We start from the raw sequence: 57,432 nt of genomic DNA, 5'->3' as shown, positions 1-57,432 counted from the left end.
CCGACCTCCCGGGCCCCGACCACCCGCAGTCCGTTCGTGAAGGTGCCGTTCGTGCTGCCCTCGTCCGTCAGGTCCCAGTGGCCGCCGACGGCGCGGAGCAGTGCGTGGTGCCAGGACGCCCGGGCGTCCGAGAGCACGACGTCGCTGGTGGGGTCGCGCCCGATGCGATAGACGCGACCCGGGTTCATGAGCGTCGCGTCCCCGTCGATCTCGAGGACCAGAGCGGGCGCGGCGGGTGCGACGGGCCGCTCTCCCATGCGTGAATCCTAACCGTCGGCGCTGATCCCTGCCCGGGATGAGCGCCGGTAGGGTGGGCGCTTCCGCCGCCGGACACGGCGCCCGACGAAGGAGGCCCACCCGTGCCGAAAGGTGTCACCAGGCGACGGCCCCGCACGCGCGCGGCGCTGCTGAAGGCCGCCCTGGAGGCCTTCGCCGAGCACGGTTTCCATGCGACGACGATCGAGCAGGTCTGCGAACGCGCGGGCTATACGCGGGGCGCGTACTACTCGAACTTCGCCAGCAAGGAGGAGCTCTTCCTCGCGCTCTTCGACGAGCACAGCGACCGGACCGTGCGGCGGCTCGCCGACGCGATCGACGCGCTGACCGCCGAGGAGTTCACGCTGACGCGGCTGGCCGAGCTCGCCGCCCGGATCGAGCCGGACGAGCGGGACTGGTACCTGGTGACCACCGAGTTCACGCTGCACGCCATCCGCGACCGGCAGGCCGCCTGGGTGCTCGCCCGCCACGACGAGCGGCTGCGCGCCGAGATCGCCCGCGGCCTCACGCTCGTCCTGCGCCGGGCGGGGCGCGAGCTGACCGTGGACGCGGACCGGTTCGCCCGGCTGATCGTCGCCCTGCGCGAGGGTGGACTCGCGCAGAGCTACGTAGAACCGGCGGCGCTGCCGCCCGGCAGTCTGGAGCGCGAGTTCCTCGCTCCGCTCCTGGAGGTGTCGACCCGGGAACTCGCCGCTCCCGAAGGTCAGCCGAACAGGTCCGGGTCGGACGCGGTGATCTGATCCCACAGCGGGCGCGCCTGGAACCAGCCCGCGAGGTGGCTGCCTATCTGGCCCCGGGTGAGGAGCGCCGTCTCGCGGTCGATCGACTGCGGGGTGCCCGCCGCCATCGCGAGGAGCTGTGCCTGGCAGGACCGCTCCATCGTGACGAACCACCACACGGCCTCGGCGACGGAGTGGCCGACGGTGAGGAGCCCGTGGTTCTTGAGGATGACGGCCTTGTGCTCGCCCAGGGCCTTCGCGACCCGCTCACCCTCCTCGGTCTCGTTGACCACACCCCGGTAGTCGTCGTAGATCCCGTGGTCCTCGAAGAAGGCGCACGCGTCCTGGGTGATCGGATCCAGCGGGATGCCGAGGCTGGAGAACGCCTTGCCGTGCAGGGAGTGCGAGTGCGCGGCGGCGACGGCGTCGGGCCGGGCGGCGTGGACGCGCGAGTGGATGACGAACGCGGCCCGGTTCACGGGACTGCGCCCTTCGAGGACGGTCCCCTCGTGGTCGACCAGGATCAGGTCGGAGGCCTTGATCTGGCTGAAGCTCATGCCGAACGGGTTGACCCAGAAGGCGTTCGGGTCGCCGGGGTCGCGGACGGTGATGTGCCCGGCGACCCCTTCGGAGAACCCGAACCGGCCGAAGATCCGGAATCCGGCGGCGAGCTGCTCCTTGCGGTACCGGCGCTCCTCCTCGACGGTGTCGAAGGTGGGCGGCAGCGGCAGCACGACCCCGTCGGGCAGCGGCCCGACGGCGGCGGCGAGAACGGGCGGCACGGTGCTCATGGCGGCTCCTCGGTGAGCGGGTGGGGCACGGCGCGCCAAAAGATACAGAGATGCATCCGATACGACAATGGATCGTGTCACCCCACCGCCCCGCCCCTGTTGCGCAGCCGCCCCCGGCGCGGGAGGTTGCCGGTGGGGGTAGACGGCAGGAGGAGAGACGTCATGGGCATCGCCACGGTGAACCCCGCGACGGGCGCGACGCTGCGTACCTACGAGGCCCACGGGCCCGAGGAGGTCGAGCGGCGCATCGCCGCCGCGCACGAGGCGTACCGCCAGTACCGCACCACCTCCTTCGCCGAGCGCGCCCGCCTCCTGCGTGCCGCGGCCACGCTCCTCGACGAGGACACCGACGACATCGCGCGCACCATGACCGTCGAGATGGGCAAACCGATCGCCGCCTCCCGCGCGGAGGCCGGCAAGTGCGCCAAGGCCATGCGCTGGTACGCCCGCAACGCCGAGCAACTCCTCGCCGACGAGCACCCGGCGGAGAGCGACGTCCAGGACTCCGGCGCGGACACGGCCCGCGTGCACTACCGGCCCCTCGGCCCCATCCTCGCCGTCATGCCGTGGAACTTCCCGCTCTGGCAGGTGATCCGCTTCGCCGCGCCCGCGCTCATGGCGGGCAACACCGGCCTCCTGAAGCACGCCTCCAACGTGCCGCAGACCGCGCTGTACCTGGGCGACCTCTTCCGGCGCTCCGGATTCCCCGAGGGCTGTTTCCAGACCCTCCTCATCGGCTCGGGCGACGTCGAGCGCGTCCTGCGGGACCCCAGGGTCGTCGCCGCCACCCTCACCGGCAGCGAACCCGCCGGCCGGGCCGTGGCCGCCGTCGCGGGGGACGAGGTGAAGAAGACCGTCCTGGAACTCGGCGGCAGCGACCCGTTCGTCGTCATGCCCTCCGCGGACATCGTCGCGGCCGTGAAGACGGCCGTCACCGCGCGCGTCCAGAACAACGGGCAGTCCTGCATCGCCGCCAAGCGGTTCATCGTCCACCAGAACGTGTACGACGACTTCTCCGAGCGCTTCACGGCCGCCATGAACGCCCTCACCGTCGGCGACCCCCTCGACGAGTCCACCGACATCGGCCCCCTCGCCACCGAACAGGGCAGGACCGACCTGGAGGAGCTCGTCGACGACGCCGTACGACGCGGGGCCACCGCCCTGTGCGGCGGCCGGCGTCCCGAGGACCCGGCGCTCGCCGACGGCTGGTACTACCGGCCCACCGTGCTCGTCGGCATCACCCCGGAGATGCGGATCCACCAGGAGGAGGCCTTCGGGCCGGTCGCCACCGTCTACCCGGTCCGCGACATCGAGGAGGCCGTGGCCGTCGCCAACGACTCCCCGTTCGGGCTCAGTTCCAACGTCTGGACCCGGTCCGCCGAAGACATCGCCTTCTTCGTCCGCGACCTGGAGGCCGGCGGCGTCTTCGTCAACGGCATGACGGCCTCGCACCCCGCCCTGCCCTTCGGCGGGATCAAGCGCTCCGGATACGGTCGCGAGCTCTCCGGCCACGGCATCCGCGAGTTCTGCAACGCGACGACGGTCTGGCAGCGCGCCTGACGTCGCCGCTCAGGACCGCGTCCACCGCGAAAGGCGGTCCGCCGACCAGGTGTTGATCACCCGCTCCTCCGGTACCTCGCACTCCTCGGCCCGCGCGCAGCCGAGGATCTGCCACTCCAGCTGGCCGGGCGCGTGGGCGTCCGTGTCCACCGCGAAGTACGCCCCCGCCGCCACCGCGAGCCGCAGCAGCCGCCGCGGCGGATCGAGCCGCTCCGGACGGCTGTTGATCTCGACGGCCGTGTCCGACTCGGCGCAGGCGGCGAACACCCGCTCCGCGTCGAACTCCGACTCCGGCCGCAGCCGCCCTCCCGCCACCAGACGGCCCGTGCAGTGCCCGAGGACGTCCATCAGCGGGTTGCGGACGGCCCGTTCGAGACGGCGGGTCATCGCCTTCGCGTCCATCCGGAGCTTCGAGTGGACCGAACCGACCACCAGGTCCAGACGGTCGAGCAGCTCCGGCTCCTGGTCGAGCGAACCGTCGTCCAGAATGTCGCACTCGATCCCGGTGAGCATCCGGAAGGGCGCCCACTCCTCGTTCAGCCGGGCCACCACGTCCAGTTGCTCCCGCAGCCGCTCCGCCGACAGGCCGCGCGCCACCGTGAGCCGGGGCGAATGGTCGGTGAGCACCGCCCAGTCGTGGCCGAGAGCCGCCGCCGTCCGGCCCATGTCCTCGATCGTGGCGCCGCCGTCGGACCAGTCCGAGTGGAGGTGGCAGTCTCCCCGCAGCGCCGCCCGCAGCGCCTCGCCCCCGCTCGCGGGGCCGTCGGACCGAAGGGACTCCTCCAGCTCCGCCTCCAGGACCGCCAGGTACTCGGGGACCCGGCCGTCGAGCGCCTCGCGCACCACCGCCGCCGTCTTCGGCCCGATCCCTTTCACGGACTCCAGGGTGCCCGCCGTCGCGCGCCGGTCCGCCTCGCCCTCCGGCAGGCCGCCGAGGGCGGCCGCGGCCGTGCGGAACGCCCGCGCCCGATAGCCAGGCGCCTGGGCGCGCTCCAGCAGGAACGCGATCCGGTTCAGCGCGGCCACGGGGTCCACGGTGCCTCCTCACCCGCCGCCCGGTCCGGCGCCCGCGACGAGCGGAGCCGGCTCGATCTCGCACCACACCGCCTTGCCCTCGCCACGGGGCTCGACGCCCCACCGGGACGCGAGCGCGTCGAGCAGGAGCAGTCCCCGCCCCGACGTGGCGGCCTCACCAGGGGTACGCCGTCGGGGCCAGGCGCTCGACCGGTCCTGCACCGAGAGCCGTACCCGCCGCACCGGCTCCGGCAGCACCTCCAGGGTGAGCACCGCGCCGCCCTCGGTGTGCAGCAGGACGTTGACGAGCAGCTCGCCCGTCAACAGCTCGGCGTCGTCGGCCAGTTCCGGCAGACCCCAGTCGCGCAGGGCCTGCCCCACGGCCGCCCGTGCGTCCGAGAGCCCCTGCGGGTCGGCCTGGTGGATGTACTGGTGGATCCGTGGCGCCCGGGGCGTGCCGGGGTCCGGGCTGCGCCGGAGCACGAGGAGCGCGACGTCGTCGCCGGAACCCCATCGCTCCCACAGCCGCTCGGAGAGGTGGTCGGCGAGTGCCTCCGCCTGTGGCGGACCGCTGCTGATCGCTTCCGAAAGGACGTCGAGACCGGTCTCGATGTCCGAGCCGGGCTGCTCGACGAGTCCGTCCGTGCAGAGCACGAGCGTCTCCCCGGGCACCAGGTCGAGCCGGGTCTCCGGGAACTCCTCGTCGCCGAACACGGTGGCGAGCCCCAGCGGCAGTCCGCCGCGCAGATTGGGCTGCCCGACGCGGCCGTCGGTGTGCCGGATGAGCGGTCCGAGATGCCCGGCCCGTACCGCGCGCAGCGTGCCGCTCCCCAGATCCACCTGCGCGTACGTGCAGGTGGCGAAGCGGTTGGTGTCCAGCTCGGCGAGGAAGCGGGAGGCGCGGGCCAGCACGGTCGACGGGGCGTGCCCCTCACCCGCGTACGCCCGCAGCGCGATCCGCAACTGCCCCATGATGGCGGCGGCGTGCGTGTCGTGGCCCTGCACGTCGCCGACGACGATGCCGACCCGGCCGCGGGGCAGCGAGATCACGTCGTACCAGTCGCCGCCGACCTGCCGTCCGCTCCACGCCGCGTGATAGCGCACGGCGATCTCGCCACCGGTGATCTCCGGGATCCGGCGCGGCAGCATCGTCGCCTGGAGCCCCGTCGCGAGCTCCCGCTCCTCGTCGAAGAGGATCGCCCGCTGGAGCGACTGGGCGACGATCGCCGCGAGACCGAGCGCGAGGTTCCGCTCGTCGGGGTTGAAGGCCGAACGGCCCCGGTAGAACAGCGCCATGCCGCCGAGCGAGCGGGCCTGCGCCACCAGGGGCAGGTAGCAGGCGGACTTGAACCGGAGCCGGGGCAGGTACGGCGCCAGCTCGGGGAAGTCCCGCCCGAGCGACTGGAAGGACGAGACGAACCGCGGCCGGCCGCTCAGCACCGCCTCGGCCAGCGGAAGCCCCCGGTCGAGCCGCCGCGTGCGGAAGTCGTTCAGGGCGTCGAGGGATTCGCCGCTGAGCGCGATCACGTTGAGCGAGCCGTTCTCGACGAGCCCGAGCGCCAGGCCCTCCGCGCCGAGCCGGGCGAGCCCGCCGGGACCGGTCAGGGCGGCGGTCACGTCGTCCACCGTCACCGCGCGCGACAGCGCGTTCGTCGTCCGCTCGACGATGCTCGTCTGCACCTCGCGCCGCTTCTCCAGCTCCAGCACGAAAGCGGTGTGCGAGACCTCGGCGGTCGTGTCCCGCACGACCCCGACGATCCGCTGGGCCCGTCCGTCCGGCTTGCGCAGGATCCGCGCCTGCACGTGCGTCCAGTGGGGTGCGCCCTCGGCCTGCGGGATCGGGAAATGCGCGTTGTACGACACCGAGCCGCCCTTCACCGCCTCGCGGACGATGCCCTTGAGTCGGGTCCGCTCCTCGGGTGCCAGGCGCGCGACCAGCGTCGCCGGGCTTCCGTCGTAGGCGTCCTGGGTCAGCCCGAAGACCAGCAGCCCGGACTCGTCGACATCGATGGTGCCCGTGTCGAGATCCCAGTCGAAGCTGCCGGTCCGGTTCATGGCGAGCCGCTCGGCGGGCCCGATCTCGCCACTGCGCGTAAGCCGGTCGTCATCGGTCATCCCCCCCATTGTCGAACCCGCACCCCGTGGACGCCATGGCGGTGACACGGCGTGGCGCAAGTTCGCCTCGAAGCACGGGGCGCAGGGGGACGCGCCGACGGCGGGGCAGAATGGGCCGGTGCAGCCGTCCTACCGTGTTCTCGGTCCCTGTCAGGCGCTCCGTTCCGACGACGGGACGGAGGTCGTGCTGAACGGCCCCAGGCTCCGGGCGCTGCTCACCGCGCTCGCCGCCGGCGCCGCGGACGTCCCTGGCGGGGCCGTCGGCACGGGCGGTGCGGTCGGCCCGGGCGGTGCCGGCCGGGTGGGACCCTCGCGGGCGATGAGCGTCGGCGCGCTGATCGACCAGGTGTGGGCGGATGACGACCCGGCCGCCGGCCTCGACCGCACGGCCGCGCTCCAGGCCCTCGTGGGCCGTCTGCGCCGGGCCCTCGGACACGAGGCCGTCCTCTCCGGCCCCGGCGGCTACCTGCTGGCCGCCGACCCGGACACCGTCGACCTGCACCGCTTCGAACGGCTCGCCGCCGAAGGCGCGGCCGCCCTCGCCGACGGGGACGCCGTCCGGGCCGCCGCGCTCCTCGACCAGGCGCTCGGCCTGTGGCGCGGACCGGCCCTCGCGGACCTGCCCGGCCGGGAGGCCGACCCCCTCGTCGTACGGCTCGAGCAACGGCACGCGCGGGCGCGCCGCGACCGGTACGCGGCCGATCTGGCCCTGGGGCGCGCCCAGGACGTCCTCGCGCCGCTCGCGGCCCTCGCAGCCGGGCATCCGCTCGACGAGCCGGTCCAGGCCCTGCGGATCCGGGCCCTGCGGGCCGCCGGACGCCCCGCGGAGGCCCTCGCGGCGTACGAGGAGGTGCGCACCGGCCTCGCCGACCGGCTGGGCACCGACCCGGGGCCCGAACTGCGCGCCCTGCACACCGAACTCCTGGGCGCGCCCGCGCGCGTACCCGTGCCCGGACATCCCTCGGACCGGAGCGGGCGCCTGCCCGCCCGGCTGACCTCGTTCATCGGCCGCGACGGTGAGCTCGGCGCACTCGCGGCCGGGTGGGCCGACCGGCGGCTCGTCACGCTCACGGGACCGGGTGGCGTCGGCAAGACCCGGCTCGCCCTGGAGGCGGCCGAGACGTACGAGGGCGGACCGGTCCACGTCGCCGAACTCGCCTCCGTACGCGAGGAGTCCTCGGTCGCGGCGGCCGTCCTCAGCGCGCTGGGGGCCCGCGAGACCCAGCTGTGGAACGGTCCGGCCGTCGCCGAGGCCGCCGGGCCGAAGGGCGTGCTGGCCCACCTGGTCGAGTACTGCGCCGGGCGCCGGATGCTCCTGGTCCTCGACAACTGCGAGCACGTGATCGCCGCGGCGGCGGAGCTCGCGGAGACCCTCCTCACGCGGTGCCCCGGCGTCACGGTCCTGGCGACGAGCCGGGAGCCGCTGGGGGTGCCGGGGGAGGTGCTGCGTCCGCTGGGGCCGCTGCCGGCGGAGATGGCGCTGCGGCTCCTCGGCGAGCGGGGCGCGGCGGCGCGGCCGGGCTTCCGGGTCGGGGACGACGCGGGGGCCGCCGAGGAGGTCTGCCGCCGCCTCGACGGGCTGCCGCTGGCGATCGAGCTGGCGGCTGCGCGGCTGCGGATGCTGTCGGTGCGGCAGATCGCGGACCGCCTGGACGATCGTTTCCGGCTGCTGACGTCGGGGGCACGGACGGTGCTGCCGCGTCAGCAGACGCTGCGAGCGGTGGTGGACTGGTCGTGGGAGCTGCTCGACGGGCCGGAGCGGGCGGTGCTGCGGCGGCTCGCGGTGTTCACCGGCGGCTGTGACCTGGCGGCGGCGGAGACGGTCTGCGCCGACGAGGCGCAGGTAGCCGGCGCGGACACGGACGCGGGTACAGGTACAGGTACGGGCGCGAGCACGGGCGCAGACGTACTGGGCGTACTGGCCGCTCTTGTCGACAAGTCGCTCGTCGTCTCCGCCCCCGGCGACACCGGCATGCGCTACCGGCTCCTGGAGACGGTGGCCGAGTACGCCGCGGAGCGCCTCGACGAGGCGGGCGAGCGGGCCGTGACCGAGCGGCGCCACCTCACGTACTACCGCGAACTCGCCCGCCGTACCGACCCCGAGCTTCGCGGCTCCGGGCAGGTCGCCGCCATCTCACGCCTGGAGCGCGAGCACGGCAACCTGCGGGCCGCCCTGCGCACCGCCGTGGCCGTCGCCGACGAGCAGGAGGCGCTCTGCCTCGTCCACTCCCTCAGCTGGTTCTGGCAGCTGCGGTACCACCGGACCGACGCCCGGACGTGGGCGGCGGCCGCCGCCGGGCTCGGCCCCGACCCGTTCCAGGAGCCCGTCCGTCCTGCCGAGCCCTTCGAGGGCCGCTGTGTTGACGTGCCGCCGCCGTGGAGCGGCGAGCGGCTCTGGGAGGCCCGCCGCGGCGGGCAGCTCTACGCGCTCGCGACCGACGGCAGCGACGGCGCCACCGCCTTCGAACGGCCCGAGACCCGTGCCCGGCTCACCGCCCTCATCACCGCGTACCGCCCCGGCCTCCCGCAGACCTGCCGCCAGCCCGGGACGATGTGGTTCTTCGCCCGCCTGATGACGGGAGAGCTCGCCGGCCTCGACGAGACCCTGACCCTGACCGTCGACGCCTGCCGCGAGCACGGGACCGGCTGGGACCTCGGCTTCGCCCTCCTCATGCGGGGAAAGCTCCTCGGCCACGGCCCCGAGGACGCCGACGAGGCGCTCGCCATCTTCGAGACGGCCGAGGACGCCTGGGGCATCGCGGAGTCCCTCTCGGCGCGGGGCGAGGCCTACGAGCGCGCCGGTCGGCTCCCCGAGGCCGCCGCCGACTTCGAAAGGGCCGCCCACGCCGCCGCCCTCGTGGGCGCCCGCTCGCAGGTGCCGCTCTTCTCCGCCCGCCTCGCGGCCGTACGCCTCCGGCTGGGCCCGGGGGACGAGGCGGCCGAACGGCTCCTGGCCGAAGCCGCCGACGAGGCGGGCCAGTGGGGAGCCGAGGCCGCCGGCACCGGCCGGCTGCTCCTCGCCCAGCACTACGGCCACACCGGGCGCACGGCCCTGGCCCGCGCGCAGCTCACCCGGCTGGAGGAGGAGTTCGGCGAGCACACCCCGACGCTCTTCTGGGGCCTGGCCGGCGGGGCGTGGGCCTGGCTCGACTGCCTGGACGGCGCCCACGACCGGGCCCTGGAGCGCCTGGCCCGTGCCGTCGTCGACCTGGAGGCCCTCGCCCACCTGGTCGCGCCCTACCTCGTCGTTGCCCAGTTCGCGACGGCCGCCTGGGCCCGCGGCGGCAGGGGCGGCCCGGGCGACGCCGAGACCGGAGCCCGGCTCCTCGGCGCCCACGACACCCATATCGGCCCGCCGACGGGAGGCGGCTTCCGACCCTTCGCCCCGCAGACGGAGACCGCGATCCGCGCCCGCGCCGAGGAGACGGTCCGCGCGCGCCTCACCCCGGAGGCGTACGACCACCACTACGCGGAGGGCACGGAGTTCCCGCTGGACACCGCCCTGGCCCTCGTCCGGCAGCCGGAGGCGACGGTCCCCGCACGGCCTGAGCGGAGCCCCGCACGGCCTGAGCGGTCCCCCGGCACCGCCTGAGCGGCCCCCGGCACCGCCTGAGCGGCCCCCGGCACCGCCTGGGCGGACCCGTCGCGCCGGCGGTACGACGGGTCCGCCCGCTCAGCCGGTCGACAGCCGCTCCCGCGCCTCCGCGAGGTCCTCGGACGTCGGGGCGTCGTCCTGGGAGAGGCGGCGGCGCCAGTAGCCGGTGAAGTGGATGGCCCTGCGGTCGACGCCCCGCTCCTCCACGAGATGCCGGCGCAGACGGCGGACCGCCGAGGCCTCGCCCGCGAGCCAGCCGGACGGACTGCCGGGCGGCAGCGTCCCGGCCCGGACGGCGTCGGCCGCCGGCACGTCGTGGGGCAGCAGTCGCACGGTGAGGTCTCCGGCCGTCGCCAGGGGCTGTACGTCCGCCGGGTCGTCGACCTGGACGTACGCGAGGGCCGGCCGGCCCGCCGGGAGCGCGGCGACGACCGTGGCGAGGGCGGGCACCGCGCACGCGTCGGCGTACAGGAGCGTCCAGTCGCCGGCCCCTGGTTCGAAGGGCACCGCGAACGCGGCGGACGGACCGAACACGCCCAGCGGATCACCGGGCCGCGCGCTCCGCGCCCACCGCGTCGCCGGCCCCTCGTCGCCCGCCGAACCGGCCTCCCCGTGCAGGTGGAAGTCGATGTCGACCGTCTCCGCCACCGGGTCGTGCGCCCGGAGGGTGTAGCTCCGCATCCATGGCCGATCCTCCTCCGGGATCGCCGCGTAGGCCCCGTACCACCGCATCACGTCGCCGTCCGCCCCGACGGCGGGCAGGACGGGCTCCGTGCCGGGCATCCGGGGAAGGAACAGTTTCACCTGCTGGTCGGGCCCGGCGAGCGTGAACCCGGCCAGGGAGGAGCCGCCGAGGGTGACGCGGAGGGTGCGCGGGGTGATCCGGCGGACGGCGGTCACCCGAAGGCGCCGCAGGGGGAAGTCCGGGGGCTGGGACATCGCTGACTCCTGGGGTCGAAGGTCTCGCGGACGGGTCCGGGAAACGGGCACACCCCACCCTCCCGGGCCCCGCCGACACGCCACCGACACCCGTCCGACAGGAGGGCGGGCGGCGCCCCGGATGCGCTCCCGACGGCCGGACACGAGAATGGCGAGTGCCGGAAGAACACGTAGGAGGCGGCATGAACGCTGAGCCCGACAAGACGTCCATGGGGGATCGCCCGACGCCCGACCGGCTGCTCCACGCCGGGTCGGAGGGCGAGTTCACGGCGGAGGACCTGGTCCTCGCCTCCGGTCGTGACGTGAATCCGAAGACCCTCGCCTGGGCCGAACGCCGAATGGAGCAAAAGGGGCGCGCCTCCATGGACGAGCTCCTGCCCTAGGGGGTGTCGTCACATTCCCGTCTGCCCCGCGGCCCCAGCTACCGCTGGGAGGTACCCCCAGGCACGCACTCTCGCCGCACCGGGCGAAAGCCCACGTACGTCCAGTACGTGGGCTTCCACCCGGCACGCCGGGAGCACGCACCCTTTGCTCGTCTAGGCCAAGACGTACCGTTCGTCTCTCTCCCGCCCCCCCCGGCCCCGGATCGGCTCGCCCGAACCGGGGCCGCGGCCTTCCGCATTTGTGAAACACGTTCTACCGTGGCCGCCGTCGCAGACGCGCCGCCACGGGAGGCCCCGCATGCACCTCGAATACACGCCCGCCCAGAACAGCCTGCGCGCCGAGCTGCGTGCGTACTTCTCCGAGCTCGTCCCGGACGACGTCCACACCCGCTACGAGGACCCCGCCGCGCAGAAGCGCTTCTACCGGGAGACCGTCCGCAGGCTGGGCGCGGACGGCTGGCTCGGGGTGGGCTGGCCCGTCGAGTACGGAGGGCGCGGACTCTCCCCGATGGAGCAGTTCATCTTCTTCGACGAGGCCGCCCAGGCCGGCGTACCCCTGCCGCTCATGGCCCTGAACACCGTCGGGCCGACGATCATGCGGTACGGCACCGAGGAGCAGAAGGCGTACTTCCTGCCCCGCATCCTCTCCGGGGAGATCGACTTCGCCATCGGCTACAGCGAGCCGGACGCGGGCACCGACCTGGCCGCGCTGAAGACCCGCGCGGTACGGGAGGGGGACACGTACGTCGTCAACGGCCAGAAGATCTGGACGACGAACGGCGACACCGCCGACTGGGTCTGGCTCGCCGTCCGCACCGACGTCGACGCCCCGCCGCACAAGGGCATCACGATGCTCCTCGTCCCGACGAGCGACCCCGGCTACTCCTGCACGATCATCAACACCCTCGCCTCGCACGACACGACCGCGAGCTACTACGACGACATCCGCGTCCCCGCGTCACGCCGCGTCGGCGAGGAGAACAAGGGCTGGCGCCTCATCACGAACCAGCTCAACCACGAGCGCGTGACGCTCGCGGCCCACGGGACCATGGCGATCCGCGCCCTCCACGACGTCCAGCGCTGGGCCGCAGACACACGGCTCACCGACGACCGGCGCGTCCTGGACCTCCCCTGGGTCCGCCGCACGCTCGCCCGCACCCACGCCCGGCTCGACGCGATGAAGCTCCTCAACTGGCAGATGGTCAACGCCGTCCAGAACGGCACCCTCACCCCCCAGGACGCCTCCGCCGTCAAGGTCTACGGCTCCGAGGCCCGCCGCGACGCGTACGCGGCCCTCATGGAGGTCGTCGGCGCGGCGGGCGCCCTCAAGGAGGGCTCGGCGGGCGCGGTCCTCCACGGCGAACTGGAACGCGGCTACCGCTCGGCCGTCATCTTCACCTTCGGCGGCGGCAACAACGAGATCCAGCGCGAGATCATCTCCTGGATCGGCCTGGGCATGCCCCGCGTCCGCCGCTGAGCGGGTTGTGACGAGGCCTTTTGGTCGGCATTGAAGCCGGAACCTCCGTGCGAGGTGAGCGATAGCCCTGAACAGCGCATGGGGCCCCGTGTCCGTGAGTCCGGGCTCCGGTTGAGGCCCCGCGTCATCGGCGTAGCGTGGAAATGATCCGACCGAGGAGCGGTGGCCATGGGCAAGCTCTCGAACGACCAGCTGCGCGAACGGGTACGCGGGACGGTCGTCACAGCCGACGACGACGCCTTCGACGAGGCACGCACGGTCCACAACGCCATGATCGACAAGAGACCTGCCGTCGTCGTGCGCTGCGTCAACGCCGGCGACGTCATGGCCGCGGTCGACTTCGCCCGCGAGAACGGGCTCGATCTGGCGGTTCGGGGCGGCGGGCACAGCGTGCCCGGCTTCGGGACGTGCGACGGCGGCGTCGTGGCCGATCTCTCCGGGATGCGAGGTGTCCGTGTCGACCCCGTGCGGCGGACGGCCCGCGCGGAGGGCGGGGCGACGTGGGGCGACTTCAACGCGGCGACGCACCCCTTCGGTCTCGCCACCACCGGCGGGATCATCTCCACCACCGGCGTCGGCGGACTCACTCTCGGCGGCGGCATCGGCTATCTGGCCCGAGGGGCCGGCCTGAGCTGCGACAACCTCGTCTCGGCCGATGTGGTGACCGCGGACGGCCGGCTCGTCGTCGCCGACGAGGAGGAGAACGCCGACCTGTTCTGGGCGCTGCGCGGAGGCGGCGGCAACTTCGGCGCCGTGACGTCGTTCGAGTACCGGCTCGCCCCCGTCAAGGACATCTACGGCGGACCGATGCTCTTCGAGCTGGAGGACGCGGCCACCGTCTTTCGCGCCTTCGCCGACTACATCGCCGACGCACCGGAGCAACTGGGCGGGTTCCCCGCCTTCCAGATCGCCCCGCCGCTCCCGTTCATCCCGGAGGACCGGCACGGTGACACCTTCGCCCTGGTCGTGGCGTGCTGGTCCGGACCGCTCGACGAGGGCGAGAGCGCCCTGCGTCCCCTCCGCGACTTCGCGCCGGTGGTCGCCGAGCACGTCGGGCCCATGCCGTACCCGGCGCTCAACAGCGCCTTCGACGCGCTCGTGCCGCCCGGCCTCCAGCACTACTGGAAGGCCAACTTCGTGAGCGAGCTCACCGACGCCGCGATCGAGGCGCACGTCCAGTACGCACCCGGGCTGCCCGCCGTGAACTCGACGGTCCACATCTACCCGATCAACGGTGCCTGCCACCGGGTCGCCCCGGACGCCACGGCCTTCGCCTACCGGGACGCCTCGTTCGCCACCGTCATCGCCGGCATGTGGCCCGACCCCTCCGCCAACGAGGCCAACATCGGCTGGGTCCGCGACTACTACGAGGCCACCGCCCCGCACTCCGAGGAGGGCGGCTACATCAACTTCATGGCCGACGACGACCAGGACCGGATCAGAGCCAACTACGGGGCGAACTACGACCGTCTGGTCGCGGTCAAGCGGACGTACGACCCGGGGAACCTGTTCCACCTGAACCAGAACATCAAGCCCTGAGGCCCGCACCGGTGCCAACCATCCCTCTGATTCTGCCCTGTTTCCTGGTGCCACGTAGCAATCCTGGTCACAAGCGGGCGGTCACGGGAAGTACAGCGAGGCCTTCTGCAGGACGTGGCCCGTGAACAGGCCGCCCACGACCACCCGGCCCCGGTACATCGTGGTCCGTCTGGCGGCCGTGGCGGTCTCGATCGTCAGGGGGCGGCTGATCAGCGTGGTGCCCATGACCCGGGCGTCCTCGGCGGCCCACCGGACCGCCTCGGGGTGGACGCGCGTGCTCACCAGGGCGGGGAGCACCATGGCCGCGTTGCGGGCGCCGGGTATGCCCCTGCGCAGGTCCTTGGCGTAGCGCATGGCCCACCCGGTGAACTCGCCCAGGGTGGCCACGTCCACCTCGGGGACGGCGGCGGCGAAGACGAAGAGCTCGACCTTCGTGCCGAACCAGCGGACCTTGCGGTCGGCGCGGCTGCCGGCCACCACCCGGTGGTCGTCCCAGGGGGGCGAGGTCACCGTGCAGCCGTCGGCCGTCAGCCGTCCGTGGAGCGCTTCGAGGTACGCGGCCGCCGCGTCGGCGGTCGGCTCGGTCGCATGCGGGTTCATGCTGGGATCCTCCAACACCCTTGACCCGTAAGGGAAGAGGGGACTGATCGGCCAAGTGGAGTCGCCTTCGGCCGGGCCCGCCGATGACGTCGTGGGCCGGCCGCGCTACCTTGGGCCGGATGCAGCCACAGCAGCCGAACACCCCGCCCGTCCCCGCATTCGCCCCGGCAGCCCCCGAGCGGCCTCGCGGCGGCACCAAGGCCGTGGTGCTGTCCCTAGTGGGCGGCCTCGTGCTCGGTGCCGCGGCGATGGGCGGCGTCTGGGCGCTGAGTGCCGACGGCGCTTTCGCCGACGGGACTTCGGCGGCGGCGGACGCGCGGGCCGCCTGCCGGGCGCTCGACGGATTCGACGAGGACCGGTTCACGGAGAAGGGTGCCGGGGGCGACATCGCCATCAACCGCTATTCGGCGGCCGGGACCCTCTCGGCGTCCGCCGCGGCGGGCGACGCGACGTACAAGCCGCTCGCCCAGGCCATCCGCCGCTCGCAGGAACGCCACTCCCTGATGTTCGAGTTCGACGCCACGGCGAAGAAGGACCTGGCCGAGGCCCGCACGATCTGCGCGAACCTGTAGTCGGCTCAGCTCCTGGCCCTCGGGATCAACTCCTCAGGTGCGAGGCTCCGTTCAGGTCGAGAATCGTGCCCGATGACCACTCGGCGGCGGGGGAGGCGAGCCAAAGCACTGCCGCCGCGATCTCCTCGGCCGAGCCCACCCGGCCGAACGGGCTCTGCGCCCGGATCGCGTCGCCCTCGGGCCCCTCGACGCGCGGAGCGACCCGCTCCGTCGCGAAGAACCCGGGGGCGACCGAGGCGACGGCGATGCCGTGCGGCGCGAGCGAGACCGCGAGCGACTGACCCAGGGCGTGCACGGCGGCCTTCGTCGCCCCGTAGGCCGGATGGTCCGGCTCGCCCCGGAAGGCGCCGCGGGAGCCGATGTTCACGATCCGGCCGCCCCCGCCCTGGCCGATCATCCGGCGCGCCGCGAGATGGCTCAGATGGGCCGTGGCGAGCAGGTTCACGGCCACGTGCTGCTGCCACACCGCCACCCACTCCTCGTACGGGGTCTCCGCGAGCGGGTGCCGGATGTTCACCGCCGCGTTGTTCACCAGGACGTCGATCCCGCCCAGTGCCTCGGCCGCCGCGTCCACCACGGCCACCGCCCCGGCGGGGTCCGCGAGGTCGCCGCCGACCAGGGCGTGGCCGTCGCCGGCCAGGGAGGCGAGGGTCGTACCGGCCTCCTCCTCGCGCGAGCCGAAGTGGACGGCCACGCGGTCGCCGTTTGCCGCGAACGCCCGGGCCACCGCGCGGCCGAGCCCCCGTGACGCGCCGCTGACGAGCACGCGCCGGCCGGATGCGGGTACGTTCATGGCAGGAGTCTCCCTGTGATCGGAGCAGGTTCGGGGCAGGCGATGTGCGGATGATCCACACGCCGTGACGATACGTCCCCCGCCGCCCGGCCGAACGGGCGGAAGCCGCCCACGGCCCTGCTCCGATTGCGGACGCATGGGCATCGGGTCTGTGTGTGAGACGAGGACCCTCCCCTTGCACATCAGGAGCTCGGCATGTCGATGGCGTTCGGTTCCCCCTTCGGTTCCTTGGAAGCGCCGCCCGGATGGGCCCGCGTGGTGGAAATCGGCTGGTTGGCGTCGCCACTACTGCACAAACCGCCACTACGGCACAACCGCCACTAAGGCATATCCGCCACCACTGCATATCCGCTACTACGGCACATTCCACCCGAGAACGACAGGAAGCCCGTGCTCGTAGCCCAACGTGTTGATCGTCCCTGGATGCGGGTGCCCGAACTGCCGCGCGGCGGACGCGTCGAGCCCGAGCCGGCGCGCGGCGAGGATGCGTGACAGGTGGCCGTGCGCGACAACGGCCACGTCACCCTTGTCCAGCACCGGCCTGACCCGGCCCAGGAAGGCGTCGACCCGCACGGCCACGTGCCCGAGGTCCTCGCCGGCGTCGACGCCGTCGCGCCACAACTCCCAGCCGGGCTTGAGCTCCTGGATCTGCTCGGCGGTCAGCCCCTCGTAGCGGCCGTAGTCCCACTCGATCAGGCCGGCATCACGCTCCGCGCCGCTCAGCCCCGCCACTCGGCCGTCCGCACGGCCCGAGCCGGCGGGCTGCTGTAGACGGCGGCGAACTCCCGTCCGGCCAGCCGAGGCGCGAGCGCCCGCGCCGCTTCCTCCCCTGTTTCGGTCAGCGGCAGGTCGGTGCGGCCGGCATGCTGTCCGGTGCGGCTCCACGCGGTCTCACCGTGTCTGATCAATATCAACTCGCCCATGGCCGAGGACCGTATCCCGCGGACGGCACACGGCGCGGAGAGCGTCCGACCGGTTTCCCAAGGGCCGGGAATCCCGGGCGGCTTCCGGCGTAGCCTGGGCGCCATGAGGCAGGACGCCGACCCCGGGCTCTTCGGGCCCCGCTCCGTCACCTGGCAGCTGCACGGCGACCCCGTGATGTGGATCGCGGGTGTCCGCGCACTCTGGCTCCAGGCACTGCACCCCGTCGCCGTCCGTGGCGTCATGATCAACAGCAGCTTCCGGGAGGACCCCTGGGGGCGGCTCATGCGGACCGCGAACTTCGTCGGGACGCTGAGTTACGGGACCACCGAGGCGGCGGAGACGGCCGGCGCCCGCGTCCGCCGCATTCACCGGCTCCTCGGCGTGGACCACCCCGAACTCCTGCTCTGGGTCCACTGCGCCGAGGTCGACTCGTACCTCTCGGTCGCCCGCCGCTCCGGCATCCCGCTCACCGACGCCGAGGCCGACCGCTATCTCGACGAGCACCGCGTCTCCGCCCGTCTCGTCGGCCTCGACCCCGACACCGTCCCGGGCTCCGCCGCCGCCCTCGCCGACTACTTCGCGTCGATACAGCCCCGCCTCGAAGCCGGACCGGACGCGCGGACCGTCGAGGCCTTCCTGCGCAGACCGCCGGTGAAACCCGCCCTGGTACCGGCGCGCGAAGTGATCTGGCGGCGCGTGACGGCGCTCGCCTACGACACCCTGCCCCCGTACGCCCACGCGCTCTACGGCACGCCCGCCCCGGCGCCCGGAACCGTCACCCACCGGCTCACCGCGACCGCCAATCTCCTCCGGTGCATCCCCGACCGCCTGCGCTGGCGGCTGCCGCCCCGGCACATCCTCCGGGCCATGGACCGCCTCGGCCAGGACACCCGCCCCGCCCCCTTCGCCCGCCGCGGCACACAGGGCCGGCCGGGTGCCGGAGCACGCTCCCACCCCTGACACGCGCCCTACCCGTACCCACTGTCGGAGGCTGCGGCCATACTGGACATGTCGGGGAGGGTGCACAGAAGACGGGGGCGACACCACACGATGGGGGACAGCGGGCTGATCCAGGGGCGATACCGCCTGCACGAGGTCATCGGCCGGGGCGGCATGGGCGAGGTCTGGCGTGCCACGGACGAGGCACTCGGGCGCGGCGTCGCCGTGAAGTGCCTCAAGCCGCTCGGTCCGCAGCGCGACCCCCACCTCCTGTCGGTGGTGCGCGAGCGCTTCCGCCGCGAGGCCCGCGTCGCCGCCGCCCTCCAGCACCGCGGCATCACCGTCGTGCACGACTTCGGCGAGTACGACGGCGTGCTCTTCCTCGTCATGGAGCTCCTGGAGGGACGCAACCTCAGCCAGCTCCTCTCGGCCAACGCCAAGCACCCGCTGCCCGTCCAGGACGTCGTCGAGATCGCCGACCAGGTCGCCGACGCCCTCGCGTACACGCACCGCCAGGGGATCGTCCACCGCGATCTGAAGCCGGCGAACATCATGCGGCTCGCGGACGGGACGGTGAAGATCTGCGACTTCGGGATAGCGCGGCTCGGCACCGACATGGGCTTCACCTCAAAGCTCACCGGGACCGGCATCGCCATGGGCACGCCCCACTACATGTCCCCGGAGCAGATCGGCGGCGGCGAGGTCGACCACCGCAGCGACCTCTACTCACTGGGCTGCGTGCTGTACGAACTGGCCACCGGCGCCCCGCCCTTCGACCTGGACGACTCCTGGGCGATCCTCATCGGGCACCGCGACACCGTGCCGAGCCCGCCGCGCTCGCACCGCGCCGAGCTGCCCCCGTACTTCGACCGGATCGTCGTCGACCTGCTCGCCAAGGTCCCCGAGGAGCGGCCGGCCGACGCGGGCGACCTGCGACGTCGGATCGTCTCGGGCCGCGTCGCCGTCCCGCCGCCCCTGAGCGTGCCCGTGTCGCTGCCGGTTCCGGGACCGGGCCGCCCGGGACAGGAGCTCGTGGAGACCGCGCCGTACCCGGCCCAGGGAGCCCAGGGAGCCCAGGGACCGGGCCCCCGCCCCGGCGCGCCCGCGTGGGCCCGCGGCATGAGCGGCGGACACCGGCCCGGCACCGCGGGCGCTCCGGCCGGCGTCGCCACGACGATGCCGCGCCCCGTCGCCCACGACCCGGCCGCGGCCGTGCTCACCACCGAATGGACCACCGCCACGCGCGCGTCGGACGCGAGCTCGCTCGCCGACGAGACGGGCGTCCGGGCCGTCCCGGCGCCCGAGCCCAGCGCGGAGCTGCTCGCGGTGCTCGCCGGCCGCTACCGCGCCGGGATCGGCCTCGGCAGGCTCGACCGCTGGGACGAGGCCGAGTCGGTGCACCGGTCCGTCGCCGAGCACCGCGCCCGCGTCCTCGGCGACGACCACCCCGACACCCTGACCAGCCGTTACGAGGTCGGCTTCGCGCTCGCCCGGCTCGACCGGCCCGCCGCAGCCCTGGACGTCTTCGACCGGGTCGCCGAGGGCCGTGCCCGGACCCTCGGCGACGACCACCCCGACACCCTGGCCGCGCGTCAGGAGCGGGCGTACGCGCTGGGCCGTCTCGGCCGGCACCCCGAGGCGTACGAGCTGTACGTCGCGGTGCTCGCCGCCCGCGAGCGCACCGTGGGCCGCGACCACCCCGACACCCTGCGCTGCCGCCACAACCTCGCCTTCACGCTCGGACGCCTGGGCCGCCTCGAGGAGTCGTACCGCACGGCGAACGAGGTCGCGGAGGCCCGGGCCCGGCTGCTCGGCGAGGACCACCCCGACACGCTGGTGACCCGCCACGAGGTCGCGTACACCCTCGGGCGGCTGGGGCGCGGGCAGGAAGCGCTCGCCCAGTACCGCGCCGTGGCCGACGCGCGCGCCGCGGCCCTCGGCGAGGAGCACCCGGACACCCTCACCGCCCGCTACGAGACCGGGGTCTGCCTCGGCCGCATCGGCCAGGCCGCGGACGCCCTGGACGTCTGCCGCGACGTCGTCGCGGCCCGCACGCGCGTGCAGGGTTCCGACGGATCCGAGACCCTGCGCGCCCGCCACGCCCTCGCGGTCAACCTCGGCCGCCTCGGGCGGTGGGCGGAGGCGGCCGACGAGTCCGAGAGCGTCCGCTCGACCCGGGAGCGCGTCCTGGGGGCCGACCACCCCGACACCCTCCTGAGCCACCGTGAGACGGCCGTCGCCCTCGGGCGGCTGGGCCGCTGGGAGGAGGCCCTGACGGCACACCGGGCGATCGCCGCGGCGCGCACCCGGACGCTGGGCGCCGACCACCCCGACACCCGCGCCGCCCTCGATGACGAGTCCCGCTGCCTGGAGCAGCTGGGCCGCGCCACCGAGGCCGCCCGGGGTCAGTCGCCCGGCGTCAGCTCCTTCGGGCCGTAGGGAGCCGCGGGCTCCCCGGTCATGAGCGCCCAGTAGCGGTCTCCGAAGGACCAGTGCCACCACTCCGTCGGGTAGTTCACCAGACCGGCGGAGCCCAGGACGGAACCGAGCAGCTCCCGGTGCGCGCGTGCCTCGGCGCCGATCGTGTCGGCGTCGGTGTAGCACGCTCCGGCGCTCTCCTCCGGGCCCGCGTTCATCCGGGTGCCCAGGTCCAGTTCGCGCCCGTCGGGCCCGACCAGGGTGAGGTCGACGGCCGCGCCCGCGCTGTGCGGCGCGATCTCGGGCGGGGACACGTACCGGCTCGCGGCCGTACGGATCCGGTCCGCCGGCCACTCCGGGTGGAGCGCGCGCAACTCGTCCGCGTACTCCTCGAAGTACTCCCGCTGGAGGGAAGGCGGCCGGTACCCCTCGACGAACAGCAGCCGCAGCCCGTCCGGGAGCAGCGACTGGGCCTTGAGCAGCCGCTCGACCACGCCTTCGCGCAGGTGGGCGAAGGAGCCTTCCGGGTCCTGCTTGCGCGGGTCGACCGACAGCTCTCCGACGCGCCGGACGTCCACGAGGCGCTCGCCGCACTCGGCCACGGGTATCGCGGCGACGCGCGGATCGGACATCAAGATGATCTCAGTCATGAGGTGATCTTCCCTCACGGCGTCGCAGGTCTCCCGGGCCTGCCACCGAGACCCACCGGTCCGCTTCCCCGCTTCCCGGTCTCCCCGTCTTCCCATCTCCCAATCTCCCAATCTCCCCGTCTCCCCGTCTCCCCGTCTCTCCGTCTCCCCGGTTCCCGGTCTCCCCGGTCTCCCCGGTCTCCCCGGTCTCCTCGGTCTCCCCGGTCTCTCAGGTCGTTCCCGGTCTTCCCCGCTCCACAGGTCCCGTGTGAGCATGAGCCATGACCGCCCGTGACCCGCTGCCCGGCGCCCCCGGCGCACCCCGCGCGTACGACGCCGTGATCGTCGGCGGCGGCCACAACGGCCTCGTCGCCGCCGCGTACCTCGCCCGTGCCGGACGGTCCGTCCTCGTCCTGGAGCGGCTCGGCACCACCGGCGGGGCGGCCGTCTCCACGCGGCCCTTCGCCGGGGTCGACGCCCGCCTCTCCCGGTACTCGTACCTCGTCTCGCTCCTCCCGGAGAAGATCACGCGGGACCTGGGACTGCGCTTCGCCGTACGGAAGCGGTCCGTCTCCTCGTACACCCCCAAGGGCGACAGCGGCCTCCTCGTCGGCGGCGGACCCGAGCGCACCAGGGCCTCCTTCGCCGCGCTCACCGGCTCCGACCGCGAGTACGAGGCATGGCAGGCCTTCTACGGGCGCACCGCCCGAGCCGCCCGCCGCATCTTCCCGACCCTCACCGAGCCCCTCCCCACCCGAGCCGGGCTCCGCGACCGCGTCGACGACGCCGAGACCTGGCGCATGCTCTTCGAGGACCCGATCGGCGTCACCGTCGAGCGGACCTTCGCCGACGACCTCGTGCGTGGAGTCGTCCTCACCGACGCCCTCATCGGCACCTTCGCCGACGCCCACGACCCCTCGCTCCTCCAGAACCGCTGCTTCCTCTACCACGTCATCGGCGGCGGCACCGGTGACTGGGACGTCCCCGTCGGCGGCATGGGCGCCCTCACGGACGCCCTCGCCGACGCGGCCCGGGCCGCCGGGGCGGACCTCCGCACCGGACACGAGGCCACCCGTATCGAGACCGACGGCCGCCGCGCCGCGGTCACCTACCGCACGGCCGACGGCGAGGGCACGGTCGAGGCGGGCCGGGTGCTCGTCAACGCCTCCCCGCAGGAGCTCGCGCGCCTGCTCGGCGAGACGCCCCCGCCGTCCCCGGAAGGCGCCCAGCTCAAGGTCAACATGCTGCTCACCCGGCTGCCGAGGCTCCGGGACCGCTCCGTCGACCCGCGCGAGGCCTTCGCCGGGACCTTCCACATCGCCGAGGGGTACGGGCAGCTGGCCGCCGCCCACGCCGAGGCCGCCGCGGGTCACCTGCCCACCGCCCCGCCCTCCGAGATCTACTGCCACTCCCTGACGGACCCGACGATCCTCGGCCCCGAGCTCGCCGCCCAGGGCGCCCACACCCTCACCCTCTTCGGGCTCCACACGCCCGCGCGCCTCTTCGTCGCCGACAACGACGGCGCCCGCGCCGCTCTCCTCAAGGCGACCCTCGCCCAGCTCGACGCCCACCTCGACGAGCCGATCGCCGACTGCCTCGCCCTCGACGAGGACGGCCGCCCCTGCATCGAGGCGAAGACCCCACTCGACCTCGAACACGACCTCCGCCTGCCCGGCGGCCACATCTTCCACCGGGACCTCTCCTTCCCGTACGGGGACGAGGGCCAGGACGCCGAGGAGAGCGCCGGCCGCTGGGGCGTCGAGACCCGCCACGCCAACGTGCTGCTGTGCGGCGCGGGCGCGGTCCGGGGCGGCGGGGTCAGCGGCATCCCCGGCCACAACGCGGCGATGGCGGCGCTCGGACGTTGACGCGACGAGCCCGCGCGTTGACGCCGGGACCGCCCCCACCGGCGGCGTGAAGCTGACCTGCGAGCGCGCTTAAGAAATCCTCGATGGACCAGGAGCCCTCCGTACGGAAGATTCCCTTCCAGGGATCTTGGGCGCTCGGTCGTGCCCGTGCCCCCACATCACAGGACACGCACGTCGGGAGCCGTTGCATTGAAGGCGCTGGTCAAGCTGAAGGCGGAGCCGGGACTCTGGCTCACGGACGTGCCCGAGCCGGAGACCGGCCCCGGGGACGTACTGATCAAGGTCAAGCGGACCGGTATCTGCGGCACCGACCTCCACATCCGCTCGTGGGACGGCTGGGCGCAGAAGACGATCGCCACGCCGCTGACGATCGGCCACGAGTTCGTCGGCGAGGTCGTTTCCGTCGGCCGTGACGTCGCGGACATCGCCGTCGGCGACCTCGTCAGCGGCGAGGGCCACCTCGTCTGCGGCAAGTGCCGCAACTGTCTGGCCGGCCGCCGCCACCTCTGCCGCGCCACCGTCGGCCTCGGCGTCGGCCGGGACGGCGCCTTCGCCGAGTACGTGGCACTGCCCGCCTCCAACGTGTGGGTGCACCGCGTCCCCGTCGACCTCGACATCGCCGCGATCTTCGACCCCTTCGGCAACGCGGTGCACACGGCGCTCTCCTTCCCGCTCGTCGGCGAGGACGTCCTCGTCACCGGCGCCGGCCCGATCGGCATCATGGCCGCCGCGGTCGCCAAGCACGCCGGCGCCCGCAACGTCGTCATCACCGACGTCAGCGAGGAGCGTCTCGCCCTGGCGCGCAAGACGGGCGTCACCCTCGCCCTCAACGTCGCCGAGCAGACCATCGCCGACGGCCAGCGCATCCTCGGCCTCAAGGAGGGCTTCGACGTCGGCCTGGAGATGTCGGGCAACCCGCACGCGATGCGCGACATGGTCGCCAACATGACCAACGGCGGAAAGATCGCCATGCTGGGCCTGCCCAGCGAGGACTTCGCCGTCGACTGGGCGAAGATCGTCACGTCCATGATCACGGTCAAGGGCATCTACGGCCGCGAGATGTTCGAGACCTGGTACGCGATGTCGGTGCTCCTGGAGGGCGGCCTGGACCTCGCCCCCGTCGTCACCGGCCGGTACGACTACACCGACTTCGAGGCCGCCTTCGACGACGCGGCCTCCGGCAAGAGCGGCAAGATCATCCTCGACTGGACTGCGGGAGCCTGACCCATGTTCGATTCCGTACGCGACGACATCCGCGCCACCCTCGAAGAGATCCGCGAGGCAGGGCTCCACAAGCCCGAGCGCGTGATCGGTACCCCCCAGTCGGCCACCGTCGCCGTCACCGCGGGAGGCCGCCCCGGCGAGGTCCTCAACTTCTGCGCCAACAACTACCTCGGCCTCGCCGACAACCCCGAGATCGTCGCCGCCGCCCACGAGGCCCTCGACCGCTGGGGCTACGGCATGGCGTCCGTCCGCTTCATCTGCGGCACGCAGGAGGTGCACAAGGAGCTGGAGGCGCGCCTCTCGGCCTTCCTCGGCCAGGAGGACACGATCCTCTACTCCTCCTGCTTCGACGCCAACGGCGGCGTCTTCGAGACGATCCTCGGCGCCGAGGACGCGGTCATCTCCGACGCCCTCAACCACGCCTCGATCATCGACGGCATCCGCCTCTCCAAGGCCCGCCGCTTCCGCTACGCCAACCGCGACATGGCCGACCTGGAGCAGCAGCTCAAGGAGGCCACGGAGGGCGGCGCCCGGCGCAAGCTGATCGTCACCGACGGCGTCTTCTCCATGGACGGCTACGTCGCCCCGCTCGCCGAGATCTGCGACCTGGCCGAGCGCTACGACGCGATGGTCATGGTCGACGACTCGCACGCGGTCGGCTTCGTCGGCCCCGGCGGCCGCGGCACCCCCGAGCTGCACGGCGTCATGGACCGCGTCGACATCATCACCGGCACCCTCGGCAAGGCCCTCGGCGGCGCCTCCGGCGGCTACGTCGCGGCCCGCGCCGAGATCGTCGCCCTGCTGCGCCAGCGCTCCCGCCCGTACCTCTTCTCCAACACCCTCGCCCCGGTCATCGCCGCCGCCTCCCTCAAGGTCCTCGACCTGCTGGAGTCCGCCGGCGACCTGCGAGAGCGCCTGAACGCCAACACGGCGCTCTTCCGCTCCCGCATGACCGAGGAGGGCTTCGACATCCTCCCCGGCGACCACGCCATCGCCCCGGTCATGATCGGCGACGCGGCCGTCGCCGGCCGTATGGCCGAGCTGCTCCTGGAGCGCGGCGTGTACGTGATCGGCTTCTCGTACCCGGTCGTGCCGCAGGGCCAGGCCCGCATTCGCGTGCAGCTCTCCGCCGCGCATTCCACGGAGGACGTGAACCGGGCTGTCGACGCCTTCGTCGAGGCCCGCGCCGCCCTCGAAGGCTGACGGCGGGAGCAGGGCTCCGGTCCTGCGAGACTAGGAACATGATCGAAGCGCGGCGGTTGCACATCCTCCGAGCGGTGGCCGACCACCGCACGGTCACGGCGGCGGCCGCCGCGCTGTATCTCACCCCCTCCGCGGTGTCCCAGCAGCTCGCCGCCCTGGAGCAGGAGACCGGCCACCGACTGGTCGACCGCAGTGCCCGCGGCGCGCGCCTCACCCCGGCCGGCGAGATCCTGCTCAGCCACGCGAACGCCGTCCTCGCCCAGCTGGAGCGCGCCGAGTCCGAGCTGGCCGCCTACGGATCGGGCGAGGCCGGTACGGTCACGGTCGCCGCCTTCGCCACCGGCATCGGGCTCGTGGTGGCCCCCGCCATCAGCGCGCTGGCCGACTCCGCCCCCGGCATCCGGGTCCGGGTCCGGGACGCCGAGGGCGACGAGAGCCTGATGATGGTCCTCGACCGGCAGGTCGACGTGGCCGTCGCGGTCGAGTACCGGGGCGCCCCCGGCGAGGACGACGCCCGGCTCACCCGCGTCCCGCTCTACGCGGAGCCCTTCGACGCGGTGCTGCCGTCCGGCCACCCGCTGTCGGCCGGCGAGCGGGTCGCGCTCGGCGACCTCGCGAAGGACGCCTGGATCGGCCAGTCCGCCGGCAACCCGTGTCATGACGTGACCGTCCTGGCCTGCGAGTACGCAGGGTTCGCCCCCCGCTTCGACCATGTCTCCGACGACTTCCGGGCCGTCGTCGCCCTCGCCTCGGCCGCGGCCGGGGTGGCGCTCGTCCCGCGGTCGGCGCTCCGGGGCATGGACCTGACGGACGTCGGCGTCCGCCCGGTGGACGGGGTCGCCCCCACCCGCCGGGTCTTCGCGGCCGTCCGCCGCGGCGCCGAGGACCACCCCCTGATCAGCCCGGTCCTCGCGGCGCTCAGGGACGCGGCGGCCCCGGGGGTCTGAGGGCGCGCGACGGACGCGCGGGCACGTGGCCGCGCGCCGACCGAATGGCCGCGCGCGTCCTGGCGGAGCCCGTACCGCCCCACCAGACTGGGCGTCATGGAAACCATGGTGTCTGTCAGTCAGGGCGAAGTCTGGGCGGACGACTCGGGAGGCGACGGGCTGCCGCTCGTCCTGCTCCATCCCGGCGTCGGTGACTCCACCGTGTGGGACCCGGTCCTGCCGGCGCTCACCGCGCGGCACCGCGTGATCCGCTACGACGTGCGCGGCTACGGCCGTTCACCCGCGCCCACCGCCGCGTACTCCCCGGTCCGGGACCTGTCCGAGGTCCTCGACCACTTCGGAATCGGGCGGGCGGTCCTTGTCGGCTCCAGCATGGGCGGGGCGACCTCGGTCAACATCGCCCTGGAGGCGCCCGGCCGGGTCGCGGGCCTGGCCCTCCTCGTCCCGGGTGTCACGGGATACGACGGGCTGGTGACGGGCGAGTTCTTCGAGCGTCTGGAAACCCTGGCGAAGGCCGGCGACACCGAGGGCATCGTCCGGCTCGGCCTGGGCCTGTGGGGGAAGGCCGGCGGCGGAAGCCCCGAGTCCGACCCGGTCGCGGCGGCCCTCTTCCGGGCCGTGCTGCCCGCCTGGTTCAGCAACATCGACCGTCAGCTCCCCGGCGAGCCCGCCTTCGACCGGCTCGGGGAGATCTCCGCGCCGACCCTGCTCGCCCTCGGCGAGCTGGACCGGCCGGAGGTCGTGCGCTGCAACGAGGAGATGGCGGAACGGATCCCCGGCTGCCGTCTCGTCCGGCTGACCGCCTCCGACCACTACCCGACGCTGCGCGAGCCGGAGCTCGTGGCGCGGCTGGTCGAGGAGTTGTACGCCGAGGCGGTCTGAGCCCGTGGGCCCCGGGTTCGCAGTCCGATTCCCGGGTCCTCCAGCCCCGGCCTGCGGGAGGTGCGTCCGCCGGCCGGGGGTGCCGCTCGTCTACCAGATGGTGGTGAAGCCGAGGCGCAGCCTCTCCTTGTCCTTCGCCACTTCGAGGGAGCCGGCCTTCACGGCGGCCGCCTCGGTCTCGGTCAGCGCGGTTCCGTAGAGCCGCACGTCGTCCAGGGTGCCGCGGAAGAGCTCCGCCACGCCGGCCGGCTGGTTGGGGAAGTCGGGGCGGGCCCCGATGTGGATGTTGAACTCGGCGGTCGGCGTGAGGTTCCGATCGGCCGCCGAGTTGCCCGCCTGCATGGTCGCGGTGGCAGGCGTTCCGCCGTCCACGGCGAGGCCGATGTTCAAGCCCTTACGCGTGAAGACGACGTGGTGCCACACGTCGTCGCCGTAGGCGGACGGCAGCGTCACCTCGGTGGAGCCGATGTCCGTGCCGACGGTGGCGCGCAGGACACCCGATCCCGGCTCGGCGCGGACCGAGAAGTGCCGGCCCTTCTTCAGCGGGTCGGTGCCCGGCATGCCGTACGCCCAGATGATCGGCAGCGTGCCGGTCGTCGACGCGTGCTTGAACCAGGCCGAGACGGTGAAGTCCTGGTCCTCGACGCGCAGGGTCGGCGAGCAGACGAGGCGCAGGTAGTCGTCCGTCCCGTCGAACTCCATGGCCTTGCCGCCGTTGCGGTACCCGAGCTGGGCCCCGCCGTGGACGACGGCGTGGTTGCCGGGCTCCTGGGGAGCCCGCTCGCGGGTGTCGGCCGTGCGCAGGCGGCGCAGCTCTGTCTCGGAGTCCTTCATGGCCTGCTCGGTGAAGGCGGTGAAGACGAGGTTGCCGTGCGGGATGTTGCCGGCCGTCTCGTACAGGACGCCGACGGCGCCGTTCGGCAGGACCGTCAGGTCGGAGTAGCCGGTGCGGGCCGGCGAGATCAGGGTGCCGACCGTCTTCCAGGTCTTGCCCTCGTCGAACGAGGAGCGGACGGCCAGCTCGCGCCGGTCCTCCAGCGGGCTGGGGCCGAGCCGGGAGGCGCCCGAATACAGCAGCTGGTCGGGCTTGCCGTCGTGGTCCTTGGCGTGCAGGCGCAGCAGCGAGCCGAACACCGGGGAGGTGTCCAGGTTGGCCACCGGGGTGAAGTCGGCCGCGAAGGAGCCGCCGCCGTCGGTGCTGACGGTCTCCAGTCGGTGCTCGTTGGTCCGGCAGCGCATGGGCTCGGAGTTGCGGGCGTTGACGTAGAGGCCGCCGTCGACGGTCTCGGCGACCGTCAGTTCGGCCGGGTACGCGCCGGTCTTGCTCGCCGAGGAGGTGGCGCCGAGCGCCCAGGTGAGGCCGCCGTCGTCGCTGTAGTACAGCTGGCCGCCGGCGGTCGTGTCGCCGCCCGCGGTGTAGTCGCCGGGGATGATCAGCCGGCCGTGGTGCGGTCCCCGGCCGAGCTGGATGCCGTGGCCCGGGCCGGTGGAGACCCAGCCCCAGCCGGCGCCCTTGAGCTGCGGCTGCGGGACGCTCGCTGACCAGGTCAGGCCGCCGTCCATGCTGTGGACGGCGTGGACCGTGCGCGAGTAGCCCTTGCGGCTGGGCTTGGCCGCGTCGCGGTTCCAGTCGCTGCTGGAGTACAGAAGGGTGATCCGGCCGGTGACCGCGTCCACCACGGGCGCGGGGTTGCCGTGGGCGAGCTCGTCGGAGCCGCCGACGACGACCTGGAGTTCCTGCCAGGTCGTGCCTCCGTCGAGAGACCTCTTGAGGACGAGGTCGTTGTCACCGACGTCGTTGCAGCCGGTCGTCACCAGCCGGGTGCGGCCCTCGGCGAAGGCGAGGAGGACGCCCGCCTTGCTGGTGACGACGGCGGGTATGCGCGTGCAGTAGTAGTTCTCGCGCGCCTTGAACGGCGTGGTGGACACCTGGGTCGCGAGCGGCGGCGCGGTCGTCGTGGTCGTCGACGCGACGGCGGACGAGGTCGGCATGACCGCGAGGACGACCGCGGCCAGGACCGCGAGGGACAGCGCGCACAGCCATGCGGACAGCGCGAAGCGGCGAGCACCGGGTGGACGGCGCTCGGACAGGGGCAGCATGAAGGAAGACCTCGTTAGGGATGCGAAAGCGAAGCGGAGGCGACGGACGACGGGGCGGCTGGGCCTTGACGCGGTTGTGCCGCGATCGTCAGCGGGCCGGGTGCGGCGGCCCCCGCGGAGCGGAAGGCACCGCGAACGGGCGACGCGACAGACGCTCGCCGCGGCGTTCGTCCCATCCCCCCGGTGAGATCTTCCGGCGGGGACGCTACCTCATATGATCATGATTGCGCAGTCGGTCCCGACGGTTCGTCAGCGCCCACTCAATCGGCCGACCTCGTCCAGCCGTTGGACTCGATCCGCGCCCCGTCCGCCGGCCGGGCCTCGTCGAAGACCGGCAGTCCCGCCCCGTCGAGGAGCCGCAGACCGTCCACGTACACGCCCCGTCCCACGTACCGCTGGTTCGTGGTGTAGCGCCAGCGCAGGAGGGCGGGCATGCCGGGCAGGGGCGCGGACACGGTGTGCCAGACGCGGCCGGACCAGCCGCCGACCGTGCCCGTCGGGTGCTCGGTGCGGTGCTCGGGGCGGTAATCAGTGCCGTGCTTGGTGGGGCGTTCGGTGCGACGCTCGGTGGCGAAGGGCACGGTCCGCCAGTTCGAGCCGCCGTCGACCGAGGCCTCCAGGGCGACTGTGTCGGCGCCCGGCTCGGTGTCCCACCACAGGGCACACTCCAGGTGTGCGGCACCTGTCACCTGAGGGAGCGTCAGGGTCGCCGTCGTGGCGCTCGCCATGCCGGAGAACCAGGCCGTCCGGCCCCGGGCGGGCCGGACGGGGACGGCGCGGGCCAGGTGGTTCGCCGCGGCGACCCGGGGTGCAGAGCCGGAGCGCCACGAGCGCACGGGATGGACCGAGTTGCCGAGGACGATCAGGAAGGCGTCGGTCGTCGGGTCGAGGACGAGACTGGTGCCGGTGAATCCGGTGTGGCCCGCCGTGCGCGGGGTGGCCATCGCACCCATGTACCAGTGCTGGTGCAGCTCGAAGCCGAGGCCGTGCTCGTCGCCGGGGAAGGCGGTGTTGAAGTCGGTGAACATCAGGTCGACGGAGTCGGGGGAGAGGATGCGGGCCCGGCCGTACGCCCCGCCGTTGAGGAGGGTGCGGGCCAGGACCGCGAGGTCCCAGGCGCGCGAGAACACCCCGGCGTGGCCCGCGACCCCGCCCATGGCATGGGCGTTCTCGTCGTGGACCTCGCCCCACACCATGCCTCGGTCCAGCCCCGACCAGGGGCTCCGGGCGTCCTCGGTCGCCGCGATCCCCGGCCGCCACGAGAGCGGTGGATTGAAACGAGTGCGGTGCATCCCGAGTGGAGCGGTGATCTCGTCGTGGAGCAGGGTGTCGAGCCCGCGAGCGGTGATCTCCTCCAGGATCAGCTGGAGCGAGATCAGATTCAGATCGGAGTAGAGGTACGCCGAGCCCGGCGGGTGCGCCGGCTTCTCTCCCCACAGCAGCCGCAGCCTCCCCTCCCGGGTCGGCTCCCGGTACAGCGGGATCCAGGACCGGAACCCCGAGGTGTGCGTGAGCAGCTGACGCACCGTGACGTCCTGTTTCCCGCCGCCCCCGAACTCCGGGAGGTACGCGGTGACCTTGGCCTCCAGCTCCAGGGCCCCGCGTTCGATCTGCTGCACCGCGAGGATCGAGGTGAAGAGCTTGGAGACCGACGCCAGGTCGAAGACGGTGTCCTCGGTCATCGGGATCCGCTCACCGGGCGGCAGCTCGACTCCCGTGTCCGTCTTCTCGTCGTACGCGGAGTAGCGCACCGCCGAGCCGATCGGCCGGTGCAGGGCGACGGTCCCGCCGCGCCCGGCGAGCAGAACGGCCCCCGCGTACCAGGGGTGTGTGGGGGAGGGGGCGAGGAAGGCCTCGGCGTCCGTGACCAGCCGGTCCAGGTGCGCGGGGAGCAGCCCGGCCCGTTCGGCCGACCCTCGCCGCAGCGTGGTCCGCCGCGCCGTGCGCCCGGGCCCCGCCCACCGAGGGCCGGGCTCGGCATCCCCGGGCCCCGAACCCCCGGGCCCCGCGTCCCCAGGCCCCGGAGCCGCCGCGGCCCCCGGCACCGAACCGATCATCACCGCACCTCCCAGTGCCAGCACCGCGCCGCCGAACGCGCGGCGGCTCAGAACTCCGTCTCGTACCGCATCCTCCGTCATGCCCACCCTCTCCCACGGCGGGCCGCGGCGAAACGTCGACGTACCCGTCCGCGCAGGACCGGTGACAAAACAATCTGACGCTGCATCAGAAAATCTCTTCCCTCCGTCGCGCGGCTGCGGCATCCTGCCGCCCATGAAGACGGAGCTGAGTCGCACACTGGGGATCGAGCACGCCATCTTCGGCTTCACGCCCTTCCCCGCGGTCGCCGCCGCCCTCACCAGAGCCGGCGGATTCGGAGTCCTCGGCGCGGTGCGCTACACCGCGCCCGACGATCTCGCCCGCGACCTCGACTGGATGCAGGAACACACCGACGGGCTGCCCTACGGCCTCGACGTCGTGATGCCCGCGAAGAAGGTCGAAGGCGTGAGCGAGGCGGACGTCGAGGCCATGATCCCCGAGGAGCACCGCGCGTTCGTCCGCGCGACCCTCGCCAAGCACGGCGTACCCGAACTCGCCGAGGGCGAGGCCTCCGGCTGGCGCATCACGGGCTGGATGGAGCAGGTCGCGCGAGGCCAGCTCGACGTCGCCTTCGACTACCCGATCAAACTCCTCGCCAACGCCCTCGGCTCCCCGCCACCGGACGTCGTCGCCCGCGCCCACGACCACGGCGTCCTGGTCGCCGCCCTCGCGGGCAGCGCCCGGCACGCCCGCCACCACGCCGAGGCCGGCATCGACGTCGTCGTCGCCCAGGGGTACGAGGCGGGCGGCCACACCGGCGAGATCGCGTCCATGGTCCTCACCCCCGAGGTCGTCGAGGCCGTGTCCCCGCTACCCGTGCTCGCGGCCGGCGGCATCGGCAGCGGGGAGCAGATCGCCGCAGGCCTGGCCCTCGGCGCCCAGGGCGTCTGGCTCGGCTCGATCTGGCTCACCACCACCGAGGCCGACCTGCACTCGCGCGCCCTGACCGCCAAGCTCCTCGCGGCGGGCTCCGGCGACACCGTCCGCTCCCGCGCGCTGACCGGCAAGCCCGCGCGCCAGCTCCGCACCGAGTGGACCGACGCCTGGGACGACCCGGCGGGACCCGGCCCGCTCCCCATGCCGCTCCAGGGACTCCTGGTGGCCGAGGCCGTCTCCCGGATCCAGAAATACGAGGTCGATCCGCTCCTCGGCACGCCCGTCGGGCAGATCGTCGGCCGGATGAACTCGGAGCGCAGCGTCCAGCAGGTCGTCGACGAGCTCACCCGGGGCTTCGAGAAGGCCGTCGACCGCATCAACCGCATCGCCGGACGGAGTGAGGCATGAGCCAGTCGGTCACACCCACCGGATTCTGGGCCCAGGCGGCAGCCGACCCCGGCCGTACGGTGCTCGTCGCCCCCGACGGCGAGGAGTGGACCGCCGGGCGGCTGCACGCCGAGGCCAACCGGCTGGTCCACGGGCTGCGCGCCGCCGGTCTGGAGCGCGGCGACGCCTTCGCCGTCGTTCTGCCCAACGGCCCCGAGTTCTTCGCGGCCCATCTCGCCGCCACCCAGGCCGGGTTCTACCTGGTCCCCGTCAATCACCACTTCGTCGGCCCCGAGATCGCCTGGATCGTCGCCGACTCCGGCGCGAAGGTCCTGCTCGCCCACGAGCGCTTCGCCGAGGCCGTGACCCTCGCCGCCGACGAGGCCGGCCTCGCCGCCACGCACCGGTACGCCGTCGGGCCGATCCCCGGATTCCGCCCGTACGCCGAACTCCTCGACGGCCAGGACGACGCCGCACCCGCCGACCGCACGCTCGGCTGGGTCATGAACTACACCTCCGGTACCACCGGACGCCCCCGGGGGATCCGCCGCCCACTGCCCGGCAGGCTCCCCGAGGAGACCCCGCTCGGCGGCTTCCTCGGCATCTTCGGCATCCGGCCCGGCGACGGCAACGTCCACCTCGTCTGCTCCCCGCTCTACCACACGGCCGTCCTGCAGTTCGCCTCCGCGGCCCTGCACATCGGGCACCCGCTCGTCCTGATGGACCGGTGGGCGCCGGAGGAGATGCTGCGGCTCATCGACCGGTACGCGTGCACCCACACCCACATGGTCCCCACCCAGTTCCACCGGCTGCTCTCCCTTCCGGCCGAGGTGCGCGAGCGTTACGACGTCTCCTCCATGCGCCACGCCATCCACGGCGCAGCGCCCTGCCCCGAGCACGTCAAGCGGGCGATGATCGAGTGGTGGGGCCGGAGCGTCGAGGAGTACTACGCGGCCAGCGAGGGCGGAGGAGCCTTCGCCACCGCCGAGGAGTGGCTGAAGAGGCCAGGCACGGTCGGCAGGGCCTGGCCGATCAGCGAGCTCGCCGTCTTCGACGACGACGGGAAGCGCCTGCCGCCCGGCGAACTGGGCACCGTCTACCTGAAGATGAACACCGGCGGCTTCCGGTACCACAAGGACGAGGCGAAGACCGCGAAGAACCGCATCGGCGACTTCTTCACCGTCGGCGACCTCGGCGTACTCGACGCGGACGGCTACCTCTTCCTCCGTGACCGCAAGATCGACATGATCATCTCGGGTGGGGTCAACATCTACCCGGCCGAGATCGAGGCCGCGCTCCTCACCCACCCGGCCGTCGCGGACGCCGCGGCCTTCGGCATCCCGCACGCCGACTGGGGCGAGGAGGTCAAGGCGGTCGTCGAGGCGGCCGAGGGGTACGAGCCCGGGCCCGCGCTCGCCGACGAGATCCTGACCCACTGCGGCGACCGCCTGGCAGGCTTCAAGCGCCCCAGGACGCTCGACTTCGTCACCACCATGCCCCGCGACCCCAACGGCAAGCTGTACAAGCGCCGTCTGCGCGACCCGTATTGGGAGGGTCACGACCGTCCGCTCTAGACTTCGTGCGCGAGGCGGTCTCCCCAGGCGACCGCCTCACCGTTCGGCACGGAGCTCGAGAGGGACGACACGATGGTGGGCCGCGATCCGTTCGTTCTGGACGACTCCGTACTGGACGACCCCGTGGGCGAGTCCCTCCGGGGCCGTCATGCCCATCTCGCGCGCAGCGTCGGCCGCGCCGTCACCTATCTGTCGGACGTCTCGACCTTCGCCGCCGTGTCCACCGACCCGGACCCGGCGCGGTGGGACGACCTCACCGAACTCCTCGGCCGGGACGCCTTCGCCGACATGTTCAGCTGCCCGGTGCTCCCGCCTTCGCACTGGGAGCCCGTCTTCGTCCTGGAAGGCCGCCAGATGATCCGGCCGGACGGTGCCGCGTCCGCGACTCGCGGAGACGCGGCGGACGACGGCGTGGTCGAGCTGGGCGCGGAGAGCGTGCCCGAGATGCTGGACCTGGTCGAGCGGACGCGGCCCGGGCCCTTCTGGTCCCGGACCCCCGAACTCGGCACCTACCTCGGCATCCGTGAGAAGGGCGCCCTGGTGGCCATGGCCGGCGAGCGGCTCCGGCCCCCTGGGTGGACCGAGATCAGTGCGGTCTGCACCGCGCCCGAGGCCCGCGGGCAGGGCCACGCCGCCCGCCTGGTGGGCGCGCTCGCGGCACGCATCGAGTCGCGGGGCGAAGGTGCCTTCCTCCACGTGGCCGAGGCGAACACCGGCGCGATCGCCCTCTACGAGAAGCTCGGCTTCGAGACCCGCAAGCACGTGACCTTCCGCGGCTTCCGCACACCGTAGGGGTCAGCTGCTCATCAGCTCGTCCAGTTCGGCCGCGAAGAGCCGGGCCGGATCGAAACCCATGCCCGTGAAGTGGCCGGCGAGTTCCAGTGACAGGACGCCGTGCAGGCGGGTCCAGAAGGTCAGGAACCGGTGGAGGGCCCCGGACGGGGCGTGGTGTCCCGCGGCCCAGTCGCGGTGGTCCTCCAGGTGGCTGTCGAAGGAGGTCGCCGCGCCCGCACGGGGGAGCGCCGCGCACGCGTCGAGCAGCGTCGTCATGATCTCGGAGGAGATGGCGGTGGTGTCGGCGGGCGCCTGGTAGCCGGGCACGGGCGTGCCGTAGACCAGGAAGTACCGATGTGGGTCCGTCAGGGCCCAGTCGCGCAGGGCGTGGGCGAGGCCGGACAGGTCGGCACCGGCAGCCGAGGCCTCGTGCAGCGTGTCGGCGAGACTTCGGTACGCCTCCCGGACGAGCTCGGTGATCAGGTCGTCGCGGCTGGCGAAGTAGCGGTAGAGCGCCGGTCCGCTCATGCCCATCTGCTTGGCGATCGCGTTGAGGGAGAGCGCCGAGGCTCCCGCCGTGGCCATCTGTTCCCAGGCGTGCCGCGTGATCTCCGCCCGCACCTGGGCCCGATAGCGCTCCCGTGGGGAGTCCGTGCCCGTCGTCGCCATCGCCCGCCTCCTCGCCGCTCATCCCTGCTACAACCTCAAGGGTTGGCGAGAAGTTATCACGCACCCGTTGACCCGTCACCGGGCGGCGAGTTACAACCTCTAACGAAAGCGTGATGCTCTCGCGAACTCGACCGACAGAGGAGAACTCCATGTCCGGCACCCGCAGTCCCCGCAGCACTCGCCACACCTCCGGCGCCCGCCGCGCCGTCATCCGCGCGGCCCTCGTCACCGTCCCGGTCGTCCTCGGCCTGCTCGGTACCGCCGCCGCTCCCGCCGGTGCTTCAGTCGGCTCCCGGGCGTCCCTCACCTGCCGCGGGGAAGGCGTCGCCCCCGACGCCCTCGTTCGCCACCGCACCGAGATCGTGATCAACGCTCCGATGCGCACCGTCTGGAAGCTCCAGACCGACGTGGAGAGCTGGCCGTCCTGGCAGGCCCCCGTCGAGTCCGTCGAACGCCTCGGTCACGGCCCCCTCCGCAGGGGTTCGGCCTTCCGGTGGACACTGCCGATCCCGCCCATTCCCTCCATCCCCGCCACCAGTCTGGACATCACCTCGACCGTGCGGCAGATCAAGCACCACACGTGCATCCGCTGGACCGGCCCCGCGATCGGCGACGGGCTGCACATCGACGGCGTCCACGTGTGGAACTTCACCGAGGTCAAGGGCGGTGTGCGGGTCAGCACCGAGGAGACCCACACGGGCCCCCAGGTCGAAGCGGACGTGCCCACCGCGAGCGCGCTCCTCCGTGGGGGCCTCGAAGCGTGGCTGCGGGACCTGAAGGCCGCCGCCGAAGCCCCCGCCCGGGGCCTGGAGCACTGACCCGCGTGCGGGGTCACGTCCCAGGCACGGCCCGCGTGCGGGTGAGCGCCGGGACCAACTGCGCCTCCTCGTACGTGACGTGCTCCTCCAGTCGGGTCGCCAGCCGGTCCACCTCGGTCCGGAGGACCGCCGGCGCGGGGCGCGGCGGCGGATGTTCCTGGAGACCCTCACGGCGTACGAGCGCACCCTCAGCGACCCCTTGGACTGACCGAACCGGGCGAAAGCCCCCTTTGTGGCAGGATGCGGATCATGAGTTCGAGCACGGCGTCATTGACACGGCAGTGGACCACCTGGGGGCCGGTGGTGGCGGCGCTTGTGCTTGTCGCGGCCTGGGGGCGGGACCTCCCGGGCTTCGCCGTCGGGCTCATCGCGCTCTGCCTCATGGCCGCCGTCCTCGCGGCCGTCCACCACGCCGAGGTCATCGCCCACCGGGTGGGTGAACCGTACGGCTCGCTCGTCCTCGCCGTGGCCGTCACGGTGATCGAGGTGGGACTCATCGTCTCGCTGATGGTGGGAGGCGGTGAGAAGACCTCGACCTATGCGCGGGACACCGTCTTCGCCGCCGTCATGATCACCTGCAACGGCATCGTCGGACTGTCCCTCCTCGTCGGTGCGCTCCGCAACCGCGTCGCCGTCTTCAACGCCGAAGGCTCGGGCGGCGCGCTCGCCACCGTCTGCACCCTCGCCACGATGACGCTGGTCCTGCCGACCTTCACCACCAGCCATCCGGGCCCCGAGTTCTCCGGCGTCCAGCTCGCCTTCGCCGCCGTCGCCTCCCTCTGCCTGTACGGCGTGTTCGTCGCCGTCCAGACCGTCCGGCACCGGGACTACTTCCTGCCGGTGCCGCGCCCCGGCCACGACTCGGAGGACGACCACGCGGATCCGCCGACCCGGCGCGAGACCTGGACCAGCCTGGGCCTCCTCCTCGTCGCCCTCGTCGCGGTCGTCGGCAACGCCAAGCTGATCTCGCCCACCATCGAGGACGGCGTCCAGTCCGCGGGCCTGCCCAAGGCGGTCGTCGGTGTCGTCATCGCCCTGATGGTGCTGCTGCCCGAGACCCTCGCCGCCGTCCGCGCGGCCCGCCGCGACCGCATGCAGACCAGTCTCAACCTCGCGTACGGCTCCGCGATCGCCAGCATCGGCCTGACGATTCCGGCGATCGCGCTCGCCTCGATCTGGCTGTCCGGACCCCTGGTCCTGGGCCTTGGGCCGATCCACATGGTCCTGCTCGTCCTCACCGGTGTGGTGAGCGCCCTGACCGTGGTGCCCGGACGGGCCACGCTCCTCCAGGGCGGCGTCCATCTCGCGATCTTCGCCGCCTTCGTCTTCCTCTCGTTCAGCCCCTGACGACCACCACCCGCAGCGCCGGCGAGCGCAGGATGTCCTTCTCGCAGAAACGGGAGGTCACCCAGCGCTCGCCCGCGTACAACCGGGTCTGGTCGCTGTAGTGCGGCGACGCCGGGTTCGAGGACTGGGAGTACGTCAGCAGGGTGCGGGCCACCGGACACCGGCGCCCGTCCCAGCCGACCGCCTGGACGTGGCTCGTCCCGTGCGCGACCTCCACGTAGCCGCCGCCGGCCGCGTTCCACACGGGCTCCGTCTTGTTCCAGACGCCCAGCGACTCGGTCCCGCCGCTCACCGGGATGCGCTCCCCGTTCCGCACGACGAACTGGTGGGCTCCGAGCGGCGCGTCCAGCGGGATCCCAGCCGCCCGGAGCTCCGCCGCCGCGTCCCGCAGCGCCTTCGCGAAGCCCGGCGCGGCCGTGTTCACCGTGTGCGGGGTCCGGACCGGGTCCGCCGCCGAGAACGGCACCTTCCACTGCTCGGCCTGCGGCACCGAAGCGGCGAACTTCCGCCAGAACCGGTCGAAGAACAGCGCACCCCTGCTCTCGGAGTCCACCGTCCTGTCCCAGGCCCCGATCACCCGGCAGGCCTCGGGATCGTCCGGCAGCGCCGCCGTGCAGGCCGCGGCGACATCGGCCGCCGCCAGGTCACCCGCCGGAGCGCGGTTGGCGAACTGCTGTCGCTGGAGGTCGGCCACCGTCAGCCGCCCCCGGTCCGCCATCGCCGCCACGTCCTCGACCCCGCCCCGGGTGCGCAGCGAGCGCTGGGTCGCGACGTTGCCGAAGACCCGCTCGTAACCGGTCAGCGGCCGGTCGGCATTGGTCAGCCAGGCGCTGTCGTTGGAGTTCTCGACGTACGGAGTGTCCCGCAGCACCGGCATCCGCGCCGGACCGAAGGTCCCCGGCTGGACCGCGTCCGGGTCCGAACCGAGCGCGCAGTCGGAGCGCGAACCGTCGAGCACCGCGACGCCCGAGGCCGGATAGGTGGCCCGGCCCAGCGGCGTCGAGCAGCGCTGGGCGAGCTCGTCGGTGATCCGGGGGAGCACCTGCGACTGGCTGAAGTAGGAGTGGCCGGCCGAGTCGGCCGCGATCGTGTTGACCCAGGGAAGGCCCTGGGTGCGGCGCAGGGTGTCGGCGACGTCCCGCGTCGAGCGCGCCTTGCCGAAGCCGAGCGCCGTGTCGGAACCGCGCAGGTTGGCCGCGTTGGGGTCGTTGAGCGCGTACGCCGTCGTGCCCGTCCACGGCAGCGGGAGCTGCGCTCCGAGGCCGCCGACGACCGGGCCGTACCGGGTCCACCACTGGGTACGGGTGACGGGGGTGCCGTCCTTGACCGGGACGGTGACCGTGCGCGCGGTCATCCGCTCGGGGCGCCCGTCCACCAGATAGGAGGTCGGATCGCCGGGGGCGAGCGTCAGCTGGTGGAGGTTGAGCGGCACTCCGGTGGCGACGGTGTGGCTCCAGGCCACCTTGTCGTTGAAGCCGATGTTGACGACCGTCGTGCCGAGGAGCGAGGCCCCCGAGACGTTCAGCTCGCCCGGGATGGTCTGCTGGGACTGCCAGAAGCGGCGGCCGCCCTGCCAGGGGTAGTGCGGATTGCCGAGGAGCAGCCCGCGCCCGTCGGCCGTCGTGGCCCCGGAGAACGCGACGGCGTTGGAGCCCATGGTGGCGTTCTCGGCGGCGAACAGCGCCCGGGCGGCCTCGGCGGTGCGCGCCGGATCCGGGGCGCTCGTGGGCGCGGAGGGGGCGGGCGCAGCGGGCGGCTTCGCGGCGGTGATGCCGTCCACGGCCCGGCCCTGTCCGCCGAGCACCGAGACGGCGAAGCCGCGCCGGGCCACGTCGAGCCCGCTCACCGGGCGGACCCAGTCGGCGCCGGCGCAGGCGGGGTCCGTGATCCGGTTCTTCCGCAGCCAGGCGTTGTAACCGGCCGCCCACCCGCGCATCAGCTCCTTGAGTTCGCGGCTCGGACCGGCCGGCGCGGGCGTCCGGAGCAGCTCGTCGACCGTCCCTGCGTCCTTGACGCCACGGAAGTACAGATCGCTGGAGACGTTGGTGGCGGCCGAGGACAGCGAGCCGTCCGGGGCGGCGTCCGGGCCGAAGTACCGGGAGCGCTCGCCGTTCACGGTCAGGAAGCCGTCGGCGAGGACGCAGACCTGGTCGGCGGCCTGGGCCCAGCCCGTGCCGAAGCCGAGGTTCGCGTAGTCCTTCGCCACGATGTGCGGGATGCCGAACTCGGTGTACCGGATGACTGCCGACAGGCCCCGGTCGGACGGCCGGTGACCGCCCCGGTCCTCGGAGTCGGCCGCCGCCGCGCCGGGCAGGGAAGCGGTGACGACGGCGAGTGCCGCGCCGGTGAGCGCCAGGTGTTTCAGACGGGTCAAGCGGGTGCGGAGGTGCAAGGTGCCTCCCAACGGACGGATGCGCACTGCTGGTTGGACCATGCACGCAGCCGGGTGACCCGCTTGTCAACATCCCGTTCGGTATCCGAGGTCGGGTGAGGCCGGGGGTATGTACGACGCGCCGCACGGTACTTGACCTTCCGCCCGGCCCGCGCCGAGGATCACGGCATGGAACGACTCCTCAGCCGCACCGTCGACGGCGTGCTGCGCATGAGCGCCCAGCGCGTCCCGGACCGCGTCGCCGTCCGGTACGCCGACCGGACCTGGACGTACGCCGAGCTGGACGAGGCCGTCACGACCGCCGCCGCCGTCCTGCGGGAGCCGCACCACGGCCTCGGCCTGCCCGAGTCCGCCCGCGTCGCGACCTACGGCCACAACTCGGACGCCTACCTCATCGCGTTCCTCGCCTGCGCGCGGGCCGGCCTGATCCACGTGCCGGTCAACCACCATCTGACCGGCGACGACCTCGCGTACCTCCTGGAGCAGTCGGAGACCTCGCTCGTCCTCGCCGACCCCGCCCTCGTGGACCGCGTCCCGGACGGCTTCGCGGTCAAGCCGCTGCGGGACGCGCCCGGTTCGCTCCTCGACGCGCTCGCCGTACCGGAGGAGTACGACACCGACCGCGACGCCCGCGAGTACGTCCAGCTGCTCTACACCTCGGGCACGACCGCCCTGCCCAAGGGCGCGATGATGACCCATCGCGCGCTCGTCCACGAGTACGCGAGCGCCGTGGAGGCCCTCGACCTGCGCGAGGACGACCGGCCCGTGCACGCGCTGCCGCTCTACCACTCGGCGCAGATGCACGTCTTCCTGCTGCCCTATCTCGCCGTCGGCGCGGAGAACACGATCGTCGACGGTCCCGACGCGGCCGTCCTCTTCGACCTCGTCGAGGCGGGCCGCGCCGACAGCTTCTTCGCACCGCCGACCGTCTGGATCGGCCTCGCCAACCACCCGGACTTCTCCGGCCGTGACCTGTCCGCGCTGCGCAAGGCCTATTACGGGGCCTCGATCATGCCCGTACCGGTACTCGAACGGCTGCGGGCACGGCTCCCCGGCCTGCGCTTCTACAACTGCTTCGGCCAGTCCGAGATCGGCCCCCTCGCCACCGTCCTCGGGCCCGAGGAGCACGAGGGCCGGATGGACTCCTGCGGCAGGCCCGTCCGCCATGTCGAGGCCCGGGTCGTCGACGAGGACGGGAACGACGTGCCCGACGGCACCGCCGGGGAGATCGTCTACCGCTCACCGCAGCTGTGCGACGGCTACTGGCGCAAACCGGAGGAGACCAAGGAGGCCTTCAGAGGCGGCTGGTTCCACTCGGGAGACCTCGCCGTGCGCGACGCCGAGGGCTTCCTCACCATCGTCGACCGGGTGAAGGACGTCATCAACTCCGGGGGAGTGCTCGTCGCCTCACGCCAGGTCGAGGACGCCCTGTACACCCACCCGGGCGTTGCCGAGGTGGCCGTGATCGGCCTCCCCGACGAGCGCTGGATCGAGGCCGTCACGGCCGTGGTCGTCCCGCGCGGCGGGGTCACGGAGGCCGAACTCCTCGCGCACGCACGCGAGAAGCTCGCCCACTTCAAGGCCCCGAAGCGCGTCCACTTCACCCCGGACCTGCCGCGCAACGCGAGCGGCAAGATCCTCAAGCGCGAGCTGCGGGACCGCTTCGGTACCGTTTGACGTCGTGACGTCGTGACGTCGTGACGTCGTCAGCTCGCGAGCTCCTCCACCACGCAGAGGATGTTGCCCTCACTGTCCTTGAACCAGGCACCACGCATGGTGTCCGATTCGACCACGCCGTCGACCGTCTTGATGCCCGGCAGGTCGTACTCCTCGAACGTGACGCCCTTGGAGCGGAGCTCCGTCATCTCGGCGTCGAGATCGGCGACCTTCCAGCTCGCGAGGGTGTGTCCGGCCTGGCCGCCGTAGGGCGTCTCGTAGAGTCCGATCGTCGTGCCCCCGCACTCGTATCGGGTGTCCTCGGCCGATTCCTTGGTGAGGGGAAGGCCGAGTGTTTCGGAGTAGAAGCGCTTGGCCCGGGTCAGGTCGTTGACCGGGATGATCGCGGCGATGGGAGAGTCAGACAGCATCGCACTCACCTCCTCCTTCCAGGCTACGCGCCGCGGAGGTCAACGATCCGCTTGATCTTGCCCACCGACCGCTCCAGCGTCTCCGGGTCGACCACCTCGACGCCGACCGAGACCCCGACCCCGTCCTTGACGGCCGCCGCGATGGCCCGGGCCGCCTCCTCGCGCTGCTCCGCCGTCGCCTCCGCGCGGGCCTCGGCCCGTACCGTCAGGGCGTCGAGCCGGCCCTCCCGGGTGAGCCGCAGCTGGAAGTGCGGGGCCACGGCGGGCGTGCGCAGGACGATCTCCTCGATCTGCGTGGGGAAGAGGTTCACCCCGCGCAGGATGATCATGTCGTCGCTGCGCCCGGTGACCTTCTCCATCCGCCGGAACACCCGCGCCGTCCCCGGCAGCAGCCGCGTCAGGTCGCGCGTCCGGTAGCGGATCACCGGCATCGCCTCCTTGGTGAGCGAGGTGAAGACGAGCTCACCCTCCTCCCCGTCGGGCAGCACCTCGCCCGTGAACGGATCCACGATCTCCGGGTAGAAGTGGTCCTCCCAGATGTGCAGCCCGTCCTTCGTCTCCACGCACTCCTGCGCGACGCCGGGGCCGATCACCTCCGACAGCCCGTATATGTCGACCGCGTCGATGGCGAAGCGCTCCTCGATCTCCTTCCGCATCGCCTCGGTCCACGGCTCCGCGCCGAACACGCCCACCTTCAGGGACGTGTAGCGCGGGTCCACGCCCTGCCGCTCGAACTCGTCGAGCAGCGTGAGCATGTACGAGGGGGTCACCATGATGATCTCGGGCCGGAAGTCCTGGATGAGCTGCACCTGCCGGGCCGTCATGCCGCCCGAGGCGGGGATGACCGTGCATCCGAGGCGCTCCGCGCCGTAGTGGGCGCCGAGTCCGCCGGTGAACAGGCCGTAGCCGTAGGCGACATGGACCTTGTGGCCCGGGCGCGCCCCTGCGGCGCGCAGGGAGCGGGCCACCACGTCCGCCCAGGTGTCGAGGTCGCCGTCCGTGTAGCCGACGACGGTCGGCCGCCCGGTGGTGCCGCTGGAGGCGTGTACGCGACGGATCCGGGACTGGTCGACGGCGAACATGCCGAAGGGGTAGTGGTCGCGCAGGTCGGACTTGGCCGTGAAGGGGAAGCGGGCGAGGTCCGCGAGGCTGCGGCAGTCGTCGGGGGAGAGCCCGGCCGCGTCGAAGGACGCCCGGTAGAAGGGCACGTTCTCGTACGCGTGCCGCAGGGTCGCGCGCAGTCGCTCCAGCTGGAGCAGCGCCAGCTCCTCGCGCCCGAGCCGTTCGCCGCTGTCCAGAAGATCCGTCATGCGCCACTCCTCCGCAGTCGTAAAACGGACTACCGATCATTCGGTAGTTGCGTCCGGGCCAGTAAACCCGCAGGTGCCCGGGGCTTGGCAAGGGGTGGGAGGGGGCCAATCGGGGCGCGCCCCACCACCGCCCCCCCACCACGCTCCCGGATCGCCCGGTTCGCCCGTACGTCACACCTTGGGGTGCTTTTCGGGGGAGCGGGGGTCGCTCGCAGAGGCGTACGGGAACGAGTGGACCGTCCGATACCGGCCCGGTCCCGGACGGCCCCGCCGCCGGCTCCGGACGGGCGGGCCCAGCCCGCGAGCCCGGCCGAAAGTGACGTCATGCCTGTGCTGTGCCCTCCCGCCGGCCCCGCGGAGGTGGCCCCGTGACCACCACCACCGCCTCCGACACCGCCGACTCCCCCCGGGTCCACTTCTGGGCCGTGCCCGACCTCACCGGCCTCGAGTTCGACCCGCTGCTCGCCAGGCTGCTGCACGAGGACCCCGTCACCCGGGTCCGCCTCCCGAACGGCGAGGGCCACGCCTGGCTCGTCACCCGCTACGAGGACGTCAAGTTCGTCTCCGCCGACCCCCGCTTCAGCCGCCAGGCCGTCCAGGGACGCTCCCTCACCCGGGTCGCCCCGCACTTCACCCCGATGGAAGGGGCCGTCGGCTTCGCAGACCCGCCTGACCACACCCGGATGCGACGGGTCGTCGCCCGCGCGTTCAGCGCCCGCGCCCTGCGCGCCCTCCGCGACCACGCCCAGGAGGTCATGGACCGGCTCCTCGACCGCGTCGAGGAACACGGCGCCCCCGCCGACCTCATGGACCTCGTCAACCGTCCCTTCCCGCTCGCCGTGGTCAGCGAGCTCATGGGCGTCCCCGAGGGCGACCAGCCGCTCATGGCCCGCTGGTCCGACACGATCGTCTCCGCCGGCGTCTCCGCCGGCGCCGGACGCGAGGCCGGCGAACAGGCCAAGGCCGACATGGGCCGCTACTTCACCGAACTCGTCGGCCGCAGCCACGGCACCGGCAAGGAGACCCTCGCCGCCGTCCTCGCCGACGCCGTCGACGAGGACGCCCTCACCGAGCAGGAGGCCGTCGGACTCGCCCTCCTCGTCCAGCTCGGCGGCGCCCTCGCCGTCCGCAACAACAGCGCCAACATGGTGTACGCGCTGCTCACCCACCCCGAGCACCTCGCCCGGCTCCGCGCCGAACCCGAACTCGTCCCGCACGCGGTCGACGAGCTCCTCCGCTACATCCCGCACCGCAGCGCCGTCGGCCTCTCCCGGATCGCCACGGAGGACGTCGAGGTCGGCGGCGTCACCATCCCGGCCGGGGACCCGGTCTACGTCTCCTACCTGACCGCCAACCGCGACCCGGACGTCTTCCCCGAGCCCGAGCGGCTCGACTTCGACCGCGGCTACAACCCGCACGTCGCCTTCGGCCACGGACCGCACGACTGCCCGGGCTCCGCCCTCGCCCGCATCGAGTCGGAGATCCTCCTCGACTCCCTGTGGACCCGCTTCCCGAACCTGCGCCTCGCCGTACCCGAGGACCGGCTCCGATGGCAGCGCGGAGCCCTCATCCGGGGCCCCGAGACCCTGCCCGTCACCTGGTGATCCCCGATCACCACCGACGCCGTGCCCGCCGCCCCGACCACCCTGGCCAGGCAAAACCTGTTGCCGCGGGCGGGACCCGCTGCTGGAGTGGCCCCCATGGAACCTCAGCACCTGCGTGACCTCTACGACCGTCAACTCCGCCGCGAGGCGCGCCCCGACGGGCCCGGCTGCCGGGTCGAGCGCGTCGGCCCCGTCGTCCGGCAGACCGGACCCGCGCACGCCTGGAACGGCGTGCTCTGGTCCGGACTCGACGCCCCCGGCGCCGACGCCGCGATCGACGAACAGATCGCCCACTACCGGGCCGCCGGACTCTCCTTCGAGTGGAAGCTGTACGGACACGACGGCCCCGCCGACCTCGCCGACCGGCTCCTCGCCGCCGGTTTCACCGCCGAGGACCCGGAGACCCTGATGGCCGCCGAGGCCGCCGCCCTGCCCCGGGACGTGCCGCTCCCCGAAGGCGTCGAGCTCCACGCGGTCACCGACGAGGCCGGTGTACGCCAGGTCGTCGAGGTCCACGAACGCGCCTTCGGGACCGACAGCTCCCACATCGGCCGCCAGCTCCTCGACCGCCTCGCCGCCGACCCCGACACGGTCACCGCCGTCGTCGCCGTCGCGTCCGGCGAACCCGTCAGCGCGGCCCGCCTCGAACTCTGCCCGGGCACCGACTTCGCCGGCCTCTGGGGCGGCGGCACCGTCGAGGCGTGGCGGGGCCGCGGCCTCTACCGCGCCCTCGTCGCCCACCGCGCCCGCATCGCCGCGGCCCGCGGCCACCGCTACGTCCAGGTCGACGCGGCGGACACGAGCCGCCCGATCCTCCAGCGCCTGGGCTTCCTGACGCTCTCGACGACGACCCCGTACACGTACACCCCGTAGGTGGGGCGGGGCGATCAGGGCGCCCCTTCGGGCGAGCGCAGGGCCGCTGCGGGCACGGTCGTGCGGGGGCGCGCCCGCATGCGCAGGTCGCGGAGTTCGAGTGTCACCGCCGCGGCGAGGCGGCCCCGATGGCCCGGCACGTGCTCCAGGCGCCAGCGGGCGGCGATGGTCGCGAGGGCGAGGGTGGCCTCGATCATGCTGAAGGAGTCGCCGATGCATTTGCGGGCGCCCGCGGCGAAGGGGAGGAAGGCGTGGCGGGGCGGCTGGGGGTGCGGGGCGGCCCAGCGATCGGGGGAGAAGGCTTCGGGATCCGGGTAGATGTCGGGCCGGTGGTGGATCAGGTACGGGCTGTACGCGACGCTGGTCCCGGCCGGCAGCAGATGCCCGCCGAGCCGCGTGTCGGCGGTGACCACGCGGGTGAAGAACCAGCCCGGCGGGCGCAGCCGGAGGGTCTCGGTGACGACGCGCTCGGTCAGCGGAAGGCGCGGAAGATCGGCGTGGGTGGCCGGCGCACCGCCGAGGACGGCGTCGACCTCGGCGTGCAGGGCCTGCTCGACTTCGGGGTGGCGGGCCACCAGATCAAGGGCCGAGGACAGCGTGGCGGCGGTGCTCTCGATACCGGCCAGGACGAAGGAGACGACCGTGTCGGTGATCTCGGCCCCGCTCATGCCGGGACGGTCGTCCTCGGGATCGTGGGCCGCCACCAGGGCCGAAAGCAGGTCCCCGTAGTCGGCGCCGTCGGCGCGGCGCTCGGCGATGACGCGCTCGACGGTGCCGTGGAGTCGGGCGCGGGCCGCGAGGTGAGCGCGATTCCCGGGGGTGGGCAGGCGATCGAGCGGCGGGATCAGGAACATGCGCTGGTAGAGGCTCTTGACCACGGTGGTGACATCGTCGGTGAGCCGGCCGTGCGCCGTCGAGGGCAGGGCGTCGGAGAACAGGGTGGCGGTGATGATCCTGGAGCTCGTCGTCATCATCTCGGCGGGCACGTCGAGGACCTGCCCGGGACTCCACGAATCGGTCGTCTCCTGCACGCAACCGGTCATGGCCCGCGCGTAGTCCGGCAGCCGGGCCTGGTGGAAGGCGGGCTGGGAGAGCCGTCGCAGCCGGCGGTGCGCCTGATGCGGACAGGAGACCACGCCGTCGCCGATCACCTCTCTCAGGCGGTCGTAGAGCGGGCCGCCCTTGTCGAAGACGCGGTCGTCCAGCAGAGCTCGCCGGGTCAGTTCCGGATCGCAGATCACGATCATGCTGAGCGGACCGAGCCGGACACGGACCAGCTCACCGAGTGCGGGCAACGACTTCAGGAACGCCAAGGGGTCCCGCAGCAGCGGTACGACGTGTCCGATGAGCGGCAACGCGCGGGGAGCGGTAGGGATCGAGGGGAAGTCCTTCATGGCGCGCCACGGCTCCTCCTGGCGGGTCCCCTCGTCGGGCGACCCCCCTGCTGAAGGTCGATCCCGGTGGCGGTCCGGCCGACCGAGACGTCGCCGGACGCCGAGTCGGGTCCACCCCGGCCAGGTTCCGCACCCCGGTGTATCTAGCGCAGCCCGGTGGCGACGCGCGCGTGCGGCACGGGAAACGGCAGGTCGGCGGCCGTCACCCGAATCTCCGTCAGGTTGACGGGGCGTCGCGGTCGTGTGCCGTGACCACGGCGAGCAGGAGGCCCGGGAACCGCTCGTCGATCTCCTCGCGGCGCAGGACGTTCATGCGGGAAGTGCCCGCGTAGTGCTGGCGGATGAGGCCGCTCAACCGCGCCGAGGCCCTCTTCCGCGGCGGCCGGTACATCGAACCCGCCCGGCGCTTCCCCGCTCGTCTGGGGCTTGGGCGGCGGGTGTCATCGAGGCCCTGGGCGAGGGGGCCACCGGCCTCGCGGTCGGGCAGGCGGTGAGTGTCGTCCCGTCCTTCTCGATGAACGACCACGGTGTCTACGCCGACCGCGCGGTCGTCCCGGCGTCCTCGGTCGTCCCCCGCCCCGCGGGCCTCGACGCCGTCGGGGGTGCGGCCGTGTGGATGCCGTACCTCACCGCGTACGGCGGCCTCGTGGACGTCGGCGGGATGCGGGCCGGAGACACCGTCGTCCTGACGGCGGCCTCCAGCGGCGTCGGTCTCGCCGCGATCCGCACCGCCCAGCGGGTCGGCGCCGTCCCCGTCGCGACCACCCGCACCCGCGCCAAGAGGGACGCCCTCCTCGAGGCGGGCGCCGCCGAGGTCGTCGTCACCGACGAGGAGGACGTCGTCGAGCGCGTCCTCGACCTCACCGGCGGGCGCGGCGCAGGCCTCGCCTTCGACGGGTCGCCGGGCCCGGCGTGACCGATCCAGGTGGGCAAGATCGTCGTGACCGTACCCTCGTGACCCGGAGGGGCGGGGGTCAGGGCGTCCAGTGCGTCGGGCGGTCGAAGCCCGCCGGGAGACGGGTCGCCGCGTTTCCGCGGGCCGCGTTCAGCTGCGGCTGGGTGAGGAAGAGCGCGCCGGTCAGGTCCGCGCCCGACAGGTCCGCGTCCCGCAGGTCGGCGCCGATGAGGTCGGTGAGCGTCAGGTCGGCCCCCGTCAGGTCGGCGGCGATCAGGAGCGCCCCGCGCAGGTCCGCGCCCCGCAGCTTCGCCCCGCGCAGCCGCTTGCCGATCAGGTCGGCCCCCCGACGGCTCTTCGGCCTGCCGCCCGCCGTCGCCCGGACCAGCTCGCTCGTCCGCAGGAGCAGCGGGTTCACCTCGGCCCGCACGGGCGCCACGTCGAGCTTCTCCAGCGCGTCGGGCGTTCCCCCGGTCAGCTCCTCGACCCGGGCGAGCGCCGCGCGCAGCTCGGCGTGGAGTGGCCGGGCGGCCGGCAGGGCCAGGGCCTCGGTGAGGTAGCGGAGCAGCTCGTGCAGCTGGCGTACGACCGGGAACACCTCGTACATCTGGCGCGCGGTCTCCGGCGCCTCGCGCCAGGACACCCCGCCGAACGTCACCTGGGAGACGTGCTGGCCCGCGCCGAAGCAGTCGTACACCGTGCAGCCCTGGAAGCCGCTGGGCCGCAGGCGCGTGTGGATGCCGCAGCGGAAGTCCTCCTGGAGGTTGCGGCAGGGGTCACCGGACGACTTGTTCACGGCGAAGTCCGCCGACTTCGCGAAAGGCAGCGCCACGCAGCACAGCCCGAAGCACTCGGCGCAGTCGCCGCGCAGCGCGGATTCCCGGGTCTCGGGCACGGTGGAACGGTTCCTTCGCATGTCGGGGACGGTCCAACCACCGTATCGCGCCCTCAGCAGGCCTTCCGCACGTCGTTGCACGCTTCGTCCCGAGCCCCCCCCCGCACGTTGTCCCGCATGTCGTCCCGCCCTCGTCCCGCCCACCATCCCGCCCGTAGTCCCGCCCTAGGCGAAATCCGTTGCGGAGATCGACAAGTGGTCGTGATGATCAACCGCATGCCCACCATCACGACCTTCACCACGTACGACGGGACCGAACTCGCCTACCGGACGCAGGGCGAGGGCGAGCCGCTGATCTGCCTGCCCGGCGGTCCCATGCGCGACGCCGCCTACCTCGGCGACCTCGGCGGACTCTCGGCCCACCGCACCCTGGTCGTGCTCGATGCGCGCGGCACCGGGGCGAGTGCCGAGCCCGCCGACCCCGGCACGTACCGCTGCGACCGTCAGGTCGGCGATGTCGAGGCCCTCCGCGCCCACCTCGACCTGGAGCGGATCGACCTCCTCGGCCACTCCGCCGCCGGGAACCTCGCCACGCTGTACGCCGCGGCCCACCCCGAGCGCGTCCGCTCCCTCGTCCTCGTCACCTCCGCCGGGCGGGCGCTCGGCCTCGGCACCACCGACGAGGAGTGGGACGAGGCCGTCGAGGTCTTCGCCGACCGGCCCTGGTACGCGGCGGCCCGCGCCGGACTCGCCTCGATCGGCCCCGACACCCCGCTGCCCCGCGAACTGGAGATCGTGGCGCCCTTCGCCTACGGCCGCTGGGACGAGGCCGCCCAGAAGCACGCGGCGACAGCGCAGGAGCAGATCCACTGGGAGGCGGCCTCGGCCTACCACGGCGAGGGCGCCTACGACCCGGAGACCACCGGAAAGGCCCTCACCGCGCTCGAGGCGCCGGTGCTGATCCTGGCCGGGGAGTACGACGCCGGTCCCACCCCGGCCAGGGCCGCCGAGATCGCGACGCGCTTCCCCGACGCCGAGCTCGTCGTCCTGCCCGGCGCCGGGCACTTCCCCTGGGTGGACGACGCGGAGGCCTTCGTCCGCCCGGTCGCCGCCTTCCTCGATCCGGAGGTCCGCACGGTCACCGTGGACGGCGTGCGCCTCGCCTACCGGGTGAGCGGCCCCGAGGGGGCCCCGCCCGTCGTCCTCGTCCACGGCCGAGGCGAGAACGGCACCGCCTGGCACGGCATCGCCGAGGGCCTCGCAGCCGACCACCGGGTGTACGCCCCCGACCTGCGTGGCCACGGACTGAGCGACCGTCCCGGCGGCTACGGCTTCGAGGACCTCCGCGACGAACTCGGCGGCTTCCTGCGCGCTCTCTGCCTCGCCGGGGCGACCGTCGTGGCGCATTCGATGGGCGGCGGGGCCGCCTGCCTCCTCGCCCAGCACGAACCCGGCCTGATCGGGCGCCTGGTCCTAGAGGAGCCGCCCGCCTTCATCCCGCTCGACCCGCCCCGCCCGGTCGCCGAGCGCCCCGAGGGCCCGCTCGCCCTCGACTGGGAGGTCGTCACGACCACCGACGCCCAGCTGAACGCCCCCGACCCCGCCTGGCGCGAGGGCCTCCACGCGATCACGGCCCCCACCCTCGTCCTCGCCGGCGGCCCGTCCAGCCACCTCCCGCAGGAACACCTCACCCGGCTCACCGAACGCATCCCCGGCGCCCGCCTGGTCACGATCGACGCCGGGCATCTGATCCATGACGCCCGGCCGGTCGAATTCCTGGCAGCGCTCCGGGAGTTCGGGGTCTAGGGGGTGTCGTCACATTCCCGTCTGCGCCGCAACGCTCCCCCAGCTACCGCTGGGAGGCGCCCCCCGGGCACGCACTCTCGCCGCACCGGGCGAAGGCCCACGTACGTCCAGTACGTGGGCCTTCGCCCGGCACGCCGAGAACACGCACCAGACGCCGCGGGGCCGCCCTTCGGGCGACGACGGGAATGTGACGACACCCCCTAGACCCGCCCGTCCTCCGTGGCCGTTCCCGCGTCAGCGTCCGCCTCCACCGCCACCGAGCGGGCCCAGCGGTAGTCCGCCTTGCCGCTGGGGGAGCGCTGGATCCGGTCGGTGAGCACCAGCTGGCGAGGGACCTTGTAGCCCGCCAGGCGCGGGCGGCAGTGGGTCTGCACCGCCTCCAGGTCCAGCGGCGGGGCGTCCGCGCGGAGCTGGACGACCGCGGCGACGTGGTTGCCCCAGCGGGCGTCGGGGACCCCGGCGACCAGGGCGTCGTACACGTCGGGGTGGGACTTCAGCGCCTGCTCCACCTCCTCCGGGTAGACCTTCTCGCCGCCCGTGTTGATGCACTGCGAGCCGCGCCCGAGGACGGTGACGACGCCCTGCTCGTCGACGGTCGCCATGTCGCCGAGGAGCACCCACCGCACGCCGTCCTTCTCGAAGAAGGTCTCGGCGGTCTTGGCCGGGTCGTTGTAGTAGCCGAGCGGGACGTGACCACGCTGGGCCAGGCGGCCGATCTCGCCCGTCGCGACGGGTTCGCGGGTCGCCGGGTCGACGACCTGCGTCCGTTCGTTGACGTGGAGCCGGAAGCCCTTGTCAGGGCCGGAGTCGTCCGTCGCGCGACCGTTGGAACCGGACTCGGTGGAGCCGAAGTTGTTGAGCAGCAGCACGTTCGGCATGAGCTCCTGGAGCTGGGCACGGACGGTGTCGGACATGATCGCCCCGGAGGACGACAGGCTGAAGAGCTGGGAGAGGTCGGTGCCCTTGAGGGGGCCGTGCAGGGCGTCCACGAGCGGGCGCAGCATGGCGTCGCCCACGAGGGAGATGCTGGAGACCTTCTCCTTCTCCAGGGTGCGCAGGACCTCCTCCGGCACGTACTTGCGGTGGAGGACGACCCGCTGGCCGTAGTTGAAGGCGATGAACGCCGTCAGCGTGGAGGTGCCGTGCATCAGCGGTGGCGCGGGGAAGAAGGTGATGCCGGGGCCGCCTGCCGCGACCCGCTCGGCCAGCTCCTCGGGCCGCTTCACGGGCTCGCCCGAGGGCTCACCCCCGAACAGGCCCGCGAAGAACAGGTCCTCCTGGCGCCACAGGACGCCCTTCGGCATGCCGGTCGTGCCGCCGGTGTAGATGATGAAGAGGTCGTCCCCGGATCGCGGGCCGAAGCCGCGCTCCTTCGCGCCGGCCGCCTCGGCCTCGGCGTACGGGACGCAGTCGAGGGCCGGCGCTCCCTCGGGCGGGGTCCCCACCCGCACGAGGTGCCGCAGCTTCTCCGTCTGCGGCCGCGCCGCCGCCACCCGATCCGTGAACTCGGCGTCGAAGACGAGCGCCGCCAGGTCGGCGTCCCGGTAGAGGTAGACGAGCTCCTCCTCCACGTACCGGTAGTTCACGTTGACCGGCACGATCCGCGCCTTGAGACAGGCGAGGACCGTCTGCAGGTACTCGACGCCGTTGTACAGGTGGAGGCCGAGGTGCTCGCCGGGCCGGATGCCCGCGTCGATGAGGTGATGGGCGATCCCGTTGGCGGCGGCGTCGAGTTCGGCGTACGTGAGGCGGCGCTCCGCGCCCGTGCCCGGGTGATCGACGTACACGAGAGCCTCGCGGTCCGGGACCACGTCGACCACCGATTCGAACAGGTCGGCAAGGTTGTACTCCACCGTTCCTCCTGATCCCGGTTCGCGCTGACTCGTACGGGTGCGCAGTGACGTGGCGGTCATTAGAGCGCCGACCGGCGACGGGGGGAAGGGGGTGCGCAGAAGAATCTGACTGAGTGTCAGAAAACTATTGAACTGGATCCCCCACTCCTGCAACCTGTTCCAGAACTGGAGACGGGAGACCCCATGGGTGGCACCGAACACCTGGACGTGCGGCGCGAAGGCGCCACGCTCGTCCTCACCTTGAACCGGCCCGAGGCCAAGAACGCGCTCTCGCTGCCGATGCTCGTCGGCCTCCACGACGGCTGGCTGGAGGCCGACGCCGACGACGGCATCCGCTCGATCGTCCTCACCGGCGCGGGCGGCTCCTTCTGCGCCGGCATGGACCTCAAGGCCCTGGCCGGCAAGGGCATGGAGGGCGAGCAGTACCGGGACCGCCTGAAAGCCGACCCCGACCTGCACTGGAAGGCGATGCTGCGCCACCACCGCCCGCGCAAGCCCGTCATCGCGGCCGTCGAGGGGTACTGCGTCGCCGGCGGCACCGAGATCCTCCAGGGCACCGACATCCGGGTCGCGGCCGCCTCCGCGACCTTCGGCCTCTTCGAGGTCAGGCGAGGCCTCTTCCCCATCGGCGGTTCCACCGTCCGGCTGCCCCGCCAGATCGCCCGTACCCACGCCCTCGAAATGCTCCTCACGGGCCGCCCGTACACCGCCGAGGAGGCAGCCCGGATCGGCCTCGTCGGACGGGTCGTCCCCGACGGCACGGCCCTCGACGCGGCCCTCGACATCGCCGAGCGCATCAACGCGTGCGGACCGCTCGCCGTCGAGGCGGTGAAGGCCTCCGTCTACGAGACCGCCGAGATGACGGAGACGGAGGGGCTGGCCGCCGAACTGAAGCGGGGGTGGCCGATCTTCGACACGGCGGACGCGAAGGAGGGGGCGAGGGCGTTCGCGGAGAAGCGGACGCCGGAGTACCGGCGGGAGTGAGCCGCTGCGCCCACCCCCACCACCCCCCCCAACCAAGGAGCCGCCCCATGACCACCGAAGCCGCCCCGCCCCCGGAGACCCTCCGCGCACCCCTTGTCGTCGAGTTCCCCTTCACCCGCTCCCTCGGCCCCGTCCAGTCCGCCTTCCTCACCGGACTGCGCGAGCGGACCGTGCTCGGGGTGCGGACCGAGGCCGGTGAGGTGCTCGTCCCGCCCGTCGAGTACGACCCCCTCACCGCCGCCGAGCTCCGCGAACTCGTCGAGGTCGGCGTCACCGGTACCGTCACCACCTGGGCCTGGAACCCCGAGCCCCGCACCGGCCAGCCGCTCACCACCCCCTTCGCCTGGGTCCTCGTCCGTCTCGACGGCGCCGACACCGCACTCCTGCACGCCCTCGACGCCCCCGGCCCCGAGGCCGTCCGCACCGGACTGCGCGTCCGGATCCGCTGGGCCGCCGAACGGTCCGGTGCCATCACCGACATCGCCTGCTTCGAGCCGTACGACAGCGACCCGGTGGTCGAACCGGGCGCCCATGACGGCCGGTTCACCGATCCCGTCACCGGCATCGTCGCCGCCGCCCGCCTCGACTACACCTACAGTCCCGGCCGCGCCCAGACCCGCTACCTCCACGCGCTCGCCGAGCGCCGCACCGTCGGCGAGCGCTGCCCCTCCTGCTCCAAGGTCTACGTGCCTCCCCGGGGCGCCTGCCCCACCTGCGGGGTCGCCACCACCGACCAGGTCGAGGTGGGCCCGCGCGGCACGGTCACCACGTACTGCATCGTCAACATCAAGGCGAAGAACCTGGACATCGAGGTGCCGTACGTCTACGCCCACATCGCCCTCGACGGCGCCGGGCTCGCCCTCCACGGCCGCATCGCCGGCATCCCCTACGACGAGGTCCGCATGGGCCTGCGCGTCGAACCCGTGTGGAGCGAGGACGGGCGCTACCCCGACCACTACCGGCCCACCGGCGAACCCGACGCCGACTACGACACCTACAAGGAGCTGCTGTGACGCCGCACCGGCCCGCACGAGAGGTGGCGATCGTCGCCTTCGCCCAGAGTGACCACCGCCGCCGCACCGACGACCTCTCCGAGGTCGAGATGGTCATGCCCGTCCTGCACGACGTGCTCCGGCAGACCGGACTCAAGGCCTCCGACATCGGCTTCACCTGCTCCGGCTCCTCCGACTACCTCGCGGGACGGGCCTTCTCCTTCACCATGGCCCTCGACGGCGTCGGCGCCTGGCCGCCGATCTCCGAGTCCCACGTCGAGACGGACGGCGCCTGGGCCCTGTACGAGGCGTGGGTGAAGCTCCTCACCGGGGAGGCCGACACCGCCCTCGTCTACTCGTACGGGAAGTCCTCGCCCGGTTCCGTACGCGACGTCCTCACCCGCCAGCTCGACCCCTACTACCTCGCCCCGCTCTGGCCCGACTCCGTCGCCCTCGCCGCGCTCCAGGCCCAGGTGCTCGTCGACGCGGGCCACACCGACGAACCCGCCCTCGCCGCCATCGCCGAACGGAGCCGGAGCGACGCGGCGGCCAACCCGCACGCCCAACTGCCCGGCACCCGCCCCCAGGGCGAGTACGTCGTCCAGCCGCTCCGCACCGGCGACTGCCCGCCCATCGGCGACGGAGCCGCCGCCGTGATCCTCGCCGCCGGCGACCTGGCCCGCGAGCTCTGCGAGCGCCCCGCCTGGATCCGGGGCATGGACCACCGCATCGAGGCCCACTCCCTCGGCGTCCGCGACCTCACCGACTCGCCCTCCACCCGCCTCGCCGCCGAGCGCGCCGGAGTCTTCGAGAGGCCCGTCGACACCGCTGAACTCCACGCCCCCTTCACCTCCCAGGAGGTCGTGCTCACCAAGGCCCTCGGCCTCGACGCGAGCGTGCGGATCAACCCCTCCGGCGGCGCCCTCGCCGCCAACCCCGTCATGGCCACCGGCCTCATCCGCCTCGGCGAGGCCGCCGCCCGCATCCACCGGGGCGCCTCCGACCGCGCCCTCGCCCACGCCACCTCCGGGCCCTGCCTCCAGCAGAACCTGGTCGCCGTCCTGGAAGGGGACCCCCGTGCCTAAAGAGCCCGTCGCCGTCGTCGGCATCGGCCAGACCAAGCACGTCGCCGCCCGCCGGGACGTCTCCATCGCCGGACTCGTCCGAGAGGCCGCCGTCCGGGCCCTGGCGGACGCGGAACTCACCTGGGCGGACATCGACGCCGTCGTCATCGGCAAGGCCCCCGACTTCTTCGAGGGCGTGATGATGCCGGAGCTGTACCTCGCCGACGCGCTCGGCGCCGTCGGCAAACCCATGCTCCGCGTCCACACCGCCGGATCCGTCGGCGGCTCCACCGCCCTCGTCGCCGCCAACCTCGTCGCGGCGGGTGTCCACGGAACCGTCCTCACCCTCGCCTTCGAGAAGCAGTCCGAGTCCAACGCCATGTGGGGCCTCTCCCTGCCCGTCCCCTTCCAGCAGCCCCTGCTCGCCGGCGCCGGAGGCTTCTTCGCCCCGCACGTCCGCGCCTACATGCGCCGCACCGGCGCCCCCGACGCGATCGGCTCCCTCGTCGCGTACAAGGACCGGCGCAACGCGCTCAAGAACCCCTACGCCCATCTCCACGAGCACGACCTGACCCTGGAGAAGGTCCAGGCCTCCCCGATGCTCTGGGACCCGATCCGGTACTCGGAGACCTGCCCGTCCTCCGACGGCGCCTGCGCCATGGTCCTCACCAACCGCGCAGGAGCGGCCCGTGCCCCGCGCCCCGCCGCCTGGGTGCACGGTGGCGCCATGCGCAGCGAGCCCACCCTCTTCGCAGGGAAGGACTTCGTCTCGCCGCAGGCGGGCCGGGACTGCGCCGCCGACGTCTACCGCCAGGCCGGCATCACGGACCCGAGGCGGGAGATCGACGCCGTCGAGATGTACGTGCCGTTCTCCTGGTACGAGCCGATGTGGCTGGAGAACCTCGGCTTCGCCGAGGAGGGCGAGGGGTGGAAGCTCACCGAGGCCGGGGTGACCGAACTCGACGGCGACCTGCCCGTGAACCCCTCGGGCGGAGTGCTCTCCACCAACCCCATCGGAGCCTCCGGCATGATCCGCTTCGCCGAGGCCGCGCTCCAGGTGCGCGGCGAGGCGGGCGAACACCAGGTGGACGGCGCACGGCGGGCGCTCGGCCACGCCTACGGAGGCGGCGCGCAGTTCTTCTCCATGTGGCTGGTCGGGGACACCCTGCCCGCAGGCTGAACGGGGGACACCCTGCCCACCGGCTCAACGGGGCCGCCGACCGCGAGCCGCCTAGGACTTGTCCGGCCGATCATGTTCGGAGCCAGATGGTGAGGGCTGCGGCGGTTGCGGTGC

At 73.1% G+C, this 57,432-nt stretch carries 49 protein-coding genes (1 of these 49 only partly in view); 29 read left to right on the top strand and 20 right to left on the bottom strand.

Features of this window, described 5'->3' with window-relative positions:
- On the bottom strand, positions 1-257 hold the beginning of the coding sequence (locus tag IE124_RS31335) for an FHA domain-containing protein (RefSeq protein WP_189512953.1). It extends 2,524 nt beyond the left edge of the window; 257 of the gene's 2,781 nt are visible here — the first part of the coding sequence; the start codon lies at positions 255-257; its stop codon lies off the left edge, out of view.
- 102 nt (positions 258-359) lie between these two features.
- Between IE124_RS31335 and IE124_RS31330 the strand changes: the two genes are divergently transcribed.
- Positions 360-1,016 (top strand): TetR/AcrR family transcriptional regulator, encoded by a 657-nt coding sequence (locus tag IE124_RS31330; protein ID WP_189512951.1) that lies wholly within the window; start codon positions 360-362, stop codon positions 1,014-1,016.
- Here the strand turns inward: IE124_RS31330 and IE124_RS31325 are convergent.
- Positions 980-1,786 carry a class II aldolase/adducin family protein gene (locus tag IE124_RS31325; RefSeq protein ID WP_189512949.1) on the bottom strand — a complete coding sequence of 269 codons (807 nt, stop codon included), beginning with the start codon at positions 1,784-1,786 and terminating at the stop codon, positions 980-982. The two genes, IE124_RS31330 and IE124_RS31325, sit on opposite strands and share 37 nt — an antisense overlap.
- 162 nt (positions 1,787-1,948) lie before the next feature.
- Between IE124_RS31325 and IE124_RS31320 the strand changes: the two genes are divergently transcribed.
- On the top strand, positions 1,949-3,346 hold the full coding sequence (locus IE124_RS31320) for an NADP-dependent succinic semialdehyde dehydrogenase (protein WP_189512947.1): 1,398 nt from the start codon (positions 1,949-1,951) through the stop codon (positions 3,344-3,346).
- Positions 3,347-3,355: 9 nt separating this feature from the next.
- On the opposite strand, the gene IE124_RS31315 is transcribed toward IE124_RS31320, so the two are convergent.
- Positions 3,356-4,381: a PHP domain-containing protein gene (locus IE124_RS31315; RefSeq protein ID WP_189512945.1), complete on the bottom strand. Its 1,026-nt coding sequence runs from the start codon at positions 4,379-4,381 to the stop codon at positions 3,356-3,358.
- Positions 4,382-4,390: 9 nt separating this feature from the next.
- Positions 4,391-6,475: a SpoIIE family protein phosphatase gene (locus IE124_RS31310; protein WP_189512943.1), complete on the bottom strand. Its 2,085-nt coding sequence runs from the start codon at positions 6,473-6,475 to the stop codon at positions 4,391-4,393.
- Positions 6,476-6,593: 118 nt separating this feature from the next.
- Between IE124_RS31310 and IE124_RS31305 the strand changes: the two genes are divergently transcribed.
- Positions 6,594-10,067: an ATP-binding protein gene (locus tag IE124_RS31305; RefSeq protein WP_229833067.1), complete on the top strand. Its 3,474-nt coding sequence runs from the start codon at positions 6,594-6,596 to the stop codon at positions 10,065-10,067.
- A gap of 81 nt (positions 10,068-10,148) precedes the next feature.
- On the opposite strand, the gene IE124_RS31300 is transcribed toward IE124_RS31305, so the two are convergent.
- Positions 10,149-11,009: a siderophore-interacting protein gene (locus IE124_RS31300; RefSeq protein ID WP_189512941.1), complete on the bottom strand. Its 861-nt coding sequence runs from the start codon at positions 11,007-11,009 to the stop codon at positions 10,149-10,151.
- 182 nt (positions 11,010-11,191) lie between these two features.
- Here IE124_RS31300 and IE124_RS31295 point away from each other — a divergent pair, with 182 nt between their 5' ends.
- From IE124_RS31295 to IE124_RS31285, 3 genes are all read left to right on the top strand, one after another.
- Positions 11,192-11,392 carry a hypothetical protein gene (locus IE124_RS31295; protein ID WP_150273225.1) on the top strand — a complete coding sequence of 67 codons (201 nt, stop codon included), beginning with the start codon at positions 11,192-11,194 and terminating at the stop codon, positions 11,390-11,392.
- 298 nt (positions 11,393-11,690) lie between these two features.
- Positions 11,691-12,869, top strand: coding sequence for an acyl-CoA dehydrogenase family protein (locus IE124_RS31290; protein ID WP_189512940.1), 1,179 nt, complete (start codon positions 11,691-11,693; stop codon positions 12,867-12,869).
- A gap of 168 nt (positions 12,870-13,037) precedes the next feature.
- Entirely contained in the window at positions 13,038-14,408 is a 1,371-nt protein-coding gene (locus IE124_RS31285) for an FAD-binding oxidoreductase (protein ID WP_189512938.1), read from the top strand.
- A gap of 81 nt (positions 14,409-14,489) precedes the next feature.
- Here IE124_RS31285 and IE124_RS31280 read toward each other — a convergent pair whose 3' ends face one another.
- Entirely contained in the window at positions 14,490-15,008 is a 519-nt protein-coding gene (locus tag IE124_RS31280; protein ID WP_189512936.1) for a hypothetical protein, read from the bottom strand.
- Positions 15,009-15,127: 119 nt separating this feature from the next.
- Between IE124_RS31280 and IE124_RS31275 the strand changes: the two genes are divergently transcribed.
- Positions 15,128-15,580, top strand: coding sequence for a hypothetical protein (locus tag IE124_RS31275; protein WP_189512934.1), 453 nt, complete (start codon positions 15,128-15,130; stop codon positions 15,578-15,580).
- Positions 15,581-15,605: 25 nt separating this feature from the next.
- On the opposite strand, the gene IE124_RS31270 is transcribed toward IE124_RS31275, so the two are convergent.
- The 3 genes from IE124_RS31270 to IE124_RS36055 form a co-directional block, all read right to left on the bottom strand.
- Positions 15,606-16,373: an SDR family NAD(P)-dependent oxidoreductase gene (locus IE124_RS31270; protein WP_189512932.1), complete on the bottom strand. Its 768-nt coding sequence runs from the start codon at positions 16,371-16,373 to the stop codon at positions 15,606-15,608.
- 354 nt (positions 16,374-16,727) lie between these two features.
- Complete coding sequence (locus tag IE124_RS31265) at positions 16,728-17,105, bottom strand: histidine phosphatase family protein (RefSeq protein WP_370468846.1); 378 nt, start codon at positions 17,103-17,105, stop codon at positions 16,728-16,730.
- Complete coding sequence (locus tag IE124_RS36055; protein WP_370468845.1) at positions 17,093-17,296, bottom strand: histidine phosphatase family protein; 204 nt, start codon at positions 17,294-17,296, stop codon at positions 17,093-17,095. The genes IE124_RS31265 and IE124_RS36055 overlap by 13 nt, the downstream gene beginning before the upstream one ends.
- A gap of 103 nt (positions 17,297-17,399) precedes the next feature.
- Between IE124_RS36055 and IE124_RS31260 the strand changes: the two genes are divergently transcribed.
- Together IE124_RS31260 and IE124_RS31255 are read left to right on the top strand one after the other, a co-directional pair.
- A complete protein-coding gene (locus IE124_RS31260; RefSeq protein ID WP_189512930.1) occupies positions 17,400-18,257 on the top strand; it encodes an oxygenase MpaB family protein in 858 nt (285 codons plus the stop codon).
- Between the two features lie 90 nt (positions 18,258-18,347).
- Positions 18,348-20,675: a serine/threonine-protein kinase gene (locus IE124_RS31255; RefSeq protein ID WP_189512928.1), complete on the top strand. Its 2,328-nt coding sequence runs from the start codon at positions 18,348-18,350 to the stop codon at positions 20,673-20,675.
- Here IE124_RS31255 and IE124_RS31250 read toward each other — a convergent pair.
- Complete coding sequence (locus IE124_RS31250; protein WP_189512926.1) at positions 20,642-21,304, bottom strand: M15 family metallopeptidase; 663 nt, start codon at positions 21,302-21,304, stop codon at positions 20,642-20,644. The two genes, IE124_RS31255 and IE124_RS31250, sit on opposite strands and share 34 nt — an antisense overlap.
- A 260-nt stretch (positions 21,305-21,564) precedes the next feature.
- Here IE124_RS31250 and IE124_RS31245 point away from each other — a divergent pair, with 260 nt between their 5' ends.
- From IE124_RS31245 to IE124_RS31225, 5 genes are all read left to right on the top strand, one after another.
- On the top strand, positions 21,565-23,151 hold the full coding sequence (locus IE124_RS31245; protein WP_189512924.1) for a phytoene desaturase family protein: 1,587 nt from the start codon (positions 21,565-21,567) through the stop codon (positions 23,149-23,151).
- A gap of 189 nt (positions 23,152-23,340) precedes the next feature.
- Positions 23,341-24,375, top strand: coding sequence for an L-threonine 3-dehydrogenase (gene tdh, locus IE124_RS31240; RefSeq protein ID WP_189512922.1), 1,035 nt, complete (start codon positions 23,341-23,343; stop codon positions 24,373-24,375).
- A gap of 3 nt (positions 24,376-24,378) precedes the next feature.
- On the top strand, positions 24,379-25,578 hold the full coding sequence (locus IE124_RS31235; RefSeq protein ID WP_150273297.1) for a glycine C-acetyltransferase: 1,200 nt from the start codon (positions 24,379-24,381) through the stop codon (positions 25,576-25,578).
- A 38-nt stretch (positions 25,579-25,616) separates the two neighbouring features.
- On the top strand, positions 25,617-26,525 hold the full coding sequence (locus IE124_RS31230; RefSeq protein WP_189512920.1) for a LysR family transcriptional regulator: 909 nt from the start codon (positions 25,617-25,619) through the stop codon (positions 26,523-26,525).
- A 96-nt stretch (positions 26,526-26,621) separates the two neighbouring features.
- Positions 26,622-27,407, top strand: coding sequence for an alpha/beta fold hydrolase (locus tag IE124_RS31225; RefSeq protein WP_229833066.1), 786 nt, complete (start codon positions 26,622-26,624; stop codon positions 27,405-27,407).
- A 90-nt stretch (positions 27,408-27,497) separates the two neighbouring features.
- Here the strand turns inward: IE124_RS31225 and IE124_RS31220 are convergent, their stop codons facing one another.
- Positions 27,498-29,507, bottom strand: a complete 2,010-nt coding sequence (locus tag IE124_RS31220; protein WP_189512918.1) for a sialidase family protein — start codon at positions 29,505-29,507, stop codon at positions 27,498-27,500.
- A gap of 260 nt (positions 29,508-29,767) precedes the next feature.
- Positions 29,768-31,645, bottom strand: a complete 1,878-nt coding sequence (locus IE124_RS31215; protein WP_189512916.1) for a serine hydrolase domain-containing protein — start codon at positions 31,643-31,645, stop codon at positions 29,768-29,770.
- A 133-nt stretch (positions 31,646-31,778) separates the two neighbouring features.
- On the opposite strand from IE124_RS31215, the gene IE124_RS31210 reads away from it, so the two are divergent.
- The 3 genes from IE124_RS31210 (at position 31,779) to IE124_RS31200 (ending at position 35,233) form a co-directional block, all read left to right on the top strand.
- Entirely contained in the window at positions 31,779-32,888 is a 1,110-nt protein-coding gene (locus IE124_RS31210; protein WP_189512914.1) for an NAD(P)H-dependent flavin oxidoreductase, read from the top strand.
- Positions 32,885-34,441 (top strand): acyl-CoA synthetase, encoded by a 1,557-nt coding sequence (locus tag IE124_RS31205; protein WP_189512912.1) that lies wholly within the window; start codon positions 32,885-32,887, stop codon positions 34,439-34,441. The genes IE124_RS31210 and IE124_RS31205 overlap by 4 nt, the downstream gene beginning before the upstream one ends.
- Before the next feature lie 72 nt (positions 34,442-34,513).
- Positions 34,514-35,233, top strand: a complete 720-nt coding sequence (locus tag IE124_RS31200; protein WP_189512910.1) for a GNAT family N-acetyltransferase — start codon at positions 34,514-34,516, stop codon at positions 35,231-35,233.
- Positions 35,234-35,236: 3 nt separating this feature from the next.
- Here IE124_RS31200 and IE124_RS31195 read toward each other — a convergent pair whose 3' ends face one another.
- A complete protein-coding gene (locus tag IE124_RS31195) occupies positions 35,237-35,884 on the bottom strand; it encodes a TetR/AcrR family transcriptional regulator (protein ID WP_189512908.1) in 648 nt (215 codons plus the stop codon).
- A 149-nt stretch (positions 35,885-36,033) separates the two neighbouring features.
- Between IE124_RS31195 and IE124_RS31190 the strand changes: the two genes are divergently transcribed.
- From IE124_RS31190 to IE124_RS31185, 3 genes are all read left to right on the top strand, one after another.
- Positions 36,034-36,702 carry an SRPBCC family protein gene (locus IE124_RS31190; RefSeq protein WP_189512906.1) on the top strand — a complete coding sequence of 223 codons (669 nt, stop codon included), beginning with the start codon at positions 36,034-36,036 and terminating at the stop codon, positions 36,700-36,702.
- A 79-nt stretch (positions 36,703-36,781) separates the two neighbouring features.
- Positions 36,782-36,910, top strand: coding sequence for a hypothetical protein (locus tag IE124_RS35455; RefSeq protein WP_268246767.1), 129 nt, complete (start codon positions 36,782-36,784; stop codon positions 36,908-36,910).
- 41 nt (positions 36,911-36,951) lie between these two features.
- The gene (locus IE124_RS31185) at positions 36,952-38,049 is read left to right on the top strand and encodes a calcium:cation antiporter (RefSeq protein WP_189512904.1); all 1,098 of its coding nucleotides are present in this window, start codon (positions 36,952-36,954) and stop codon (positions 38,047-38,049) included.
- Here the strand turns inward: IE124_RS31185 and IE124_RS31180 are convergent.
- Positions 38,039-40,483, bottom strand: a complete 2,445-nt coding sequence (locus IE124_RS31180; RefSeq protein ID WP_189512902.1) for a penicillin acylase family protein — start codon at positions 40,481-40,483, stop codon at positions 38,039-38,041. The two genes, IE124_RS31185 and IE124_RS31180, sit on opposite strands and share 11 nt — an antisense overlap.
- A gap of 126 nt (positions 40,484-40,609) precedes the next feature.
- On the opposite strand from IE124_RS31180, the gene IE124_RS31175 reads away from it, so the two are divergent.
- Positions 40,610-42,118: an acyl-CoA synthetase gene (locus tag IE124_RS31175; RefSeq protein ID WP_189512900.1), complete on the top strand. Its 1,509-nt coding sequence runs from the start codon at positions 40,610-40,612 to the stop codon at positions 42,116-42,118.
- Positions 42,119-42,147: 29 nt separating this feature from the next.
- Here IE124_RS31175 and IE124_RS31170 read toward each other — a convergent pair whose 3' ends face one another.
- Positions 42,148-42,528 (bottom strand): VOC family protein, encoded by a 381-nt coding sequence (locus tag IE124_RS31170; protein WP_189512898.1) that lies wholly within the window; start codon positions 42,526-42,528, stop codon positions 42,148-42,150.
- A 23-nt stretch (positions 42,529-42,551) separates the two neighbouring features.
- Positions 42,552-43,838 (bottom strand): phenylacetate--CoA ligase PaaK, encoded by a 1,287-nt coding sequence (paaK, locus tag IE124_RS31165; RefSeq protein ID WP_189512896.1) that lies wholly within the window; start codon positions 43,836-43,838, stop codon positions 42,552-42,554.
- A 368-nt stretch (positions 43,839-44,206) separates the two neighbouring features.
- Here paaK and IE124_RS31160 point away from each other — a divergent pair, with 368 nt between their 5' ends.
- Positions 44,207-45,442 (top strand): cytochrome P450, encoded by a 1,236-nt coding sequence (locus tag IE124_RS31160; protein ID WP_189512893.1) that lies wholly within the window; start codon positions 44,207-44,209, stop codon positions 45,440-45,442.
- A gap of 96 nt (positions 45,443-45,538) precedes the next feature.
- Positions 45,539-46,315 (top strand): GNAT family N-acetyltransferase, encoded by a 777-nt coding sequence (locus IE124_RS31155; protein WP_189512891.1) that lies wholly within the window; start codon positions 45,539-45,541, stop codon positions 46,313-46,315.
- 14 nt (positions 46,316-46,329) lie between these two features.
- Here the strand turns inward: IE124_RS31155 and IE124_RS31150 are convergent, their stop codons facing one another.
- Together IE124_RS31150 and IE124_RS35135 are read right to left on the bottom strand one after the other, a co-directional pair.
- Positions 46,330-47,709 (bottom strand): cytochrome P450, encoded by a 1,380-nt coding sequence (locus IE124_RS31150; RefSeq protein ID WP_189512889.1) that lies wholly within the window; start codon positions 47,707-47,709, stop codon positions 46,330-46,332.
- Between the two features lie 217 nt (positions 47,710-47,926).
- Positions 47,927-48,064, bottom strand: a complete 138-nt coding sequence (locus IE124_RS35135; RefSeq protein ID WP_306432450.1) for a hypothetical protein — start codon at positions 48,062-48,064, stop codon at positions 47,927-47,929.
- Positions 48,065-48,223: 159 nt separating this feature from the next.
- Here IE124_RS35135 and IE124_RS35130 point away from each other — a divergent pair, with 159 nt between their 5' ends.
- Positions 48,224-48,625, top strand: coding sequence for a zinc-binding dehydrogenase (locus tag IE124_RS35130; RefSeq protein WP_229833062.1), 402 nt, complete (start codon positions 48,224-48,226; stop codon positions 48,623-48,625).
- Positions 48,626-48,683: 58 nt separating this feature from the next.
- Here the strand turns inward: IE124_RS35130 and IE124_RS31140 are convergent, their stop codons facing one another.
- Positions 48,684-49,520, bottom strand: a complete 837-nt coding sequence (locus IE124_RS31140) for a pentapeptide repeat-containing protein (RefSeq protein WP_189512887.1) — start codon at positions 49,518-49,520, stop codon at positions 48,684-48,686.
- Positions 49,521-49,724: 204 nt separating this feature from the next.
- Here IE124_RS31140 and IE124_RS31135 point away from each other — a divergent pair, with 204 nt between their 5' ends.
- Complete coding sequence (locus IE124_RS31135; RefSeq protein ID WP_370468849.1) at positions 49,725-51,245, top strand: alpha/beta fold hydrolase; 1,521 nt, start codon at positions 49,725-49,727, stop codon at positions 51,243-51,245.
- Between the two features lie 200 nt (positions 51,246-51,445).
- Here the strand turns inward: IE124_RS31135 and IE124_RS31130 are convergent, their stop codons facing one another.
- The gene (locus IE124_RS31130; RefSeq protein ID WP_189512883.1) at positions 51,446-53,098 is read right to left on the bottom strand and encodes an acyl-CoA synthetase; all 1,653 of its coding nucleotides are present in this window, start codon (positions 53,096-53,098) and stop codon (positions 51,446-51,448) included.
- A gap of 183 nt (positions 53,099-53,281) precedes the next feature.
- Between IE124_RS31130 and IE124_RS31125 the strand changes: the two genes are divergently transcribed.
- Genes IE124_RS31125 through IE124_RS31110 form a run of 4 tightly spaced genes read left to right on the top strand, consistent with a single transcriptional unit; the run spans position 53,282 to position 57,318 of the window.
- Positions 53,282-54,082 carry a crotonase/enoyl-CoA hydratase family protein gene (locus tag IE124_RS31125; RefSeq protein WP_189512881.1) on the top strand — a complete coding sequence of 267 codons (801 nt, stop codon included), beginning with the start codon at positions 53,282-53,284 and terminating at the stop codon, positions 54,080-54,082.
- 47 nt (positions 54,083-54,129) lie between these two features.
- Entirely contained in the window at positions 54,130-55,095 is a 966-nt protein-coding gene (locus IE124_RS31120) for a Zn-ribbon domain-containing OB-fold protein (RefSeq protein ID WP_189512879.1), read from the top strand.
- Entirely contained in the window at positions 55,092-56,159 is a 1,068-nt protein-coding gene (locus IE124_RS31115; RefSeq protein WP_189512877.1) for a thiolase family protein, read from the top strand. Before IE124_RS31120 ends, IE124_RS31115 begins: the two co-directional genes overlap by 4 nt.
- Positions 56,152-57,318: a thiolase family protein gene (locus tag IE124_RS31110; RefSeq protein ID WP_189512876.1), complete on the top strand. Its 1,167-nt coding sequence runs from the start codon at positions 56,152-56,154 to the stop codon at positions 57,316-57,318. Before IE124_RS31115 ends, IE124_RS31110 begins: the two co-directional genes overlap by 8 nt.
- The last annotated feature ends 114 nt before the right edge of the window (positions 57,319-57,432 follow it).

This window comes from Streptomyces narbonensis (assembly GCF_014649015.1).
In the GTDB taxonomy this organism is placed as follows: domain Bacteria; phylum Actinomycetota; class Actinomycetes; order Streptomycetales; family Streptomycetaceae; genus Streptomyces; species Streptomyces narbonensis.
The sequence above is the reverse complement of the archived record's forward strand: the minus strand, read 5'-3'. Positions and strand labels throughout refer to the sequence as shown.

Coding starts and splice junctions, on each gene's coding strand:
- IE124_RS31230 (WP_189512920.1), top strand. CDS start 25,617: ATGATCGAAGCGCGGCGGTTGCACATCCTCCGAGCGGTGGCCGACCAC.
- IE124_RS35130 (WP_229833062.1), top strand. CDS start 48,224: ATGAACGACCACGGTGTCTACGCCGACCGCGCGGTCGTCCCGGCGTCC.
- paaK (WP_189512896.1), bottom strand. CDS start 43,838: ATGACGGATCTTCTGGACAGCGGCGAACGGCTCGGGCGCGAGGAGCTG.
- IE124_RS31270 (WP_189512932.1), bottom strand. CDS start 16,373: ATGAACGTACCCGCATCCGGCCGGCGCGTGCTCGTCAGCGGCGCGTCA.
- IE124_RS31180 (WP_189512902.1), bottom strand. CDS start 40,483: ATGGTCCAACCAGCAGTGCGCATCCGTCCGTTGGGAGGCACCTTGCAC.
- IE124_RS31200 (WP_189512910.1), top strand. CDS start 34,514: ATGGTGGGCCGCGATCCGTTCGTTCTGGACGACTCCGTACTGGACGAC.
- IE124_RS31140 (WP_189512887.1), bottom strand. CDS start 49,520: ATGCGAAGGAACCGTTCCACCGTGCCCGAGACCCGGGAATCCGCGCTG.
- IE124_RS31215 (WP_189512916.1), bottom strand. CDS start 31,645: ATGACGGAGGATGCGGTACGAGACGGAGTTCTGAGCCGCCGCGCGTTC.
- IE124_RS31210 (WP_189512914.1), top strand. CDS start 31,779: ATGAAGACGGAGCTGAGTCGCACACTGGGGATCGAGCACGCCATCTTC.
- IE124_RS31220 (WP_189512918.1), bottom strand. CDS start 29,507: ATGCTGCCCCTGTCCGAGCGCCGTCCACCCGGTGCTCGCCGCTTCGCG.
- IE124_RS31295 (WP_150273225.1), top strand. CDS start 11,192: ATGAACGCTGAGCCCGACAAGACGTCCATGGGGGATCGCCCGACGCCC.
- IE124_RS31260 (WP_189512930.1), top strand. CDS start 17,400: ATGAGGCAGGACGCCGACCCCGGGCTCTTCGGGCCCCGCTCCGTCACC.
- IE124_RS31225 (WP_229833066.1), top strand. CDS start 26,622: ATGGAAACCATGGTGTCTGTCAGTCAGGGCGAAGTCTGGGCGGACGAC.
- IE124_RS31185 (WP_189512904.1), top strand. CDS start 36,952: ATGAGTTCGAGCACGGCGTCATTGACACGGCAGTGGACCACCTGGGGG.
- IE124_RS31280 (WP_189512936.1), bottom strand. CDS start 15,008: ATGAACCCGCATGCGACCGAGCCGACCGCCGACGCGGCGGCCGCGTAC.
- IE124_RS31195 (WP_189512908.1), bottom strand. CDS start 35,884: ATGGCGACGACGGGCACGGACTCCCCACGGGAGCGCTATCGGGCCCAG.
- IE124_RS31245 (WP_189512924.1), top strand. CDS start 21,565: ATGACCGCCCGTGACCCGCTGCCCGGCGCCCCCGGCGCACCCCGCGCG.
- IE124_RS31150 (WP_189512889.1), bottom strand. CDS start 47,709: ATGAAGGACTTCCCCTCGATCCCTACCGCTCCCCGCGCGTTGCCGCTC.
- IE124_RS31250 (WP_189512926.1), bottom strand. CDS start 21,304: ATGACTGAGATCATCTTGATGTCCGATCCGCGCGTCGCCGCGATACCC.
- IE124_RS36055 (WP_370468845.1), bottom strand. CDS start 17,296: ATGGGCGAGTTGATATTGATCAGACACGGTGAGACCGCGTGGAGCCGC.
- IE124_RS31290 (WP_189512940.1), top strand. CDS start 11,691: ATGCACCTCGAATACACGCCCGCCCAGAACAGCCTGCGCGCCGAGCTG.
- IE124_RS31120 (WP_189512879.1), top strand. CDS start 54,130: ATGACCACCGAAGCCGCCCCGCCCCCGGAGACCCTCCGCGCACCCCTT.
- IE124_RS31175 (WP_189512900.1), top strand. CDS start 40,610: ATGGAACGACTCCTCAGCCGCACCGTCGACGGCGTGCTGCGCATGAGC.
- IE124_RS31320 (WP_189512947.1), top strand. CDS start 1,949: ATGGGCATCGCCACGGTGAACCCCGCGACGGGCGCGACGCTGCGTACC.
- IE124_RS31275 (WP_189512934.1), top strand. CDS start 15,128: ATGCAGCCACAGCAGCCGAACACCCCGCCCGTCCCCGCATTCGCCCCG.
- IE124_RS31285 (WP_189512938.1), top strand. CDS start 13,038: ATGGGCAAGCTCTCGAACGACCAGCTGCGCGAACGGGTACGCGGGACG.
- IE124_RS31190 (WP_189512906.1), top strand. CDS start 36,034: ATGTCCGGCACCCGCAGTCCCCGCAGCACTCGCCACACCTCCGGCGCC.
- IE124_RS31255 (WP_189512928.1), top strand. CDS start 18,348: ATGGGGGACAGCGGGCTGATCCAGGGGCGATACCGCCTGCACGAGGTC.
- IE124_RS31235 (WP_150273297.1), top strand. CDS start 24,379: ATGTTCGATTCCGTACGCGACGACATCCGCGCCACCCTCGAAGAGATC.
- IE124_RS31310 (WP_189512943.1), bottom strand. CDS start 6,475: ATGACCGATGACGACCGGCTTACGCGCAGTGGCGAGATCGGGCCCGCC.
- IE124_RS31300 (WP_189512941.1), bottom strand. CDS start 11,009: ATGTCCCAGCCCCCGGACTTCCCCCTGCGGCGCCTTCGGGTGACCGCC.
- IE124_RS31125 (WP_189512881.1), top strand. CDS start 53,282: ATGGGTGGCACCGAACACCTGGACGTGCGGCGCGAAGGCGCCACGCTC.
- IE124_RS31170 (WP_189512898.1), bottom strand. CDS start 42,528: ATGCTGTCTGACTCTCCCATCGCCGCGATCATCCCGGTCAACGACCTG.
- IE124_RS31155 (WP_189512891.1), top strand. CDS start 45,539: ATGGAACCTCAGCACCTGCGTGACCTCTACGACCGTCAACTCCGCCGC.
- IE124_RS31325 (WP_189512949.1), bottom strand. CDS start 1,786: ATGAGCACCGTGCCGCCCGTTCTCGCCGCCGCCGTCGGGCCGCTGCCC.
- IE124_RS31205 (WP_189512912.1), top strand. CDS start 32,885: ATGAGCCAGTCGGTCACACCCACCGGATTCTGGGCCCAGGCGGCAGCC.